This is a genomic window from Streptomyces sp. NPDC026575 (genome assembly GCF_055567415.1).
Genome location: NZ_JBVHQM010000014.1, coordinates 54619 through 112289 on the forward strand (window position 1 = coordinate 54619; position 57671 = coordinate 112289).

General features: G+C 71.6%; 49 protein-coding genes and 1 pseudogene. 35 read left to right on the forward strand and 15 right to left on the reverse strand.

Annotation, left to right across the window (positions count from 1 at the left end; genetic code table 11):
- The coding region (locus ACZ4NB_RS20515; protein WP_467663435.1) for a chaplin at positions 1-794 on the forward strand (794 nt) is incomplete at its 5' end.
- Positions 795-968: 174 nt separating this feature from the next.
- On the opposite strand, the gene ACZ4NB_RS20520 is transcribed toward ACZ4NB_RS20515, so the two are convergent.
- Positions 969-1157 (reverse strand): DUF5703 family protein, encoded by a 189-nt coding sequence (locus ACZ4NB_RS20520; protein WP_030416245.1) that lies wholly within the window; start codon positions 1155-1157, stop codon positions 969-971.
- A gap of 47 nt (positions 1158-1204) precedes the next feature.
- Between ACZ4NB_RS20520 and ACZ4NB_RS20525 the strand changes: the two genes are divergently transcribed.
- Positions 1205-1879 carry a hypothetical protein gene (locus tag ACZ4NB_RS20525; RefSeq protein WP_467663437.1) on the forward strand — a complete coding sequence of 225 codons (675 nt, stop codon included), beginning with the start codon at positions 1205-1207 and terminating at the stop codon, positions 1877-1879.
- Positions 1880-2010: 131 nt separating this feature from the next.
- Here ACZ4NB_RS20525 and ACZ4NB_RS20530 read toward each other — a convergent pair whose 3' ends face one another.
- Together ACZ4NB_RS20530 and ACZ4NB_RS20535 are read right to left on the reverse strand one after the other, a co-directional pair.
- The gene (locus ACZ4NB_RS20530; RefSeq protein ID WP_467663676.1) at positions 2011-4455 is read right to left on the reverse strand and encodes a helix-hairpin-helix domain-containing protein; all 2445 of its coding nucleotides are present in this window, start codon (positions 4453-4455) and stop codon (positions 2011-2013) included.
- Positions 4440-5423, reverse strand: coding sequence for an aldo/keto reductase (locus ACZ4NB_RS20535; protein ID WP_467663439.1), 984 nt, complete (start codon positions 5421-5423; stop codon positions 4440-4442). Before ACZ4NB_RS20535 ends, ACZ4NB_RS20530 begins: the two co-directional genes overlap by 16 nt.
- 127 nt (positions 5424-5550) lie before the next feature.
- Here ACZ4NB_RS20535 and ACZ4NB_RS20540 point away from each other — a divergent pair, with 127 nt between their 5' ends.
- Both ACZ4NB_RS20540 and ACZ4NB_RS20545 read left to right on the forward strand, forming a co-directional pair.
- Positions 5551-6606, forward strand: a complete 1056-nt coding sequence (locus tag ACZ4NB_RS20540) for an LLM class F420-dependent oxidoreductase (RefSeq protein ID WP_467663440.1) — start codon at positions 5551-5553, stop codon at positions 6604-6606.
- Between the two features lie 254 nt (positions 6607-6860).
- Entirely contained in the window at positions 6861-7649 is a 789-nt protein-coding gene (locus ACZ4NB_RS20545) for a ferritin-like domain-containing protein (RefSeq protein ID WP_467663442.1), read from the forward strand.
- Between the two features lie 61 nt (positions 7650-7710).
- On the opposite strand, the gene corA is transcribed toward ACZ4NB_RS20545, so the two are convergent.
- A complete protein-coding gene (gene corA, locus ACZ4NB_RS20550) occupies positions 7711-8706 on the reverse strand; it encodes a magnesium/cobalt transporter CorA (RefSeq protein ID WP_467663678.1) in 996 nt (331 codons plus the stop codon).
- Positions 8707-8764: 58 nt separating this feature from the next.
- On the opposite strand from corA, the gene ACZ4NB_RS20555 reads away from it, so the two are divergent.
- The 4 genes from ACZ4NB_RS20555 (at position 8765) to mshC (ending at position 12369) form a co-directional block, all read left to right on the forward strand.
- Entirely contained in the window at positions 8765-9460 is a 696-nt protein-coding gene (locus tag ACZ4NB_RS20555; protein ID WP_467663444.1) for a histidine phosphatase family protein, read from the forward strand.
- A gap of 109 nt (positions 9461-9569) precedes the next feature.
- On the forward strand, positions 9570-10160 hold the full coding sequence (locus ACZ4NB_RS20560; protein WP_384438939.1) for a DUF3090 domain-containing protein: 591 nt from the start codon (positions 9570-9572) through the stop codon (positions 10158-10160).
- Positions 10124-11020, forward strand: coding sequence for an SCO1664 family protein (locus ACZ4NB_RS20565; RefSeq protein ID WP_467663446.1), 897 nt, complete (start codon positions 10124-10126; stop codon positions 11018-11020). Before ACZ4NB_RS20560 ends, ACZ4NB_RS20565 begins: the two co-directional genes overlap by 37 nt.
- A 119-nt stretch (positions 11021-11139) precedes the next feature.
- Positions 11140-12369 (forward strand): cysteine--1-D-myo-inosityl 2-amino-2-deoxy-alpha-D-glucopyranoside ligase, encoded by a 1230-nt coding sequence (gene mshC, locus ACZ4NB_RS20570; RefSeq protein ID WP_467663448.1) that lies wholly within the window; start codon positions 11140-11142, stop codon positions 12367-12369.
- Positions 12370-12471: 102 nt separating this feature from the next.
- Here the strand turns inward: mshC and ACZ4NB_RS20575 are convergent, their stop codons facing one another.
- Positions 12472-13551: a PAC2 family protein gene (locus ACZ4NB_RS20575; protein WP_467663450.1), complete on the reverse strand. Its 1080-nt coding sequence runs from the start codon at positions 13549-13551 to the stop codon at positions 12472-12474.
- A gap of 268 nt (positions 13552-13819) precedes the next feature.
- Between ACZ4NB_RS20575 and ACZ4NB_RS20580 the strand changes: the two genes are divergently transcribed.
- From ACZ4NB_RS20580 to ACZ4NB_RS20615, 8 genes are all read left to right on the forward strand, one after another.
- The gene (locus ACZ4NB_RS20580; RefSeq protein WP_467663680.1) at positions 13820-15175 is read left to right on the forward strand and encodes an enolase C-terminal domain-like protein; all 1356 of its coding nucleotides are present in this window, start codon (positions 13820-13822) and stop codon (positions 15173-15175) included.
- A 74-nt stretch (positions 15176-15249) separates the two neighbouring features.
- On the forward strand, positions 15250-15999 hold the full coding sequence (locus tag ACZ4NB_RS20585) for an SDR family NAD(P)-dependent oxidoreductase (RefSeq protein ID WP_467663682.1): 750 nt from the start codon (positions 15250-15252) through the stop codon (positions 15997-15999).
- Between the two features lie 64 nt (positions 16000-16063).
- A complete protein-coding gene (locus tag ACZ4NB_RS20590; protein WP_467663452.1) occupies positions 16064-17095 on the forward strand; it encodes a sugar ABC transporter substrate-binding protein in 1032 nt (343 codons plus the stop codon).
- Positions 17095-18705: a sugar ABC transporter ATP-binding protein gene (locus tag ACZ4NB_RS20595; RefSeq protein WP_467663454.1), complete on the forward strand. Its 1611-nt coding sequence runs from the start codon at positions 17095-17097 to the stop codon at positions 18703-18705. Before ACZ4NB_RS20590 ends, ACZ4NB_RS20595 begins: the two co-directional genes overlap by 1 nt.
- Positions 18702-19736, forward strand: coding sequence for an ABC transporter permease (locus tag ACZ4NB_RS20600; RefSeq protein WP_467663456.1), 1035 nt, complete (start codon positions 18702-18704; stop codon positions 19734-19736). The genes ACZ4NB_RS20595 and ACZ4NB_RS20600 overlap by 4 nt, the downstream gene beginning before the upstream one ends.
- A gap of 12 nt (positions 19737-19748) precedes the next feature.
- Complete coding sequence (locus ACZ4NB_RS20605) at positions 19749-20750, forward strand: aldo/keto reductase (RefSeq protein WP_467663458.1); 1002 nt, start codon at positions 19749-19751, stop codon at positions 20748-20750.
- A 24-nt stretch (positions 20751-20774) separates the two neighbouring features.
- Entirely contained in the window at positions 20775-21608 is an 834-nt protein-coding gene (locus ACZ4NB_RS20610; protein WP_467663460.1) for an amidohydrolase family protein, read from the forward strand.
- Between the two features lie 196 nt (positions 21609-21804).
- Positions 21805-22596 (forward strand): 3-oxoacyl-ACP reductase family protein, encoded by a 792-nt coding sequence (locus ACZ4NB_RS20615; RefSeq protein ID WP_467663684.1) that lies wholly within the window; start codon positions 21805-21807, stop codon positions 22594-22596.
- Positions 22597-22678: 82 nt separating this feature from the next.
- On the opposite strand, the gene ACZ4NB_RS20620 is transcribed toward ACZ4NB_RS20615, so the two are convergent.
- The 6 genes from ACZ4NB_RS20620 to ACZ4NB_RS20645 form a co-directional block, all read right to left on the reverse strand.
- Positions 22679-23350 (reverse strand): FadR/GntR family transcriptional regulator, encoded by a 672-nt coding sequence (locus ACZ4NB_RS20620; protein WP_467663686.1) that lies wholly within the window; start codon positions 23348-23350, stop codon positions 22679-22681.
- 96 nt (positions 23351-23446) lie between these two features.
- Positions 23447-24487, reverse strand: a complete 1041-nt coding sequence (locus ACZ4NB_RS20625; RefSeq protein ID WP_467663462.1) for a glycoside hydrolase family 18 protein — start codon at positions 24485-24487, stop codon at positions 23447-23449.
- A gap of 210 nt (positions 24488-24697) precedes the next feature.
- Positions 24698-26302 (reverse strand): glycerol-3-phosphate dehydrogenase/oxidase, encoded by a 1605-nt coding sequence (locus ACZ4NB_RS20630; protein ID WP_467663464.1) that lies wholly within the window; start codon positions 26300-26302, stop codon positions 24698-24700.
- Between the two features lie 13 nt (positions 26303-26315).
- Entirely contained in the window at positions 26316-27881 is a 1566-nt protein-coding gene (gene glpK / locus ACZ4NB_RS20635; RefSeq protein ID WP_467663466.1) for a glycerol kinase GlpK, read from the reverse strand.
- A gap of 46 nt (positions 27882-27927) precedes the next feature.
- Complete coding sequence (locus ACZ4NB_RS20640) at positions 27928-28716, reverse strand: MIP/aquaporin family protein (RefSeq protein WP_467663467.1); 789 nt, start codon at positions 28714-28716, stop codon at positions 27928-27930.
- Between the two features lie 228 nt (positions 28717-28944).
- A complete protein-coding gene (locus ACZ4NB_RS20645; protein ID WP_393494469.1) occupies positions 28945-29709 on the reverse strand; it encodes an IclR family transcriptional regulator in 765 nt (254 codons plus the stop codon).
- A gap of 260 nt (positions 29710-29969) precedes the next feature.
- Here ACZ4NB_RS20645 and metH point away from each other — a divergent pair, with 260 nt between their 5' ends.
- The 4 genes from metH to ACZ4NB_RS20665 all read left to right on the forward strand — a co-directional run bounded on the left by metH (position 29970) and on the right by ACZ4NB_RS20665 (position 38047).
- Positions 29970-33479, forward strand: a complete 3510-nt coding sequence (metH, locus tag ACZ4NB_RS20650) for a methionine synthase (RefSeq protein WP_467663469.1) — start codon at positions 29970-29972, stop codon at positions 33477-33479.
- Positions 33480-33676: 197 nt separating this feature from the next.
- Entirely contained in the window at positions 33677-34390 is a 714-nt protein-coding gene (locus ACZ4NB_RS20655; RefSeq protein ID WP_467663471.1) for an HAD family hydrolase, read from the forward strand.
- Positions 34391-34751: 361 nt separating this feature from the next.
- The gene (locus ACZ4NB_RS20660) at positions 34752-36359 is read left to right on the forward strand and encodes an ABC transporter substrate-binding protein (protein WP_467663473.1); all 1608 of its coding nucleotides are present in this window, start codon (positions 34752-34754) and stop codon (positions 36357-36359) included.
- Positions 36360-36448: 89 nt separating this feature from the next.
- Complete coding sequence (locus tag ACZ4NB_RS20665) at positions 36449-38047, forward strand: ABC transporter substrate-binding protein (RefSeq protein WP_467663475.1); 1599 nt, start codon at positions 36449-36451, stop codon at positions 38045-38047.
- A gap of 83 nt (positions 38048-38130) precedes the next feature.
- Here the strand turns inward: ACZ4NB_RS20665 and ACZ4NB_RS20670 are convergent, their stop codons facing one another.
- Together ACZ4NB_RS20670 and ACZ4NB_RS20675 are read right to left on the reverse strand one after the other, a co-directional pair.
- Positions 38131-38802 (reverse strand): response regulator, encoded by a 672-nt coding sequence (locus ACZ4NB_RS20670; protein WP_066975498.1) that lies wholly within the window; start codon positions 38800-38802, stop codon positions 38131-38133.
- An 80-nt stretch (positions 38803-38882) separates the two neighbouring features.
- Positions 38883-39815, reverse strand: coding sequence for a RecB family exonuclease (locus ACZ4NB_RS20675; RefSeq protein ID WP_467663477.1), 933 nt, complete (start codon positions 39813-39815; stop codon positions 38883-38885).
- A 181-nt stretch (positions 39816-39996) separates the two neighbouring features.
- On the opposite strand from ACZ4NB_RS20675, the gene ACZ4NB_RS20680 reads away from it, so the two are divergent.
- From ACZ4NB_RS20680 to ACZ4NB_RS20690, 3 genes are all read left to right on the forward strand, one after another.
- Complete coding sequence (locus tag ACZ4NB_RS20680; RefSeq protein ID WP_467663479.1) at positions 39997-41259, forward strand: site-2 protease family protein; 1263 nt, start codon at positions 39997-39999, stop codon at positions 41257-41259.
- A gap of 82 nt (positions 41260-41341) precedes the next feature.
- Positions 41342-42373, forward strand: coding sequence for a tRNA (adenine-N1)-methyltransferase (locus tag ACZ4NB_RS20685; RefSeq protein WP_467663481.1), 1032 nt, complete (start codon positions 41342-41344; stop codon positions 42371-42373).
- Between the two features lie 344 nt (positions 42374-42717).
- On the forward strand, positions 42718-43302 hold the full coding sequence (locus ACZ4NB_RS20690; protein WP_467663483.1) for a hypothetical protein: 585 nt from the start codon (positions 42718-42720) through the stop codon (positions 43300-43302).
- Positions 43303-43347: 45 nt separating this feature from the next.
- Here the strand turns inward: ACZ4NB_RS20690 and ACZ4NB_RS20695 are convergent, their stop codons facing one another.
- A complete protein-coding gene (locus ACZ4NB_RS20695) occupies positions 43348-43641 on the reverse strand; it encodes a ferredoxin (protein WP_467663485.1) in 294 nt (97 codons plus the stop codon).
- Positions 43642-43890: 249 nt separating this feature from the next.
- Between ACZ4NB_RS20695 and arc the strand changes: the two genes are divergently transcribed.
- From arc to prcA, 6 genes and pseudogenes are all read left to right on the forward strand, one after another.
- Positions 43891-45657, forward strand: a complete 1767-nt coding sequence (arc, locus tag ACZ4NB_RS20700) for a proteasome ATPase (RefSeq protein WP_467663487.1) — start codon at positions 43891-43893, stop codon at positions 45655-45657.
- A gap of 277 nt (positions 45658-45934) precedes the next feature.
- Complete coding sequence (gene dop, locus ACZ4NB_RS20705) at positions 45935-47446, forward strand: depupylase/deamidase Dop (RefSeq protein ID WP_467663489.1); 1512 nt, start codon at positions 45935-45937, stop codon at positions 47444-47446.
- Between the two features lie 189 nt (positions 47447-47635).
- Entirely contained in the window at positions 47636-47854 is a 219-nt protein-coding gene (locus tag ACZ4NB_RS20710) for a ubiquitin-like protein Pup (protein WP_006607619.1), read from the forward strand.
- A gap of 202 nt (positions 47855-48056) precedes the next feature.
- Positions 48057-48263, forward strand: a pseudogene (locus tag ACZ4NB_RS20715) (endonuclease domain-containing protein); the annotation flags it as partial.
- Positions 48215-49060, forward strand: a complete 846-nt coding sequence (gene prcB / locus ACZ4NB_RS20720; RefSeq protein ID WP_467663491.1) for a proteasome subunit beta — start codon at positions 48215-48217, stop codon at positions 49058-49060. The pseudogene ACZ4NB_RS20715 and the gene prcB, both read left to right, overlap by 49 nt.
- 66 nt (positions 49061-49126) lie before the next feature.
- Positions 49127-49987, forward strand: a complete 861-nt coding sequence (gene prcA / locus ACZ4NB_RS20725) for a proteasome subunit alpha (RefSeq protein WP_467663493.1) — start codon at positions 49127-49129, stop codon at positions 49985-49987.
- Positions 49988-50032: 45 nt separating this feature from the next.
- Here prcA and ACZ4NB_RS20730 read toward each other — a convergent pair whose 3' ends face one another.
- Positions 50033-51142 carry a LacI family DNA-binding transcriptional regulator gene (locus ACZ4NB_RS20730; protein WP_467663495.1) on the reverse strand — a complete coding sequence of 370 codons (1110 nt, stop codon included), beginning with the start codon at positions 51140-51142 and terminating at the stop codon, positions 50033-50035.
- A gap of 128 nt (positions 51143-51270) precedes the next feature.
- Between ACZ4NB_RS20730 and ACZ4NB_RS20735 the strand changes: the two genes are divergently transcribed.
- From ACZ4NB_RS20735 to ACZ4NB_RS20760, 6 genes are all read left to right on the forward strand, one after another.
- On the forward strand, positions 51271-52530 hold the full coding sequence (locus tag ACZ4NB_RS20735) for an MFS transporter (RefSeq protein ID WP_467663497.1): 1260 nt from the start codon (positions 51271-51273) through the stop codon (positions 52528-52530).
- A gap of 9 nt (positions 52531-52539) precedes the next feature.
- Positions 52540-53901: a Pup--protein ligase gene (gene pafA, locus ACZ4NB_RS20740; protein ID WP_393488203.1), complete on the forward strand. Its 1362-nt coding sequence runs from the start codon at positions 52540-52542 to the stop codon at positions 53899-53901.
- Between the two features lie 136 nt (positions 53902-54037).
- Positions 54038-55027 carry an FKBP-type peptidyl-prolyl cis-trans isomerase gene (locus ACZ4NB_RS20745; RefSeq protein WP_467663499.1) on the forward strand — a complete coding sequence of 330 codons (990 nt, stop codon included), beginning with the start codon at positions 54038-54040 and terminating at the stop codon, positions 55025-55027.
- A gap of 68 nt (positions 55028-55095) precedes the next feature.
- The gene (locus ACZ4NB_RS20750) at positions 55096-55470 is read left to right on the forward strand and encodes an FKBP-type peptidyl-prolyl cis-trans isomerase (protein WP_467663501.1); all 375 of its coding nucleotides are present in this window, start codon (positions 55096-55098) and stop codon (positions 55468-55470) included.
- A 186-nt stretch (positions 55471-55656) separates the two neighbouring features.
- Positions 55657-56625: a helix-turn-helix transcriptional regulator gene (locus ACZ4NB_RS20755; protein ID WP_467663503.1), complete on the forward strand. Its 969-nt coding sequence runs from the start codon at positions 55657-55659 to the stop codon at positions 56623-56625.
- 18 nt (positions 56626-56643) lie between these two features.
- The gene (locus ACZ4NB_RS20760; protein WP_393488196.1) at positions 56644-57594 is read left to right on the forward strand and encodes a helix-turn-helix transcriptional regulator; all 951 of its coding nucleotides are present in this window, start codon (positions 56644-56646) and stop codon (positions 57592-57594) included.
- Positions 57595-57671: the final 77 nt, after the last annotated feature.

The following is a 57671-nucleotide window of genomic DNA, read 5'->3' on the forward strand; positions in this document are numbered from 1 at the left end:
GTGGCGGGCACGGTCACCACCAGGGTCACGGTCATGGCGGGGGGAGTGCCTCTGGTGAGGCGTCCGACTCGCCTGGTGTCGGGTCCGGGAACAATGTCCAGGCGCCGGTGGACGTGCCGGTGAACGTCTGTGGCAACTCCGTCGATGTGGTCGGGGTGCTGAACCCGACGTTCGGCAACGACTGCGCCAACGGTGGTGGCGGGCACGGTCACCACCAGGGTCACGGTCATGGCGGGGGGAGTGCCTCTGGTGAGGCGTCCGACTCGCCTGGTGTCGGGTCCGGGAACAATGTTCAGGTGCCGGTGGACGTGCCGGTGAATGTCTGTGGCAACTCCGTCGATGTCGTCGGGGTGCTGAACCCGACGTTCGGCAACGACTGCGCCAACGAGTCGCCGCAGGGGCCGGACCACCCGGGCCAGCCCCATCACCCGGGCAAGCCGCACCACCCGGGCAAGCCGCACCACCCCGGGAAGCCGCATCACCCCGGCAAGCCCCACCATCCGGGAAACCCGGGTCATGAGAAGCCGGGCCACTCGCACCACCCGGGCAAGCCCGAGCACCCGGGGAAGCCGGGGCAGGAGAAGCCGGGCCACGGTGGCCAGGAGACCCCGCAGGGGCCCGGAGCGCGGCCGCAGCCGGCCTCGCACGGCCGGCCCGTGACGCCCCCGCAGTCCCCCGGGCAGCAGCTCGCGCAGACCGGCGCCGGTGCGCTGGGCTACGCGGTGCCGGCCGCCGCGGGCCTGTTGCTGGGGGGCGCGGTGCTGTACCGCAAGGCACGGAAGAGCGCGCCTTGATCATCGTCCGCGGACGGGGCCACGCGCGGGAGCGCGCGCGTCGGTGATCGTCCGCGGACCGCGCCGGGTGTGCACCGTCCGCCGCCGACCGGCTGCGGACGGTACCGAGGCGCATCACGGAGCGGGTCCCGTCGGAACGGGGCCCGCTCTGCCGTTGTCACCGGTCGGTGGAGATCACCATGTGGCACGGAGCTGGCGGATGATCCGGCGGCGCAGCCGCACCTTGCGGCTGCCGTCCGGATTCAGGCGCAGTCGGTCCAACTCCCAGTGTCCGTACTCGGCATGGTCGGTCAGCAGGCGTGTGGTGGCCTTGCGGGAGACACCCCGGGGCACATACACATCGCAGAATTCGTATTCCGGCATCGCATCTATTGTGCGGGACCGGCCCCGGTACGGATAGCGTCTGCACTATGTCTGATGCTGCGCAGCCTTCCGCTGCCGAGGTACGTGCCGCCGCCGAGGCGGTAAAAGCCGCGCTGGACCGTCACCTCGACGCGGTGGAACGCCGCTCGGGGCAGGACGATCCGGCTGTCTACGCCGCGTTCGACGAGCTCGCCGCGGCGGCTGAGGTCTACGACGAGCTGCTGTACGACACCTACGACGAGGTCACGCCCTTCGAGATCCCCGGGAACGACGCGCTGCCCGCCTACGCGGGCCCGGAGGAGCCGAGCGCGCTGAGCGTGCTGATCCGGCGCGACTACACGGTCGCCGCACCGCAGCGGCTGCTGCACCAGGCACAGCGCGTCGCCGATCTCGATCCGGACGCCGCCGACGACGCCGGGGCCAAGGGCGCCGATGCCGCCGGGGTCGTGGGCAGCAGTGTGCACGCGGCGCTCGGCGTGCTGTTCGGGGAGTTCGAACCGGACGAGATCGCCTCCCGGCACAAGGAGTTCGGCCTGGAGGAGGGCGACTCCACGCTGTGGGTGGCGGCCGCCGACGACCCGGCAGAGCCGGGGGAGTGGCTGTCCGCACCGTTCGACCAGGCCGATCCCCAGCGGGTGGTGTGCCGCTTCGACGTCAGCGCGGTCTTCGACGAGGAGCTGGGCGACGACGACCTGCTGGAGCCGCTGGAGCACGAACGGTGAGGGAGACCGGGGCGGCGCCCGGCCCCGCCGACGCCGCCTGCTGATCCGTGTACGCCGCCGCCCCGGACCTTCGGAGTCTTCGCCGATGATCCGGGGCGGTGGTGTGTGCGGGGGCGGGCCGCTGCCGGGGCTCAGCCGGCCGCCGGGGCCTCCTCGGCGGTCTGCACGCTCTGCAGCTGGAGCAGTGCGCGCAGCCGGGTGGTGCGCTCCTTGACGGGGACCTCGGCGACGGCGCGCGGCAGCGCCTGGTCGGCGCCCTGGACGACCGAGAGATGCCGCTCGCCGCGGCTGAAAGCGGTGTAGACCCAGGCCCGGGTCAGGCCGGCGGCCGCGTCACCGGGCAGTACGACCACCGCGGCCGGCCAGCGTGTGCCGGCCGCCTGATGGGCGGTGAGCGCCCAGCCGTGCCGGACGGCTCCGGCGCCGACCTGCTCGCGCGGTACGACGACCGCGCCGCCGGCGCAGTCCAGATGCAGGCCCGCGGCGTCCGCGCCGGTGACCGTAGCGGGCACCGTACGGCCGGGTGCCGGGGCGTAGGCCACGCGGTCGCCGGGGTCGAAGCCGCCGAACCGGCCGGGGCCGGGATTGAGCCGTTCCTTGAGCGCGGCGTTCAGCGCGCGGGTGCCGGCCGCTCCGCCGTGGCCGACCGTGATGACCTGGGTGTGGTCCGCGGGGACACCGAGCGCCCTGGGGACGGAGTCGGCGACCAGCTGGACGGTGCGGTGCACCGCCTCGCCCGCGTCGCGCACCGGGACGATCACCACCTCCTTGCCGGGCGCCTCGACCTGGCTCAGTTCGCCGATGCCGATGCCCGAGACCAGCTCGCCGATCGGGCCGAAGTCCGGTGTACGGGAGGCGACCTGGGGGCAGAAGCGGGTCGCGAGGAGGTCGGCGAAGAGGCGTCCGGGGCCGGCGGACCACAGGACTCCGGGGTCGCCGCTGAGGACCAGCCGGGTGCCGTCGGTCAGCGACTCGACCAGCAGCGCGGCGGTCTCCAGATCCAGCTGCGGGGCGTCCAGCACCACCAGCAGGTCGAGCGCGAGGGCGCCGTCCGTGTCCCGGCCCGGTCCCTGCTGCCCGGACAGCAGGCCGGATACGGTCACCGCCGCGGCGTCCGGCTCCGCGGAGCCGGCGGCATCCGGCGCGCTCTCGGCGAGGTGGGCGGCCAGCCGCCGGCGGCCGTCTTCGGTGTGGGTGGCGCCGAAGGCCCGCAGGCCCAGCGAGCGGGCCGCGGCGATCAGCGCGGCGGGTTCGGCGCGGGCGGCCTCCGCGCCGGTGTGCGCCACCAGGCCGCTGTGCGCGGCGGCGCGGATCAGCTCCGCGGCCGACGGCGAGGGGGCGGCGGCCGCAGCGGCCTCCCAGGCCGCGGGGGAGGGGCGGACCGGCGCCGCCTCCTCGTCGCCGGCCACCCGCTCCGCGGCGTCGTCCGAGCCGCCCACCGGCTCGTCCGCGTCCGGGGCGTCGGCCTCCGGGGCGTCGGCCTCCGTGTCCGCCGCACCGTCGGTGGTTCCGTCGCCGTCCTCTCCCGGCCCGTCCGCCGGACCCTGCTGCGGGTCGGGGACCGGCTCGAAGGTGTTGAGCAGCCGCGCCAGGCCGTCGGCGACGCTCTCCTCGGCCATGGCGAAGCGGTCCAGGCCCAGCAGGACCCGGACCGGCTGCTCCGCCTCCTCCTCGTCGTCGCCCGTCGCCGGCCGGGCCCGGCCCGGCTCCTCGATGGCGTCCTGGAAGACCAGCACCGCGCCCTCCGCGATGGCGGTCTGCAGGGCGTCGTCGGGGTCGGGCACCGAGCGCTGGGCGAGCGCCGCCCGCAGCGCGGACGCCTCCAGGGCGGAGTGCCCCGCGAGGGCGGCCTGCTCCAGCAGCCAGCCGACCAGCGCCTGTGCGCGCCGCTCGTCGCCGGGCCCGGCGGAGCCGCCGAGCAGCGCCCGCGCGAAGCCGTCGGCCTGCTCGGGCCGCACCCCGGGCACGGCGAGCAGCTGCCAGGGATCCTCGCCGAGCGCCTCGGCGGCCCGCTCGCCGAGCACTTCGGCGGCCTTCTCCGCCAGCGCCTCCGGGGCGCCGCCCGCCGCGAGGACCTGCCGTACGCCGTCCAGGCCGGGGGCGGGGGGAGCGACGGGGCGGGGCGCGGGAGCGGTGGGCGTCGCCGGGCCGCCGGGACCGGGCGCGCCGGCGTCCCCGAGAGGGGGACGGGCCGGGGCCGCGGTGGCCTGTGCGGTGCGCTGGCGCGCCACCTCCGGGGCCGGGCCCGCCGGGCCGGCCTGCGGGGCCAGGCCGCCGGCGGCCGGAGTGCTCCGGTCCGGACCGGCGGGGGGCGCGGCCGGCGCGGGGCGCGGGGAGGTGAAGAACGAGGCGGCCGAGCGCTCGCCGCTCTCCACGGCACGCACCGCCGCCGCCAGCGCCTCCGCGGTCGCCTTGCCGGACCCGGCAGCCGGGGCCTGCTGCGCCGCCTCGCCCGGACCCGCCTCGCCCGGACCCGCCGCGGCATCGGCCTTGCGGGTGTCCGCGGTCCCGGCCGCGCCCTCCTGCTCGGGCGGGGTCTCGCCGGCCAGGCGGTCGGTACTCACAGCGTGCTCCAGTCGTGGTCGGGGTAGTGGTGCACCGGGGCCGACACATCGTCCAGCGCCCGGCGGATCTCGTCAGGAAGACTAAGGGCCTCCACTGACAATGCCGCTCTGAGCTGCTGCGCTGTGCGGGCGCCGAGGATCGGCGCGGTCACTCCGGGGCGGTCGCGGACCCAGGAGAGCGCGACCTGGAGGGGGGTGACGGCCAGTCCGTCGGCGGCGGTCGTCACCGCGTCGACGACCCGGCCGGCGGTCTCGTCCAGATAGGGCGCGACGAACGCCGCCAGATGCTCCGAGGCGCCGCGCGAGTCGGCCGGGGTGGCATGGCGGTACTTGGCGGTCAGCACGCCCCGGCCGAGCGGCGAGGACGGCAGTACGCCGATGCCCAGGTCCAGCGCCGCCGGCAGCACCTCGCGCTCGATGCCGCGCTGCAGGAGGGAGTACTCCATCTGCGTGCTCGCCGGGCGGTTGCGTATACCGGGCGCCGCGAGCTGCCAGGTGGCGGCCTTGGCGAGCTGCCAGCCGGAGAAGTTCGACAGCCCCACATAGCGCGCCCGGCCGCTGGAGACGGCGAGGTCGAGGGCCTGGAGGGTCTCCTCCAACGGCGTGTGCGGATCGAAGGCGTGCAGCTGCCACAGGTCGACGTAGTCGGTGCCCAGCCGCTCCAGGGAGGCGTCGAGGGCGGCGAGGAGGTGGCGCCGGGATCCGTCGACCCGGCGGTGGGCCTCCAGGACGCTGCCGGCCTTGGTGGCGATCACCAGGTCGGCACGCGGAACGAGCTCCTCCGTCAGCCGGCCCAGGAGGAGTTCGGCGCCTCCGTCGGCGTAGATGTCGGCGGTGTCCACGAGGGTGCCGCCGGCCTCCCAGAACACCTTGAGCTGCTCGGCGGCTTCCTGCTCGTCCGTGTCGCGGGCCCAGTTCAGGGTGCCGAGCCCGAGTCGCGACACGCGAAGGCCCGTTCGGCCGAGGTGCCTTTGCTCCATGGGCCTGAGATTACTGGCCATGGCGCAGGATCAGGGGACCTGTGGACAACCCGCCGATGACGCCCGGCGGCGGTGCGCGCTACAGTCCCCGGCAACAGCGACGTTACTGATCGGTAAGGGGAGCGGCATGAGGCTTGGCATCAACCTCGGCTACTGGGGCGCCGGGATGGACTCCGACAATCTCGCGGTCGCGCAGGAGGCCGACCGCCTCGGCTACTCCGTCTGCTGGGCCGCCGAGGCATACGGCTCCGACGCCGCCACCGTGCTCTCCTGGGTCGCCGCCCAGACCGAGCGGATCGACATCGGCTCGGCGATCTTCCAGATCCCGGCGCGCACGCCCGCGATGACCGCCATGACGGCCGCCACCCTGGACTCGCTCTCCGGCGGCCGCTTCCGGCTCGGCCTCGGCGTCTCGGGCCCGCAGGTCTCCGAGGGCTGGTACGGCGTGAAGTTCGACAAGCCGCTGGCGCGCACCCGCGAGTACGTGGACATCGTCCGTAAGGCCATGACGCGCGAGCGGCTCTCCTATGAGGGCGAGCACTGGACGCTGCCGCTGCCCGGCGGCCTCGGCAAGCCGCTCAAGCTCACGGTCCACCCGCAGCGCGAGCACATCCCGCTCTACATCGCCGCGATCGGCCCGAAGAACCTGGCGCAGACCGGTGAGATCGCCGACGGCGCGCTGCTGATCTTTCCGTCCGCCGAGCACCTGGAGGAGACCGCGATCGTCCCCCTCCGGGCCGGCCGCGAGAAGGCGGGCAAGACGCTGGAGGGCTTCGACGTCTGCCCGACGCTGCCGCTGGCCGTGGGTGCGGACGGCGACGTCGGCGCGCTGGCCGACATGTTCCGCCCGTACACCGCCCTGTACGTCGGCGGTATGGGCAGCCGGCAGCAGAACTTCTACAACAAGCTCGCCCGGCGCATGGGCTACGAGAAGGAAGCCGCCGAGATCCAGGACAAGTACCTGTCCGGCGACAAGGAAGGCGCCGCCGCCGCGATCCCGGAGCGGCTGATCGACCAGACCACGCTCCTCGGCTCCGTCGAGCGGATCGCCGACCGCATGCAGGCCTACGCCGCGGCCGGCGTGACCACCCTGACGCTGGCGCCGGCCGGCTTCAGCCTGGAGGACCGGCTGGCCTCGCTGCGGGCCGGGACCGAGGCCCTGGAGCGGGCCGGCCTGGCGTAAGGGGTCCGGGCATGCGGCGGGCCCGGCGCCAGGAGCGCCGGGCCCGCGAACCCTGCGGCCGTGGTGGGGGCTCGGGGGATCTTCCCCGCCACGGCCGTCATGCTGCACAACGCGGCGACCGGCGCGCCGGTTACGCACCCGCCGCCGGGCGGGCGTCATCCGAACGGATCAACGGACGGCCGTTCCGGTTGCCGCCCCCGACACACCCGACTTGACTATTCCTTTACGGGTGTGTCCATGCGGAGGTGGCGCAGATGTTCTCGGCCCGAAGCCTGTTCCAGGAGATCGTCGACAACGACGACACCTACCGGCTGTTCTGTTCCATCGCGGCGAGCGGTGAGGCCCAGGGAGGCTGGGAGAACGGCCGGATCGCCGCGCTGCTGCCCGGGTCGATGCGCGATCTGGCGCCCAAGGTCACCCGGCACGGCGCCGACGAGGACAAGCACGGCCGGATCTTCCTCGGTCTGCTGCGCAAGCGCGGGATGACCCCCGTCGAGGTCCCCGACGAGACCGACTACACGATGCTGCTGGAGCGGCGGGGCATCGGCCTGGCGCATGACAGGCTGCGCCGCGACGAGCCGCTCGGCGAGCTGGACGTCATCACCTATCTCGCGCACAGCCGGGTCACCGAGCAGCGCGCCGCCGACCAGATGGAGACGCTCACCAGGTACTTCGGCGACCACCCCGAGGTGGGCAAGGCGATCCGGATGATCTCGCACGACGAGGACAACCACCTCGCCTACTGCCACGAGGAGCTGCTCCGGCTGGCGCACGCCGGGCACGGCCGGACCATCCAGCGGACCCTGCACGAATGCGCCCGCGCCGAGATCGCCGTCTACCGGGACGTCAGCCTGGCCGTGATGGACCACATGGGCCGGCTCCTGGGCTGGCCGAAGGCGAAGTCCGCCACGCTCGTGGCCGGCATCGGGGCGATGTACGGCTACGAGCGGCTGGGCGGCTGGCGGCGGATGGTCACCCTGCAGATGCCCGAGCGGCGGAACGCGCTGGGCGGACCGGCCGGCTCCGCACCGGAGTTCGCCTAGGGCGCCTGGGCCGCACCGGAGGTCCGCCCGGTCCGGCCCGGCCACCGGGCCGCGGGGGGACTCACAGCCAGCCGCGGTGCTTGAACAGCCGGTAGAGCGACACCTCGATGAGGGCCATCAGCACGAGGATCGCCGGATAGCCCAGAGACCACCGCAGCTCCGGCATGTCGTCGAAGTTCATGCCGTAGACACCGGCGATCAGCGTGGGCACGGCCGCCAGCGCCGCCCAGGCCGAGATCTTGCGCATATCGTCGTTCTGCCGCACGCCCATCTGCGCCAGATGGGCGGCGAGGATGTCCGAGAGCAGCCGGTCCAGGGCCTCCACCGACTCGTTGGCGCGGGTGAGGTGGTCGTCGACGTCGCGGAAGAAGGGCCGGGCGTGGTCGTGCACGAACGGCACCCCGGGGTTCTGCAGGCGGGCCATCGGCTCCGCCAACGGGCCGGTCGCCCGCCGGAATTCGAGCACCTCGCGCTTGAAGGAGTAGATCTGGGCGGCGGTGTTGCGGGTGTCGTGGCCGCGCACCGGAGCGAACACCTCCGCCTCCAACTCCTCCATGTCCACCTGGAGTTCGGCGGCCACCTCGATGTAGTGGTCGACCACCGCGTCGCTGACCGCGTACAGCACCGCCCCCGGGCCGTGCCGCAGGATCTCCGGATGGTCCTCCAGCTGGCGCCGCACCGCCGCCAGGGGACTGGTCCGGCCGTGCCGGACGGTGACGACGAACGCGTCGCCCACGAAGACCATCAGCTCCGACGCGGTCACCGTGTCGGCCTCGACGTCGTAGGTGATCGGCTTCAGCACCATGAACAGCGAATCGTCGTAGACCTCCAGCTTCGGCCGCTGATGCGCGTGCAGCGCGTCCTCGACCGCCAGCGGATGCAGCGCGAACTCGGACCTGACGAGGTCGAACTCCTCCTCCGTGGGCTCGTACATCCCCAGCCACAGGAAGGAGTGGCCCTCGGCCCGCGCCGCCGCCAGGGCACCGGAGAAGTCGGCCGCGCAGTCGGTGCGGCGGCCCTCCCGGTAGATGGCGCAGTCCACGATCACACCTGGCATTCTCGCGCGTACCGCGGCCACCTGCCAGAAAGGCGCATCCGGAACGTAGGCTGCGGTCATGCCCACGCTGATCCTGGTGCGCCACGGCCGCTCCACCGCCAACACCGCCGGAGTGCTCGCCGGCCGCTCGCCCGGCGTCGCCCTCGACGAGCACGGCGCCGCCCAGTCCGCCGCGCTGCCCGCCCGCCTGGCGCAGGTGCCGCTGACCGCCGTCGTCTCCAGCCCGCTGCAGCGCTGCCGGGAGACCGTGGCGCCGCTGCTGGACGCCCGGCCCTGGCTCACGCTGCACATCGAGGACCGGATCAGCGAGTGCGACTACGGCGACTGGTCGGGCCGCAAACTCGCCGAACTCGGTGACGAGCCGCTGATGGAGGTCGTCCAGCAGCACCCCTCCGCGGCCGCCTTCCCCGGCGGCGAGTCGATGCGCGCCATGCAGGCCCGCGCGGTGGACGCGGTGCGCGACTGGAACGCCCGCATCGAGGACGCCCACGGCCCCGAGGCGACCTACGCCATGTGCTCGCACGGCGACATCATCAAGGCCCTGGTCGCCGACGCGCTGGGCCTGCACCTCGACCTCTTCCAGCGGGTCTCGGTCGAGCCCTGCTCGGTCACCGTGATCCGCTACACCCGGCTGCGCCCCTACCTGGTGCGCCTCGGCGACACCGGCGACTTCGGATCGCTCGCGCCCCGTGAGGACGGCGCCGCCGCGGCCGACCGGGACGGGGCCGTCGGCGGTGGTGCGGGCGCAGCGTGATCAGTCGGCGCAGTAGGGTGGTGCGACGGCGCTGCCCGCCACGCCCCTGCGGTCCGCAGGACGTGCAGCGACCGCAGTGACCCCGCAGTCGAGCAATCGGAGCAGGACGTTGTCCCGTCAGGTGTTCTTCTACGACTCGCCGGACCGCTTCGTGGCCGGCACGGTCGGGCTGCCTGGCCGCCGTAGCTTCTACCTCCAGGCCACCGCGGCCGGCCGCACCACCAGCGTCGCCCTGGAGAAGACGCAGGTCGCAGCGCTCGCCGAGCGGATCGACGAGCTGCTGGACGAGGTCGTGCGGCGCAGCGGCGGCAACGCCCCGGTCCCCGCCGTCTCGCCCACCGAGCTGGCCGACACCGCCCCGCTGGAGACGCCCGTCGAGGAGGAGTTCCGGGTCGGGACGATGGCGCTGGCCTGGGACGGCGAGGACGAGCGGATGATCGTCGAGGCGCAGGCCCTGGTCGAGCTGGACGCCGACAGCGAGGAGGACCTCGCCGACGCCGAGGAGCGGCTGCTCCAGGACGACGAGAACGGTCCGCCGATGCTGCGGGTGCGCCTCACCGGAACCATGGCCAGGGCGTTCGCCAAGCGGGCACTGGAAGTCGTCAACGCCGGCCGCCCGCCGTGCCCGCTGTGCAGCCTGCCGCTCGACCCGGAGGGACACGTATGTCCGCGCCAGAACGGATACCGACGGGACGCCTGAGCGCCGTGCAGGACGCCGCGGAGGGGACCGAACCGGTCACCGAGGCTTCCGAAGGCGCGGCGACGGCGGCGCGGGAGGTGCTCCTCGAAGGGGAGCTGACCGTGCGCGGCCGCATCCAGGAGGCGTCCAACGCCGTGCTGTACTGCACGGTCGCGCACGACGGCCGCAGCGCCGCCTGCGTCTACAAGCCGGTCGCCGGCGAGCGACCGCTGTGGGACTTCCCCGACGGCACCCTCGCCCAGCGCGAGGTCGCGGCCTACGAGGTCTCCCGCGCCTGCGGCTGGGACCTGATCCCGCCGACGGTGCTGCGCGACGGCCCGTACGGCACCGGCATGGTCCAGGAGTGGATCGACCCGCCGGAGAGCAGCGACGAGGTGCCCGAGCTGCTGGCGCTGGTGGAGGGCGAGGAGCCGGGGCCCGGCTGGAAGGCCGTCGGCTTCGCCCAGCTCGGCGAGGGCCGCACCGCGCTGCTGGTGCACGCCGACCATCCGCGGCTGCGGCGGCTCGCGGTGCTCGACGCGGTGATCAACAACGGTGATCGCAAGGGCGGCCATCTGCTGCCCGGCGCCGACGGGCGGTTCTTCGCCATCGACCACGGGGTGACCTTCAACGCCGAGGACAAGCTGCGCACGCTGCTGTGGGGCTGGGCGGGGGAGCCGCTGACCGACGAGGCCCTGGAGGTCCTCAGGGGCCTTCGCGAGGCGCTGCGGGAGGCGGCGCCGCTCGCCGCCCGACTGGCCGAACTGATCACGGATGCCGAGATCGAGGCGCTGCGGGCCCGGGTGGCCGGGCTGCTGAGCAGCGGCCGGCACCCCGAACCGAGCGGCGAGTGGCCCGCCATCCCCTGGCCGCCGGTCTGATCCCATGCGGCGGCGCGGCACGCTCCTGGCATGTCCCGCCGTCAAACGCAAGAGTGCCTTTCCGGCCAAGACCCCGGTCCGGTTCGTATGCGGAACATCCGTCCGGTTACGCTCAAGGCATGCATGCATGGCCCGCTTCTGAGGTCCCCGCCCTGCCTGGTCAGGGCCGCGACCTGAGGATCCACGACACCGCGACCGGCGGCCGGGTGACCCTCGACCCCGGTCCCGTCGCCCGTATCTATGTCTGCGGCATCACGCCGTACGACGCCACCCACATGGGGCACGCGGCGACCTACAACGCGTTCGACCTGGTTCAGCGCGTGTGGCTCGACACGAAGCGCCAGGTGCACTACGTGCAGAACGTCACCGACGTCGACGACCCGCTGCTGGAGCGGGCCGAGAAGACCGGCGACGACTGGACCGCGCTCGCCGAGCGCGAGACCGCCCTGTTCCGCGAGGACATGACGGCCCTGCGGATGCTGCCGCCGCGCCACTACATAGGCGCCGTCGAGTCGATACCCGGCATCGTCCCGCTGGTGGAGCGGCTGCGCGACGCCGGCGCCGCCTACGAGCTGGACGGTGACGTCTACTTCTCGGTCGCCTCCGACCCGCACTTCGGCGAGGTCTCCGGCCTGGACGCCGAGGCGATGCGGCTGCTTTCCGCCGAGCGCGGCGGCGACCCGGAGCGGGAGGGCAAGAAGAACCCGCTCGACCCGATGCTGTGGATGGCCGCCCGCGACGGCGAGCCGAGCTGGGACGGCGGCTCGCTGGGCCGCGGCCGGCCCGGCTGGCACATCGAGTGCGTCGCCATCGCCCTGGACCACCTCGGCATGGGCTTCGACGTGCAGGGCGGCGGCTCCGATCTCGCCTTCCCGCACCACGAGATGGGCGCCTCGCACGCCCAGGCGCTCACCGGCGAGCACCCGTTCGCCAAGGCGTATGTGCACGCCGGGATGGTGGCCCTGCACGGCGAGAAGATGTCCAAGTCCAAGGGCAATCTGGTCTTCGTCTCCAAGGTGCGGCGCGACGGCACCGACCCGGCCGCGATCCGGCTCGCGCTGCTCGCCCACCACTACCGCGCCGACTGGGAGTGGACCGACGCCGTACTGGAGGAGGCGGTGGACCGGCTGGCGCGCTGGCGCGCCGCGGTCTCCCGGCCTGACGGCCCGTCCGCCGACGCCCTCCTGGAGGAGATCCGCACGGCGCTCGCCGACGACCTGGACTCCCCGGCCGCCCTCGCCGCCGTGGACCGCTGGGCCGCCGCCCAGCAGGCCGACGGCGGCACCGACGAGGGCGCACCCGGCCTCGTCTCGCGTGCGGTCGACGCGCTCCTCGGGGTGGCGCTGTGACGGCCACTCGCTGACTTCCGTCCTCAGGGGCGCTTTCGCCGGCCGGCGAAAGCGCCCCTTTCCCGTGAGCGCACGGCGCGGGACGCCCGGTCCCGGCCGGTGTCAGCGGCCGCCGTCCTCCGGGCCGTCCTCCGGCTTCCCGCCGTCGGCGGAGTCCGCGTCGGTGGTGGGGCCCGAGGTGCCCTTGTCGCCGTCGGTGTCCCTCGGCTCCTTCGGCTCCCGCGGCTCCTTGGACACCGGCCGCGGCGGCCGGGTGCGTCCGCTGGTGGTGTCGCGGAGGAAGGAGCTGTCGCCGAGCCCGCCCTCGGACGCCACGCCGGGGCCGGCCTGCGGGTCGCGGCGGCGCAGATAGCGCTCGAACTCGCGGGCGATGGCCTCGCCGGACGCCTCCGGCAGATCCGCCGTGTCCCGGGCCTCCTCCAGCGACTGGACGTACTCGGCGACCTCGCTGTCCTCGGCCGCCAGTTGGTCCACGCCCAGCTGCCAGGCGCGCGCGTCCTCGCTCAGCTCGCCGAGCGGGATGCTGATGTCCAGCAGATCCTCCAGGTGGTTGAGCAGGGCGAGGCTGGCCTTGGGGTTGGGCGGCTGGGAGACGTAGTGCGGCACCGCGGCCCACAGGCTCACCGCGGGCACGCCCGCGTGGGTGCACGCCTCCTGGAGGATGCCGACGATGCCCGTCGGGCCTTCGTAGCGCGACTCCTCCAGGTCCAGCCGGCGTGCGAGGTCCGCGTCGGAGGTGACCCCGCTGACCGGCACCGGGCGGGTGTGCGGGGTGTCGCCGAGCAGCGAGCCCAGCACCACCAGCATCTCCACACCCAACTCATGGGCGAAGCCGAGGATTTCGTTGCAGAACGAGCGCCAGCGCATGCTGGGCTCGATCCCGCGGATCAGGACCAGATCGCGGGCCCGCCCCTTGCCGTTCGCATCGCCGACGCGGACGACGGAGAGCCGGGTCGTCGGCCAGGTGATCTTGCGTACCCCGCCGTCCAGGAAGACGGTGGGGCGGTTCACCTGGAAGTCGTAGTAGTCCTCGGCGTCCAGCGCGGCGAAGACCTCGCCCTTCCACTCCCGGTCCAGGTGTGCGACCGCGGCGGAGGCGGCGTCGCCGGCGTCGTTCCAGCCTTCGAACGCGGCCACCATGACCGGGTCGATCAGCTCGGGCACCCCCTCGAGCTCGATCACCCAGCGCCTCCTTCCGACCGGTTGGGCCGTGTGGGGGCGGCCGCCGGCAGCAGTTCCATTGCGTGCGTCACCAAGACTACGGCGTGTGCGGTGGCGGTCCGCAGCCCCTCTGCAAGAACGGGTGCTGATTCATCCGACCTGTCACCAGTGTCGTTCGCTCAACTTCCGTACAGGGTCTGGACGCGCTCTCACGAGCGGGTCTATACATCGGATGACCGAGAAAGGTCCGATGTTCTTCCGCAACATCTCAGGGGGCATCCGCATGGCCGTGACCGACACCGTCACCGAGCTGGAGGTCCATGACGTCCGCTTCCCCACCTCGGAGCAGCTCGACGGCTCGGACGCCATGAACCCGGACCCCGACTACTCCGCCGCCTACGTGGTCCTGCACACCGGCGGCGGACCACCGGGGCACGGCCTCTGCTTCACCATCGGGCGCGGCAACGATGTCATGGCCGCCGCGATCCGGTCACTGGAGCCGTACGTCGTCGGCCGCCCCGCACCCGCCACCGCCGCCGGCCTCGCCGCCCTGCACCACGACCTCACCCACGACTCCCAGCTGCGCTGGCTCGGCCCCGACAAGGGCGTGATGCAGATGGCGGCCGGCGCCGTGGTCAACGCCGCCTGGGACCTGGCCGCCGGCCGCGCGGGCCTGCCGGTGTGGGAGTACCTCGCCGAACTGACCCCCGAAGAGCTGGTCGCGCTCGTCGACTTCCGCTACCTCTCCGACGCCCTGACGCCCGACGAGGCGCTGGCCATCCTGCGCGCCGCCGAGCCCGGCCGCGCCGAGCGCGCCGCCCGCCTCAAGGCCGAGGGCTACCCCGCGTACACCACCTCGCCCGGCTGGCTCGGCTACGACGACACCAAGCTGGTGCGGCTCGCCAAGGAGGCGGTCGCCGACGGCTTCGGCCAGATCAAGCTGAAGGTGGGCGCCGACCTCGACGACGACAAGCGGCGGATGCGGCTGGCCAGGGACGCGGTCGGCCCCGGCGTACGGATCGCCGTCGACGCCAACCAGCGCTGGGACGTGGCCGAGGCGGTGCGCTGGATGACCGCCCTCGCGCCCTACGCCCCGCACTGGATCGAGGAGCCGACCAGCCCGGACGATGTGCTGGGGCACGCCGCGGTGCGCTCCGCGCAGCCCGTGAAGGTCGCCACCGGTGAACACGTCGCCAACCGGGTGGTCTTCAAGCAGCTGCTGCAGGCCGGCGCCGTGGACTTCGTGCAGATCGACGCGGCGCGGGTGGCCGGGGTCAACGAGAACCTCGCGATCCTGCTGCTGGCCGCCAAGTACGGCGTACCGGTCTGCCCGCACGCGGGCGGGGTGGGCCTGTGCGAGCTGGTGCAGCATCTGGCGATGTTCGACTACGTGGCGGTCTCGGGGAGTTGGGAGGACCGGGTGATCGAGTACGTCGACCATCTGCACGACCACTTCACCGACCCGGTCGTCATCGACCGCGGCCGCTACCGCGCCCCGACCGCGCCCGGCTTCTCGGCCCGGATGAAGCCCGGCTCGATCGCCGCCCACCGCTTCCCCGACGGGCCCGTATGGCGTGCCCGGAGGGGAGGGCAGGGGCGGCACGGACCGCATCCGCACCACGGCGAGCAGGAGGTCTCCGTATGAGCGAGCGCAGCCGAACCCCTTCCGCGGGCGGCGCCGCGGCGCACACCGGCTCCTCGCCGGGCGACTTCGCGGGCATGGCCGCCCTCGTCACCGGCGGCGGCTCCGGTATCGGGGCGGCGACCGCCGCCCTGCTGCTGGCGCGCGGCGCCAAGGTCGCGGTGCTGGACCTGGACCCGTCCGGGGCGCCCGCAGGGGCGGTCCCCCTCCAGGCCGATGTCACCTCCGACGCCGCCGTACGGGCCGCCGTCGAGGAGGCCGTGGAGCGGCTGGGCGCCCTGGACACCCTGGTCGGCAACGCGGGCATCGGCGCCGTCGGCACCGTCGAGGACAACGACGACGCGCAGTGGAGCCGGGTGCTGGACGTGAATGTGCTGGGCCTGGTGCGCACCGCGCGGGCCGCGCTGCCGCATCTGCGCCGCAGCGCCGCCGCGTCCCCCGGCCGGGCCTCCATCACCCACACCTGCTCCATCGCCGCCACCGCGGGACTGCCGCAGCGCGCCCTGTACAGCGCCAGCAAGGGCGCGGTGCTCTCGCTGACCCTCGCGATGGCCGCCGACCACGTCCGCGAGGGCGTCCGGGTCAACTGCGTCAACCCGGGCACCGCCGACACCCCCTGGGTCGGTCGGCTGCTGGACCGGGCCGCCGATCCGGTGGCCGAACGCGCCGCCCTCAACGCCCGCCAGCCCATGGGCCGGATGGTCACCGCCGGCGAAGTCGCCGCCGCCATCGTCGCCTTGGCGTCCCCGGCCGCCTCCGGCATCACCGGGACCGCCCTCGCCGTGGACGGGGGGATGCAGGGGCTGCGGCTGCGGCCCGCCACCTGAGACCGGCTCCTCGCCCCGCACCCCGGGGCCGGGGGAAGCGCCCACCACGAGCGAGGGAGCACCCATGAGACTGCGTACGACCGGCGCGGCGGCCGCTGCCGCGCTGCTGGCCACCGCCGCACTCGCCGGCTGCAACCGCGGCGCCGACACCGCGGGCGGCAGGATCGGCATCGACCTGCCCCGTACCGACACCGACTTCTGGAACTCCTACCAGCAGTACCTCGAAGAGGACCTGGACCACGGCGGCCCGGCCGCGCTGCCGCTGTCCAACTCGCAGAACGACATCGCCAAGGTCGTCTCCAACGTCCAGGCGCTGACCGACCAGGGCGCCGAGGCGATCGTGATGGCCCCGCAGGACACCGGCGCCATCACCGCCGAACTGCGGCGCCTGGAGGAGAAGAAGATCCCCGTGGTGAGCGTGGACACCCGCCCCGACGAGGGCAGGGTCTACATGGTCGTCCGCGCCGACAACCGCGCCTACGGGGAGAAGTCCTGCGAGTACCTCGGCAGGCGGCTCGGCGGCAAGGGCCGGGTCGCCGAACTCCAGGGCGACCTCAGCTCCATCAACGGACGGGACCGCTCCGCGGCGTTCGCGTCCTGTATGAAGCGGAAGTTCCCCGGGATCGCCGTGCATGAGCTGGCCACCGACTGGAAGGGCGAGGTCGCCTCCGCCAAGCTCCAGAGCCTGCTCGCCCAGCACCCCGACATCGACGGCGTCTACCTCCAGGCCGGCGGCGCCTTCCTCAAGCCGGTCCTCGCCCTCCTGGAGCAGAAGAAGCTCCTGAAGCCGGCCGGCACCGACGGGCACATCACCATCGTCTCCAACGACGGCATACCGGACGAGCTGGACGCGATCCGCGCCGGCACGATCGACGCCACCCTCTCCCAGCCCGCCGACCTCTACGCCAAGTACGCGCTGTACTACGCCAGGGCCGGGCTGCGGGGGAAGACCTTCACGCCGGGACCGACCGGCCACGGCTCCACCATCGTGAGGATCGAGAACGGTCTGGAGGACCAGCTGCCGGCACCCCTGGTCACCAAGGACAACGTCGACGACGAGAAGCTGTGGGCCAATCAGCTGGAGAAGAAGAAGTAGTGGCCGCCGCGACCCATGACCGGCCGGCGGCTCTGCACGCCGAGGGGATCGTCAAGCGCTACGGCCCCACCGTCGCCCTCGACGGCGCCCACCTGACCGTACGGCCCGGCGAGGCGCACGCCCTCGTCGGCCGCAACGGCGCCGGCAAGTCCACCCTGGTGTCCGTGCTGACCGGCATGCGGCGACCGGACGCCGGGCAGGTCACCTTCGGCGGCCGCCCGGCGCCCGGCTGGGGCGACACCGCCGCCTGGCGGCGCGAGGTCGCCTGCGTCTACCAGAAGTCGATGACCGTGCCGGACCTGACCGTCGCGGAGAACCTCTACCTGGGCCGCTATCAGGGCGAGCGGATCATCCGCTGGCGGGCGCTGCGCGAGCGGGCCGGCCGGCTGCTCGCCGAGTACGGCGTGGCGGCCGACCCGGCCGCCCGGATCCGTGAACTGGACGTCGAGCAGCGGCAGTTCGTGGAGCTCGCCCGTGCGCTGTCCTTCGGCGCCCGGCTGATCGTCCTCGACGAGCCCACCGCCCGCCTCGACGCCGGCGGCATCGACCGCCTCTTCGGCAAGCTGCGCTCCCTGCGCGCCCAGGGGGTGGCCTTCGTGTTCATCTCGCACCATCTGCAGGAGGTCTACGAGCTGTGCGACACGGTCACCGTCCTCCGCGACGCCCGGCATGTGCTGACCGCGCCGGTCCGGCACCTGGCGAAGGACGAGCTGGTGGCGGCGATGACCGGAGAGGCCGCGGGCGCGGCGCGCCGGCCGCGGACGGCCGGGCGCGGTGCCGGGGAGCCGGTGCTGCGCACCGAAGGGCTCGCGCTGGAGGGGCACTTCGCGCCGCTGGACCTGACCGTACGGGCCGGCGAGGTGGTCGGGCTCGCGGGCGCCGCGGCCGGCGGGAACACCGCGATCGGCGAGACCCTGGCCGGGCTGCGGGCCCCCGACGCCGGACGGATCGCGGTGCGCGGACGCCCGGTCCGTACGGGCAGCGTGCCGCACGCCCTCGACGCGGGCATCGGCTACGTCCCCGAGGACCGGCACCGCGAGGGCCTCGTCCCGGGGCGCAGCGTCGCCGAGAACGCCACCCTGACCGTCGCCGACCAGCTGGGGCCGCTGGGAACCGTACTGCCCTCCAGGACCCGCGAGTTCGCCCGCCGGATGATCGCCTCGCTGGACATCAGGACGACCGGCCCCGGCCAGTCGGTGTCCGGGCTCTCCGGCGGCAACCAGCAGAAGGTCGTGATCGCCCGTGCGCTGGCCCGCGACCCGGCGGTGCTGGTCGCCGTCCGGCCCACCAACGGGGTGGACGTCAAGTCCAAGGACGCGCTGCTGGGCGTCGTACGGGAGGTCGCGGACGGCGGCAGCGGCGCCCTGCTGGTCTCCGACGAGCTGGACGATCTGCGGGTCTGCGACCGGGTGCTGGCCGTGTTCCGCGGCCGGGTGACCGCCGAGTTCGGCCGCGGCTGGCACGACCACGAACTGGTCGCCGCCATGGAGGGCGTACGGGGCGACGGCGGCCGGCGGACCACCGAGGACGGCACCACCGAGGACGGCACCACCGAGGACGGCACCACCGAGGACGGCACCACCGAGGAGACCGAAGGGACCGCGCCATGACCGAGACCGCCTCGCCTCCGGCCGACGACGTGCTGGACACCGCGCCGGTGCGCCGCCGGCCCCGGATCGATCCGGCCCGCTGGCGGGACCTCTCCCTGGTGCCGGTGATCTTCGTACTGGGCGTCATCGGCTTCATCGTCTCGCCGGCGTTCCTGACCCGGGACAACCTCGTCGGCGTCGTCCAGCAGTCCACGGAGCTGGGCCTGCTGGTGCTCGGCGAGGCGCTGATCCTGATCAGCGGGCGGATGGACCTGTCGCTGGAGTCCACCATCGGCCTGGCGCCGGTGCTCGCGCTGTGGCTGGTGATGCCCGCGCACGGCGCCCGGTTCGCCGGGCTGGGGCTGCTCCCCGCCTGGACGGCGATCCCGCTGTGCCTGGCCGTGGGCGCGGCGGTCGGCGCCGTCAACGGCTTCCTCATCCTCACCCTCAGGGTCAACGGATTCATCGCCACCCTCGGCATGCTCACCATGCTGCGCGGTCTGCAAGTGGGCATCTCCGAGGGCCGGTCGATCGGCGACGTCCCGGAGTCCTTCGCCTACCTGGGCAAGGCCGACTGGCTGGGCGTCCCGGCCGCGGTCTGGATCTGCCTGGCCCTCTTCGCGCTCGGCGGCGCGGCCCTGGGCTACCTCCGGCACGGCCGGGCGCTGTACGCGATCGGCGGCAACCCGGAGGCGGCCCGCGCGGCCGGCGTACGGGTGGACCGGATCACCTGGATCGTGCTGGCCGTCGGCGGGGTGCTCGCCGCCTTCGCCGGCATCCTCTACACCGGGCACTACGGCGCGGTCTCCGCGAGCCAGGGCAACGGCTGGATCTTCCAGGTGTTCGCCGCCGCGGTGATCGGCGGCATCAGCCTCAAGGGCGGCCGGGGCACCCTCTTCGGCGCGCTGACGGGCGTGCTGACCCTTCAACTCGTCATCAACGTCATGACGCTGGGCGGTGTGCCCCCGCTGTGGACCCAGTTCCTCAACGGCATGATCATCATCGTCGCGCTGGTCATCTCCCGCTTCACCGGCGGCGAGAAGCAGGACTGAGGGGCGACTCGCATGGCGCTGCCACCGCACGGGCCGAGGGAGCTGGGGCACTCCGGCGTCCGCGTCCCGCCCCTGGGCCTGGGCTGCGCCCCGCTCGGCAACCTCTACCGCGCCATCCCGGAGCAGCAGGCGCAGGACGTCGTACACACCGCCCTCGCCGCCGGCGCCCGCTACTTCGACACCGCGCCCCACTACGGCCTCGGCCTGTCCGAGGAGCGGCTCGGCCGGGTGCTACGGGGCCACGACCGCGCCTCGTACACCCTCTCCACCAAGGTCGGCCGCCGGCTGCGGCCGCTCGCGCCGGGCGAGGAGACGGACGGCGAGGGCTTCGTCGACACCCCCGCCCGCGCCCGCGTACGGGACTTCACCCGGGACGGCATCCGCACCACGCTGGAGGCGTCCCTGGAGCGGCTCGGCGTGGACACCGTCGACATCGTCTATCTGCACGACGTCGAGGACCATCTGCGCGAGGTGTACGAGACCGGCTTCCCGGCCCTCGCCGAGCTGCGTGCGCAGGGGACCGTGCGCGCCATCGGGTTCGGCATGAACCACAGCGGAGTGCTGGCCCGCCTGGTCGCCGACCTCGATGTGGACGTGGTGCTCTGCGCCGGCCGCTGGACGCTGCTGGAGCGCACCGCCCTCGACGATCTGCTGCCGGTGTGCGCACACCGCGGCACCTCGGTGGTCGTCGGCGGGGTCTACAACTCCGGGCTGCTCGCCGACCCGTCGCCCGGCGCGCCGTACGACTACGCCCCCGCGCCCGCCCGGCTGCTCGACCGGGCACGTCGACTGGCCGCGGTCTGCGACCGGTTCGGGGTACCGCTGAAGGCCGCCGCGCTCCGCTTCCCCTTCGGGCACCGCGCCGTGGCCGCGGCCGTCGTCGGCGCCGCCACACCCCGGGAGACGGCCGAGAACGCCGACCTGTTCACCCGGGAGATCCCCGACGAGCTGTGGCATACGCTCGTCGCCCGCGGCCTGCTCGACCCGGATCTGCCGCTTCCCCTGAACGAGTGACGCCGACCTCGGAGCCCGCCCCTGATGCGTATCGACGCCCATCACCACCTGTGGGACCTCACCCGGCGCGAGCAGCCGTGGATGGACGGGCCCTGGGCCGACCCGATCCGCCGCAGCTACGCGCTCGGCGATCTCACCCCGCATCTGACCGAGCACGGCGTCGCCGGCACCATCCTGGTCCAGTCGTCGTCCTCGTACGAGGAGACCGCCGAACTGCTCGCCATCGGGGCGGAGCAGGGGCCGGTGGCGGGCGTCGTCGGCTGGGCCGATCTGACCGATCCGGCGCTCGGCGAGGTCCTCGCGGCGCCGCCCGCCGGTCTGGTCGGCATCCGCCACCAGGTGCAGGACGAACCGGACCCCGACTGGCTGACCCGCCCCGACGTGCTGCGCGGCCTGGGCGTGCTGGCCGACGCCGGACTCGTCTACGACCTGCTGGTCACCCCGCGCGAGCTGCCGGCCGCGCACACCGCCGTACGCGCGCTGCCGCAGCTGTCCTTCGTCCTGGACCATGCCGCCAAACCGGCCGTGGCGCGGGGGGAGTGGCAGCCGTGGGCGGAGGCGATCGGCGCGCTGGCCGCGCTGCCGAACGTCGCCTGCAAACTGTCCGGGCTGGTCACCGAGGCCGACTGGGACGCCTGGCGGCCGCAGCAGATCCTGCCCTACGCCCGGCATGTGCTGGAGGCGTTCGGGCCCGACCGGGTGATGTTCGGCTCCGACTGGCCGGTCTGCACGCTGGCCGCCGGCTACGAGGACGTCCTCGCGCTCGCGGAGTCGGCCACCTGCCGGCTCGACGCGGCGGCGCGCTCGGCGGTCTTCGGGGGGACGGCGGGGCGGGTGTACGGGGTGGCGGAGGCATAGGGGGCGTCTTCCCGCGGCCGGGGCGCGGGAAGCAGGGTGCCGCGAGCCGTCGGGTCGCCGTCCGGATTCCGCCGGCCTCGGCTCCGGCCGGGCCGCAGGATCGAGTCGTACCGGAGAGCGCGGCGCCCCGGCGGACCTGCGGGTCCACGGGCGCCGGCGACTCCACCGACCGAGACGAAGGCGACGGGTGACGACGATGACGGGGCATGTGAGGACGCCGACGAAGACCGCGGCGGCGCAGGGCGGCAGCCGGCCGCTGACCGGCAAGGTGGCGCTGGTGACCGGCGGCAGCCGGGGCATCGGCGAGGCGATCGCGCTGCGGCTGGCCGCCGACGGGGCGGCCGTGGCCCTGACGTATGTGAGCCGGGCCGACCGGGCCGAACAGGTCGTCAAGGAGATCGAGCGGTCCGGCGGGCAGGCATGGGCGGTACGGGCCGACAGCGGTGACCCGGAGGAGGTGCGGGCCTCGGTGGCCGGCGCCGTCGAGCGGTTCGGGCGGCTGGACATCCTGGTGAACAACGCGGGGGTCGGGGTGCTCGGGCCGTTCGAGCGGATCTCGCTGGAGGACGTCGACCGGGTGCTGCGCACCAACGTCCGGGCGCCGTTCCTCGCGGCGCAGGCCGCGGCCGCGCATCTGGCCGAGGGCGGGCGGATCATCTCCATCGGCAGCTGCATGGCGGAGCGGGTCGCCTTCCCCGGCGGCACCCTCTACGCCACCAGCAAGGCCGCGCTCACCGGCCTGACCAAGACCCTGGCCAAGGAGCTGGGTCCGCGGGGCATCACCGCGAACCTCGTGCACCCCGGCCCCATCGACACCGACATGAACCCGGCCGACGGCGACAGCGCGGAGCTGCAGGCCCAACTGACCGCGCTGGGCGCCTACGGCCGGGCCGAGGACGTCGCGGCGACCGTGGCCCATCTGGCGGGCGACGGCGGGCGCTACATCACGGGTGCGTCGATCGCGGTGGACGGGGGATTCGCGGTCTGACACGGCCCGGCATGCCGTGCGGACCGGGCGGGGCCGGGCGGACTCTGCGGGCCGGGCGCCCGGCCCCCGCGTCGGTCGCCGGTCACAGGGACGCCCGCAGCCACTGCTCCACGCTGGCGATATGCACCGTGGCCCAGGCCCGCGCCGCCTCCGCGTCCCGGTCGCGCAGCGCGCCGAGGATGGCGCGGTGCTCGGTGAGGGTGCGGGCCACCGCGTCCTTCTGGGTCAGCCCGCGCCAGATCCTGGCCCGGGTGGTCGGCCCCGACAGCCCGTCCAGCAGCGAGCAGAGCACGGAGTTGCCGGACGCCGCGACGATCCCGCGGTGGAACTCCAGATCGCAGGCGACCAGGTCCTCGACCGAAGGGTCCGGCCCCAGCGCGTCCAACTGGCCCTGGAGCACGTCCAGTTCCTCCGTCGCGATCCGGACGGCCGCCATCGCCGTGGCGGCCGGCTCCAGGATCCGGCGGACGGCGAGGAACTCCAGCACCGTGTCGTCGCGGTGGAAGTCCACCACGAAACTCATCGCCTCCAGCAGGAGTTGCGGATCGAGGCTGGTGACGTAGGTGCCGTCGCCCTGGCGGACGTCCAGGATGCGGATGAGGGAGAGCGCGCGCACCGCCTCGCGCAGCGAGTTGCGGGACAGCCCCAGCTCGGCCGCCAGCTCGCTCTCCTTCGGCAGCCGCTCACCGGGCCGCAGCGCGCCGGAGACGATCATTCCCTTGATCTTCTCGATGGCCTCGTCGGTGACCGCCATGCCGACCTCCCCGTTCGTCTCCGCACGGGCGTCCGCACGGGCGCCTTTGCGGACGACCGCCCGGATATCCCGCTCAGACATCCGATGTCTGGCCCATTATGGCCTGCCGCGCCGTCCCCAGCCGCTCTCGTACGCCGCCCAGTCCTCGTCCGTGGCCGTGAAGTCGACGTACAGCGCCGTACCGAACCGCCGGCGGCCCGGATCCTCGCGGCTCAGCCCCAGGCGTACACCCCGGACCGCGGCCCGCACCGTCTCCGCCGACGCGTGATGGCCCATGTCATCGGTGTGGAAGAACGGCAGCCCCATCAGCAGATCGGTCCGCGGCCCGGTCGCCTCCAGCGCCAGCCGGGTCTGCTGCGCCACATAGCCGCCGTACAGACCCTCGGTCGGCAGGGCGGTGTCGTACGACATCAGCGCGATCTGGTCGACGCGGCGGGCCACCTGGCCGAAGAACCGCTGGGATATCCACTTGGGGTGGCCGGTCACCGCCCCGGTGACCTTGTGCAGCTCCGGAAGCGGATCGATCTGATGGACCGCCACGGACAGGATCCCGCCGCGGTCGTGGACGGCGGGCCCGAGCCGGTCCAGCAGCCGCAGATAGTCGGGGTTGTCGGAGTGCAGCGGCTCCACGTCCAGATGGACCCCGGCGAAGCCGTCCGAGAGCACCTGCCGGGCGCTGGCCACGATCGCCGCGCGGGCCGAGGCGTCCGCCAGCCGCAGCCCGCCCCGCCTGCCCTTCTCGTACACCAGCCGGTCGCCGAGCCAGGCGTGCACCCGCACCGAGGGCAGCTCGCGGTGCACCGCGGCGATCAGCCACCGCGCCCGCGGGTAGGCCCTGCGGGCCGGCGGAAGGGTGCCGTCGTGCTCCAACGGCCCGGCGTGCACGTACAGATCACGGATTCCGGTGCCCTCGATCCGCCGCCGCAGCGCCGCCACGTCGGAGGCGTCCCGCCGCCCGTCCACCCAGGCGTGCCCGAGCCAGAAGGCGTCCCGTCCACGCGTCGTGGTCTCCGGGGCGGCCGCCCCCGCGTACTGGGCGCGCAGCGCCGTCACCGCCAGCGTCACCGGCAGTACGACCAGCACGGCGACCGCCCAGGCCGTCCACTTCCCCGCGCGCCGCCATCGTCGACGAACCATCGCCATCCCCCCGTTGATGTTTCCGGTGCCCATCATGGCAGCAGCCACTGACAGTCACCGCACGCCGGTTCCCCTCACCCCGTCCCACCTGCGGCGACAGGCGAAAACGACGGTGGGGCGGCCCCGTGGACCGCCCCACCGTCACTCGGCGTACAACGCGCGGCGGGCACCGGCCGCCCGTCGGCCGCCGGTGCCCGCCCGCCGCCGGCGTCAGCCCGCCAGCATGTCCTTGACCTTGGTCCGGACGTCCTCCGTGTCCAGACCGCGGATCATCAGGGTCGTACGGCGGCGCAGCACGTCGTCGACCGTCTCGGCCCACTCGTTGTCCCGGGCGTAGGCGACCTGCGCCCAGATCTCCGGCGCGTCCGGGTGGATGCGCTCGGCCAGCGCCGGGTTCTCGTTCGCCAGCCGGGCGATGTCGAAGGACAGCGAGCCGTAGTGGGTGGCCAGGTGCCGCGCGGTCTCCGGGGCCATCCGCGGGCCCGGCGTGCCGCCGTCGACGAGCAGCCGGTGCGCGACCGCGTTGGGGTTGGCGATACCGGGCAGCGGCAGCTTCTTCGGCAGCCGCGCGATCGGCTCCATGTCGTCGGCCAGGGGGTGGCCGGGCAGCTCGGCGAGCTTGTTCATGACCGTACGGCCGATGTGCCGGAAGGTCGTCCACTTGCCGCCGGCGACCGACAGCATGCCGCCGCTGCCCTCGGTGACGACCGTCTCGCGCTTGGCCTTGGAGGTGTCGCCCGGGCCGCCGGGCAGCACCCGCAGGCCCGCGAAGGAGTAGGTGATCAGGTCACGGGACAGCTGCTGGTCGCGGATGGAGAAGGCGGCCTCGTCCAGGATCTGGGCGGTGTCCTTCTCGTTGACCGCGACGTCCGCCGGGTCGCCCTCGTACTCCTCGTCCGTGGTGCCCAGCAGCAGCATGTCCTCCCAGGGGAGGGCGAAGGTGATGCGGTACTTGTCGATCGGGGTCGCCAGCGCCGCCTTCCAGGGGGAGGTGCGCTTGAGGACCAGGTGCGCGCCCTTCGACAGGCGGATGGAGGGGGCCGCGTTGGGGTCCTCCATCTTGCGCAGGTGGTCCACCCACGGGCCGGTGGCGTTGAGCACCAGGCGGGCGTTGACGCCGAACTCCTGGCCGTCCAGCCGGTCCTTGAGCTCCGCGCCGGTGACCCGGCCCTGGGTGAAGCGCAGACCGCTGACCTCGGCGTGGTTGAGGACCGTGGCGCCGGCGGCGACCGCCGCACGGACGGTCATCAGGGCCATCCGGGAGTCGTTCATCTGGTCGTCGCCGTACACGGCCACGGCCTTGAGGTTGTCCGTACGCAGCTCGGGCACGTCGCGCTGCGCCTTGGCCGCCGATATGACGTGGCCGACGCCGTCGCCGAACGCGGACAGCGCGGAGTAGGCGAAGACGCCCGCGCCGAGCTTGGCCGCGCCGTGCGGGCCGCCCTTGTAGACGGGCAGGTAGAAGGTCAGGGGGTTGGCGAGGTGCGGTGCGACCTCACGGGACACCGTACGCCGCTCGAAGTGGTTCTCCGCCACCAGCTTGACCGCGCCGGTCTGCAGGTAGCGCAGACCGCCGTGGAGCAGCTTGGAGGAGGCGGAGGAGGTGGCGCCGGCGAAGTCGCCGGCGTCCACCAGGGCCACCCGCAGCCCGGCCTGTGCGGCGTGCCAGGCAGTGGAGATGCCCAGGATGCCGCCGCCGATCACCAGGAGGTCGTACGTCGCCTTGGACAGCTGCTCCCGGGTTTCGGCGCGGCTCGCGTTCGAACCGTGGGCCGGGTGCGTCCCCAGTGCGGGGACGCTCTGCAGGGTGCTCATGATGTGCTCCTCGTCAGCTCTCGTCGTCGTCGAGCCAGCCCATGGTCCGCTCGACCGCCTTGAGCCAGCTCTTGTATTCGCGGTCACGGGTGGCCGCGTCCATGCGGGGGGTCCATTCGGCGGCCCGGCGCCAGTTGGCGCGCAGCTCGTCGGTGCTGGACCAGAAGCCGACGGCCAGTCCGGCCGCATAGGCAGCGCCGAGGCAGGTGGTCTCGGCGACCATCGGGCGCACCACGGGGGCGTCCAGGAAGTCCGAGATCGTCTGCATCAGCAGGTTGTTGGAGGTCATACCGCCGTCGACCTTGAGCGCGGTCAGGTCGACGCCGGAGTCCTTGGTCATGGCGTCGGTGATCTCGCGGGTCTGCCAGGCGGTGGCCTCAAGCACGGCACGCGCGATGTGCGCCTTGGTGACGTAGCGGGTCAGGCCCGCGATGACACCGCGTGCGTCCGAGCGCCAGTAGGGGGCGAACAGGCCGGAGAAGGCCGGGACGAAGTAGGCGCCGCCGTTGTCCTCGACCGTGCTGGCGAGGGTCTCGATCTCGGCCGCGCTGTTGATGAGTCCCATCTGGTCGCGCATCCACTGCACCAGCGAGCCGGTGACGGCGATGGAGCCTTCCAGGGCGTAGACCGTCTGCTCGTCGCCGATGCGGTAACCGACGGTCGTCAGCAGCCCGTTGTAGGAGTTGACCGGCTCGTGCCCGGTGTTCATCAGCATGAAGGTGCCGGTGCCGTACGTGGACTTGGCCTCGCCCTGGTCGAAGCAGGTCTGGCCGAAGAGCGCGGCCTGCTGGTCGCCGAGCGCGGAGGCCACCGGCACGCCGGCGAGCACACCGCCCGCGGTGTGGCCGTAGACCTCGGCCGAGGACCTGATCTCCGGCAGCACGGCGGCCGGAATGTCCATCGACGCAAGGATCTTCTCGTCCCACGCCAGCGTGTGCAGGTTCATCAGCATGGTGCGCGAGGCGTTGGTGACGTCGGTGACGTGGTGGCCGCCGTTTACGCCGCCGGTGAGGTTCCAGATGACCCAGGAGTCCATGGTGCCGAAGAGGATCTCGCCGCGCTCGGCGCGCTCGCGCAGGCCCTCGACGTTGTCGAGCAGCCAGCGGATCTTCGGGCCGGCGAAGTACGACGCCAGCGGCAGACCGGTCTCCCGGCGGAAGCGGTCCTGGCCGACGTTGCGGCCGAGCTCCTTGCAGAGCGCGTCGGTGCGGGTGTCCTGCCAGACGATGGCGTTGTGGACCGGCTCACCGGTGTTCTTGTCCCAAAGGACGGTGGTCTCGCGCTGGTTGGTGATGCCGATGGCCTTGACGTCGGCGGCGGTGATGCCCGCCTTCTCGACGGCGCTGTCGACGACCTGCTGGACGTTGGTCCAGATCTCCGCGGCGTCGTGCTCGACCCAGCCCGGCTTCGGGAAGATCTGCTCGTGCTCCTTCTGGTCGACCGAAACGATCCGGCCGTCCTTGTCGAAGACGATGCAGCGGCTGGAGGTCGTGCCCTGGTCGATGGCCGCAATGAACGGCCCGTGGCCGTGGGAGGAAGTCCCGTGGCCGTGGGAGGAGGTGCTGTGGGTGTCGCTCATGGTGTGCTCCAAGAAGTCTGTGCGGGCGGCGGGGCGGTCGGGAGGCTCAGGCGAACGCCAACTGGTAGATGCCTCCGGCGATGGCTCCACCGATCAGCGGGCCGACGACCGGAATCCAGGCGTAGCCCCAGTCTGAACCGCCCTTGTTCGGCAGCGGCAGCAGCGCGTGCACGATGCGCGGACCGAGGTCGCGGACCGGGTTGATGGCGTAACCGGTCGGACCGCCCAGCGACAGACCGATGCCGACGACGACCAGCGCCACGATCAGCGTGCCGATCACGCCGACGCCCTTGCCGTTGTCGCTCAGGCCGAGCGTGAGGATCGAGAGCACCAGCACGACGGTGGCGATGATCTCGGTGGCCAGGTTCTGTGCGACGTTGCGGATCTCGGGGCCGGTGGAGAAGATGCCGAGCACCGGGCCCGCCTTGGGGGCGGCCTTCGGGTCGACCAGGCCCTCCTCGCTGGAGTGGTCCGCCAGCACCTCGGGGTCGGTCAGATGCGCCCGGAACTGTCCGTAGTAGACGATCCACATCAGCACCGCGCCGATCATGGCGCCGAGCAGCTCGCCGGCCAGGTAGACCGGCACCTGGCTCCACTCGATGCCGCCCTTGATGGCGAGGCCGATCGTGACGGCGGGGTTGAGGTGTGCGCCGGACTTCGCGGCGATGTAGGCACCCGTGAGGACGGCGAAGCCCCACCCGAAGGTGATGGCGACCCATCCGGCGTTGAACGCCTTGGAGCGCTTGAACGTGACGGCGGCGCAGACGCCGCCACCCATCAAAAGCAGAACAGCGGTACCGATGGTCTCGCTGATGAAGATGTCGGAGCTGGACACCCGCGACTCCTTTGTCCTTCGTCCAGGGGAAGGCGAACCCCGGGTCCCTCCGGTGGTCCGCACCCTCCGAGAGGGCGGTGGTCGGTCCCGCGGCAATGCTCACCATAGCGAATATTGTCGTTAGGTGTTCGACAATGCCGACCGACGAACGGCAGTTTTGTTCACCGTAAGAACCCCGTCAAGGGTTCGTTGGCCAAAAACTTAGGTGAACTTAAGGGGTAAAACTGGTCAGAATCGCCCTGCACCAAGATCACGGGACACCGCGCGTGCGCAATCCCTCACAGCAGCGACGATTTCCGGCCGCAGTTCGCCCTCGCGGCACAGCCGCTCCACCGCGCCCGTGACGCCCACCGCACCCACCGGCATCCGCCGCCGGTCGTGGATCGGCGCGGCCACCGAGGCCACCCCCTCCCAGGTCTCCTCCACGTCCGCGGCCCAGCCGCGCGCCCGGGTCAGGTCCAGCAGGCCCTCGAAGTCGCCCAGCCCGGTCACCGTGCGCGGTGTGAACGCCTCCCGGTCCGCCTCGACCACCTCGCTGTGCGCCACCGGGTCGTACGCGGAGAGCACCTTGCCCAGCGCCGTGCTGTGCAGCGGATGCATCGCCCCCACCTCCAGCACCTGCCGGCTGTCGTCCGGGCGGAAGACGTGGTGCACGATCAGCGCGCCCTGCTGGTGCAGCACGCCCAGGTAGACCGCCTCGCCACTGGAGCGGGCCAGGTCGTCGGTCCACACCAGGGCGCGGGCCCGCAGCTCGTGCACGTCCAGGTAGCTGTTGCCCAGCCGCAGCAGCTCCGCGCCCAGCTGATAGCGGCCCGAGACGGCGTCCTGTTCGACGAACCCCTCCTGCTGTAGCGTGCGCAGAATCCCGTGGGCGGTGCCCTTGGCCAGTCCCAGGGAGGAGGAGATGTCGGACAGCCCCAGCCGCCGCTCCCCTCCTGCGAGCAGCCGCAGCATCGCGGCGGCGCGCTCCAGCGACTGGATGGTCCGTGCCATCGGGCAACCTCCGAAGTATGCGGTTCGACAATGCTGAACGATATCGGCCCATGCCGACTTCAGTCAGCGAACCTGCTGTTCTTTGTGAGCGAACCGGAGTCTGCCAACGATCGCGGATAGTGCACGACAGGGGGGTGGTCCGTGCTGTCCACGGCGTGAAACGGGGAACACGTGTACCGGACCGGCAGCTACGCTGGCCGGGTGCGCCCTCTCAAGGAGGGTGCAAAGCCGACAGCCGTCGCAACCACGGGAGCATCTCCATGGCCTCGAACACGCCATCGCCCATCAGCACGTCCCGCGTCGACTCCCTCCGGGAGGCACTCGCCACGCGAGTGGTCGTCGCCGACGGAGCCATGGGCACCATGCTGCAGGCGCAGGACCCGACCATGGAGGACTTCCAGCAGCTGGAGGGCTGCAACGAGATCCTCAACGTCACCCGGCCCGACATCGTGCGCTCGGTGCACGAGGAGTACTTCGCCGTCGGGGTCGACTGCGTCGAGACCAACACCTTCGGCGCGAACTTCGCCGCGATGGCGGAGTACGACATCCCCGAGCGCGTCCACGAGCTCTCCGAGGCCGGCGCCCGGATCGCCCGCGAGGTCGCCGACGAGTTCACCGCCTCCACCGGCCAGCAGCGCTACGTCCTCGGTTCCATGGGCCCCGGCACCAAGCTGCCCACGCTCGGCCACGCCCCCTACGTCACGCTGCGCGACGCCTACCAGCAGAACGCCGAGGGCATGATCGCCGGCGGCGCGGACGCGCTGCTCGTGGAGACCACCCAGGACCTGCTGCAGACCAAGGCCGCCATCCTGGGCGCCCGCCGCGCCCTGGAGGCGACCGGGACCAACCTCCCGGTGATCTGCTCGGTCACCGTCGAGACCACCGGCACCATGCTCCTCGGCTCCGAGATCGGCGCCGCGCTGACCGCGCTGGAGCCGCTGGGCATCGACATGATCGGCCTGAACTGCGCCACCGGCCCGGCCGAGATGAGCGAGCACCTGCGCTACCTCTCCCGCAACTCGCGCGTCCCGCTCGCCTGCATGCCCAACGCGGGCCTGCCGGTGCTGGGCAAGAACGGCGCCCACTACCCCCTGACGCCCGGCGAGCTGGCCGACGCCCAGGAGACGTTCGTCGCCGACTACGGCCTCTCGCTGGTCGGCGGCTGCTGCGGCACGACGCCGGAGCATCTGCGGCAGGTCGTCGAGCGGGTGCGCGGCGTCACCCCCTCGACCCGCCAGGTGCGCCCCGAGCCGGGCGCCGCCTCCCTCTACCAGAGCGTGCCCTTCCGCCAGGACACCGCGTACATGGCGATCGGCGAGCGCACCAACGCCAACGGCTCGAAGAAGTTCCGCGAGGCGATGCTGGCGGGCCGCTGGGACGACTGCGTGGAGATGGCCCGCGACCAGATCCGCGAGGGCGCCCACATGCTCGACCTGTGTGTCGACTATGTCGGCCGGGACGGCGTCGCCGACATGGAGGAGCTGGCCGGGCGCTTCGCCACCGCCTCCACCCTGCCCATCGTGCTGGACTCCACCGAGCTGAACGTCATCCAGGCCGGCCTGGAGAAGCTCGGCGGCCGCGCGGTGATCAACTCCGTCAACTACGAGGACGGCGACGGCCCCGAGTCGCGCTTCGCGAAGGTCACCGCGCTGGCCGCCGAGCACGGCGCGGCGCTGATCGCGCTGACCATCGACGAGGAGGGCCAGGCCCGCACCGTCGAGCACAAGGTGGCCGTGGCCGAGCGGCTGATCGCCGACCTGACCGGCAACTGGGGCATCCGTGAGTGCGACATCCTCATCGACTGCCTGACCTTCACCATCTGCACCGGCCAGGAGGAGTCCCGCAAGGACGGCATCCACACCATCGAGGCCATCCGGGAGCTGAAGAAGCGCCACCCCGAGGTGCAGACCACCCTGGGGCTGTCGAACATCTCCTTCGGCCTCAACCCGGCCGCCCGCATCGTGCTCAACTCCGTCTTCCTCGACGAGTGCGTCAAGGCCGGCCTGGACTCGGCCATCGTGCACGCCTCGAAGATCCTGCCGATCGCCCGGCTGGAGGAGGAGCAGGTCGCCGTCGCCCTCGACCTGGTCTACGACCGGCGCAGCGAGGGCTACGACCCGCTCCAGAAGCTGATGGAGCTGTTCGAGGGCGCCACCGCCAAGTCCCTGAAGGCGGGCAAGGCCGAGGAGCTGGCCGCCCTCCCCCTGGACGAGCGCCTCCAGCGGCGCATCATCGACGGCGAGAAGAACGGCCTGGAGGCCGACCTCGACGAGGCCCTGCGGGACCGCCCCGCCCTCGACATCGTCAACGACACCCTCCTGGAGGGCATGAAGGTCGTCGGCGAGCTGTTCGGCTCCGGGCAGATGCAGCTGCCGTTCGTGCTGCAGTCCGCCGAGGTCATGAAGAGCGCGGTGGCCCACCTGGAGCCGCACATGGAGAAGTCCGACGACGAGGGCAAGGGCACCATCGTGCTGGCCACCGTCCGCGGCGACGTCCACGACATCGGCAAGAACCTCGTCGACATCATCCTGTCCAACAACGGCTACAACGTCGTCAACCTCGGCATCAAGCAGCCGGTCTCGGCCATTCTGGAGGCCGCCGAGGAGCACAAGGCCGATGTCATCGGGATGTCCGGACTCCTGGTCAAGTCCACGGTGATCATGAAGGAGAATCTGGAGGAGCTCAACCAGCGCAAGATGGCGGCCGACTTCCCCGTCATCCTGGGCGGCGCGGCTCTGACCCGCGCCTACGTCGAGCAGGACCTGCACGAGATCTACGAGGGCGAGGTCCGCTACGCCCGGGACGCCTTCGAGGGCCTGCGGCTGATGGACGCGCTGATCGCCGTCAAGCGCGGCGTGCCCGGCGCCGCCCTGCCCGAGCTCAAGCAGCGCCGGGTCCCCAAGCGGGACACCGCCGTCCTGGAGGTCCAGGAGCCCGAGGGCGCGGTGCGCTCCGACGTCGCCGTCGACAACCCCGTGCCCACCCCGCCGTTCTGGGGCACCCGCGTCATCAAGGGCATCCAGCTCAAGGAGTACGCCTCCTGGCTGGACGAGGGCGCGCTGTTCAAGGGCCAGTGGGGCCTGAAGCAGGCGCGTACCGGCGAAGGTCCGACGTATGAGGAGCTGGTGGAGACCGAGGGCCGCCCCCGGCTGCGCGGCTGGCTCGACAAGCTCCAGACGGAGAACCTGCTGGAGGCCGCCGTCGTGCACGGCTACTTCCCGTGCGTGTCCAAGGGCGAGGACCTGATCCTGCTGCACGAGGACGGCACCGAGCGCACCCGCTTCACCTTCCCGCGCCAGCGCCGCGGCCGGCGGCTGTGCCTGGCGGACTACTTCCGCCCCGAGGAGTCCGGCGAGACCGACGTCGTCGGCCTGCAGGTCGTCACCGTCGGCTCCAGGATCGGCGCCGCCACCGCCGAGCTGTTCGAGGCCAACTCCTACCGCGACTACCTCGAACTGCACGGCCTGTCCGTCCAGTTGGCCGAGGCGCTGGCCGAGTACTGGCACGCCCGGGTCCGCGCCGAGCTGGGCTTCGGCGGCGAGGACCCCGACGACGTCGAGGACATGTTCGCGCTCAAGTACCGCGGTGCGCGCTTCTCCCTGGGCTACGGGGCCTGCCCCGACCTGGAGGACCGCGCGAAGATCGCCGACCTCCTGAAGCCGGAGCGGATCGGCGTCGAGCTCTCCGAGGAGTTCCAGCTCCACCCGGAGCAGTCCACCGACGCCATCGTCATCCATCACCCGGAGGCGAAGTACTTCAACGCCCGTTAGTAGGCGCCGGTAACCCTGCGTAAGCGGGTCGGGGTCGTCCGGGGGTCCTCCGGACGACCCCGACCCGTGTCATCGCGCATTTCGGCGCACACCGTCGTACACTGGTCGGTCCGGTAGTGGCCGGTCGTTTCCCCCCAGCCGGGGATGGCGACCGGCCCTTTCGTCCCTCCGGGGACCGTCGCAGTGGAGGTGGATGGATGACCAGCAGCATCCCCGCGGTCGGCACCCGCACGGCCGAAGCCGCGACCCTCCAGGCCGTGTTCCTGGACCTGGACGGCACCCTCGTCGACACCGAGGGCTTCTGGTGGGAGGCCGAGGCGCAGGTCTTCGCCGAACTCGGCCACATCCTCGACGACGCCCACCGCGAGGTGGTGGTCGGCGGCCCGATGACCCGCAGCGCCAACTACCTGATCCAGGTCACCGGCGTCGACATCAGCCTGACCGAGCTCAGCGTGCTGCTCAACGCCGCGTTCCTGGCCCGCATCCAGCGGGGCGTACCGCTGATGCCGGGCGCCCGCAGGCTGCTCGCCGAGCTGGCCGCCCACGGCGTGCCCACGGCGCTCGTCACCGCCTCGCACCGCGCCATCGTCGACCAGATGCTGCACTCACTGGGCCGGGAGAACTTCCGGCTGACGCTCGCGGGCGACGACCTGGCGCGCACCAAGCCGCACCCCGACCCGTATCTGACGGCCGCCGCGCGGCTGGGCGCGGACCCCGCGCGCTGCGCCGTCGTCGAGGACACCCTGACCGGTGTGACGGCGGGGGAGGCGGCCGGCTGCCCGGTCGTCGCGGTGCCCTCGGTGACGCCGATCCCGCCGGCCGTCGGCCGTACGGTCGTCCGCTCGCTGGAAGAAGTCGACCTGCCATTTCTCCGGGCGCTCATCACGGAAAGCCGCGGCGACGTGCACTGAGCGTGTCACCGGGAAAGCCGACGGAACTGAGGGCAGTGGCCCGCTCATTTTCCGTGACGAATACACTGACCGAATTGGCGCATCGCCGGGGTTCCTTGAACGCGTGACGTTTCTCACGTGCCTGGCCGTCGACAGCGCGCCCGGTAGCTGCTCCAGGCCCCCTCTTCGGCGGTTCCTACGGGGGTAAGTGTCCGCATTGGTGGAGCAACGCGCGAAACGTTCCGCCGTCCGAATATCGATCACCCCGCATCGTTATCCAGGTGCCATATCGTTTCAACTCCTTTACGTCTGAGCGCGGCTGGCCGTTCCTACTAATGTCGACGCGAGCAACACTGCTGCGCTGATAAGGAACCTGCCCACGATGAATCGCAAGACCCTGGTGCTGCCGGCGCTGGCCGGTCTACTTGCCCCCGTTCTCGCCGCCTGCGGAAGCACGGACGGCGCGGGCGAAGGCGGCGATCCGATCGTCGTGGGCGTGGCCACGCCCATCGAGGCCACCAAGGCGGCCCCGGCGCCCCTCGACCCGGCGCAGGCCTACGACATCGACGCCTGGAACGTGCTGCAGGGCACCCTCCAGACGCTGCTGCGGCTGCCGCGCAGCGGCACCGCGCCGGTGCCCGAGGCGGCCTCCTCCTGCGGGTTCCGCGACACCCAGAACGAGCAGTACCGCTGCACGCTGCGCAGCGGCCTGAAGTTTTCGAACGGGCATGCCCTCACGGCGGAGGACGTCAAGTTCTCCATCGACCGCATGAAGACCATCAACAACACCAATGGTCCGGTGTCGCTGCTCGAAGCCGTCGACAAGGTCGAGGCGCCCAGCCCCACCGAGGTGGTCTTCCACCTCAACAAGCCCGACGCCACCTTCCCGCAGAAGCTCACCACGCCCGCCGCGTCCATCGTCGACCCCGAGGTGTACCCCAAGGGCCGCCTCTACAGCGGCTTCGACGTGGTCGGCTCCGGCCCGTACACCCTCAAGGTCGAGCGCAGCGGCAACCGCGTCACCAAGGCCCTCTTCACCAAGAACCCCGACTACAAGGGCGGGGTGACGGCGCAGAACGACAAGGTCGAGATGCGCTTCTTCACCGACTCCGCCTCCACGGAGCGGGCGCTGCGCAAGGGCACCGTGGACGTGATGAACCGCGGTCTGTCGCCCGACCAGGTCAAGGGCCTGATGAACGCCCGCGACCAGCACCTCAGGCTGCAGGAGATGCCCGGCCAGGAGATCCGCTACCTCGCCTTCAACACCAAGGACCCGGTCGTCTCCAACAAGGCCGTGCGGCAGGCGATGGCGCAGGTCGTCAACCGCTCGGACCTGGTGCGCAACGTCTACTCCTACACCGGCGACCCGCTCTTCTCGATGGTCCCCACCGGCCTCACCGGCCACATCAACTCGTTCTTCAACAAGTACGGGAACCCCAACGCCGCGGCCGCCCGCAAGACCCTGAAGCAGGCCAACATCACCACCCCGGTGAAGTTCACCCTGACGTACACCACGGGCCACTACGGCTCCAGTACCGTCAAGGAGGTCCGTGCGCTGCAGGGCCAACTGAACCGCACCAAGCTGTTCGACGTCAGCGTCAAGGGTGTCGACAGCTGGCAGCAGTTCCGCACCGACTCGCTGGACGGCAAGTACAGCGTCTACAACATGGGCTGGTTCCCCGACATCCCGGACGCCGACAACTACGTCGCGCCGTTCATCGGCAAGCAGAACTTCCTCGGCTCCCCGTACCGCAACGCCAAGATCGAGTCCCAGCTGATCCCGTCCAGCCGCCAGCAGTCCGACCGCAACGCCGCCGCGGCCGACTTCAAGCAGGTGCAGGACATCATCGCCGAGGACGTACCGCTCCTCCCGCTCTGGCAGGGCAAGCAGTACGTCGCCGCCCGGGATGACATCACCGGCATCGAGTGGGCCCTCAACTCCTCCTCGACGCTGCAGATCTGGGAGCTCGGCCGCGGCGTCGCCGACTGAGCCGGCCGGATCGAGACCACACCGCACAACCCCCGCCGCGGCCTCCCCGCCGCGGCCTGACAGGCACCACCCAGATCGTGAGGACTTCAGTGAGGAAGCGTGACCAGTGGCTGGCCGCCCCGATCGGAGCGGGGCTGGCAACAGCTCTGCTCGCGCTCGCCGGGTGCGGCACGGACGACTCGGGAGCGGCCGGCAACGGCGAGCCCGTGGTCATGGGAATGACGGACAAGGTCGTGGCCACCGACCCCGCCGCCGGCTACGACCCGGGGTCCTGGCTGTTGTTCAACAACGTCTTCCAGTCCCTGCTGAGCTTCCCCAAGGGCGGCACCACCCCCGAGCCGGAGGCGGCCAAGAGCTGCTCCTTCACCGACGCCGACAGCAAGGTGTACCGCTGCACCCTCAAGGACGGCCTCACCTTCAGCAACGGTGACGCGCTGACCTCCAAGGACGTCAAGTACTCCTTCGACCGCACCAAGCGCATCAAGGACAAGAACGGCCCCGCCGTGATGTTCGCCGCCCTGGAGCGGGTCGAGACGCCGGACGCCAAGACCGTGGTCTTCCGCCTGAAGACGCCCGACGCCACCTTCCCCATGAAGATCGCTTCGGGTGCCGGCTCCATCGTCGACCACACCCAGTACCCCGCCGACCGGCTCCGCACCGACGGCAAGGCCACCGGCTCCGGTGTCTACACCCTCAAGCAGTACAGCCGCGAGCGGGCCGTCTTCGCCGTCAACGCGTCCTACAAGGGCCCCGCGAAGGTCAAGAACGCCGGGATGACCGTGAAGTTCTTCACCGCCCCGGAGAAGCTGAAGAAGGCCGTCCAGAGCGGTGACGTCGACCTCGCCTACCGAGGTCTGGCCATGAAGGACATCGCCCACCTCGACGGCGCCTCCCTGCACCAGCAGCACGGCACCAAGGTCATCGAGGGCGGCAGCGCCGAGGTCATGCACCTGGTCTTCAACCTCAAGGACCCGGTCGCCGGCAAGCTGGGCGTCCGCAAGGCGATCGCCTACCTCCTGGACCGCTCCACGCTCGTCCGGGACGTCTACCAGCGCACCGCCGAGCCGCTCTACTCGATCGTCCCGGCCGGCATCACCGGTCACAACACCTCCTTCTTCAACACCTACGGCGACCGTCCGCAGCCCGACAAGGCCAAGGCCGCACTGCGCTCCGCGGGCCTGAACAGCAAGGTGCCGCTCACGCTGTGGGCCACCCCGGACCGCTTCGGGCCGGGCACCGTCCCCGCCTTCGAGGAGATCGCCCAACAGCTCAACGCCAGCGGCCTGTTCGACGCCAAGGTGCGCTCGGTGTCCACCGAGGAGTACGACAAGGGCGTGCGCGACGGGCGGTTCGGCGTCTACGTCAAGGGCTGGGTCCCGGACTACCCGGACCCCGACAACTTCACCCAGCCGTTCTTCGGCAAGGACAGCGTGCTGTCCAACAACTACAGCTCCTCCGAGATCACCGGCCGGCTGCTGCCCAAGACGGCCGACCAGCAGGACCGCGCCGCCACCAAGGCCGCGTTCCGGGAGCTGCAGGACATCGTCGCCAAGGACGTGCCGATCATCCCGATCTGGCAGGGCAAGCAGTACGCGGTCGCCCGCGACGGCGTCACCGGCCTCGAATGGACCCTGGACTCCTCGACCGTCTTCCGGTTCTGGGAGATCAGCAAGTCCACCGTCGCCTGACCAGGCGCCACCCACACGGCGGCGGGGCCGGCCCGGGACATCCCCGGACCGGCCCCGCCGCCGTATGCGCGCCTACCCAGGCCCTACTGCGCGCCCGGGCGCACCAGACCGCTCTCGTAGGCGTACACCGCCGCCTGCACCCGGTCGCGCAGGCCCAGCTTCGTCAGCACATGGCCCACATGCGTCTTGACCGTCGTCTCGCTCACGAACAGGTCCGCGGCGATCTCGGCGTTCGACAGCCCGCGCGCCACCAGCTTGAGCACCTCCACCTCGCGCTCGGTGAGGGTGTGCAGGGTGTCCGGCACCGGCTCCTCGCCCGACGGCAGATGCCCGGCGTACTTGTCCAGCAGCCGGCGGGTGATGCTCGGCGCCAGCATCGCCTCGCCCGCGGCCACCACCCGGATCGCCTGCACCAGCTCATGGGCCGGCGCGTCCTTCAGCAGAAAGCCGCTGGCCCCGGCCCGCAGCGCCTCGACGACATACTCGTCCAGGTCGAACGTCGTCAGCACCAGCACCTTCGCTGGGCCGTCCTTGGCCGGGCCGGTGATCTGCCGGGTCGCCTCGACACCGTCCATCCGGGGCATCCGGATGTCCATCAGCACCACATCGGGCTGCAGCGCCCGCACCTGCTCCAGTGCCTGCAGACCGTCACCGGCCTCGCCGACGACCGCCAGATCCTGCTCCGCCTCCAGAATCATCCGGAATCCCGTACGCAGCAGGGGCTGGTCGTCGACCAGCAGGACGCGGATGGCCACGAGCTCTCCTTCGTTGTGCCCGGACACGCCCCAGGGGCGTCTATCCCCCGGGGCCTGTCTGACGGGTCATCGGGCAGACCCTAGATCGTCTCCATTCTGCCCTGCGGCACCCCGCCGCCGTCCGCCGGGCGCACCTGCAGCGGGTACACCGGGGGAGTGCCGCCGAATTCCGGACAGTGCGCCTGGTGGTCGCACCAGCCGCACAGCTTCGTCGGACGCGGCCGCCAGTCGCCGGTCTCCGTCGCCAGCCGGATCGCCTCCCACAGCGCCAGCAACTTCCGCTCCACGCCCCGCAGATCGGCCTCGCTCGGGTCGTACGTCAGCACATCGCCGCTGCCCAGATAGACCAGCTGCAGCCGCCGCGGCACCACCCCGCGCAGCCGCCACACCACCAGCGCGTAGAACTTCATCTGGAACAGCGCGCCCTCGGCGTACTGCGGCCGCGGCGCCTTTCCGGTCTTGTAGTCGACGATCCGCACCTCGCCCGTCGGCGCGACGTCCACCCGGTCGATGAACCCCCGCAGCTGCAGCCCGGAATCCAGCACCGTCTCCACATACAGCTCGCGGTCGGCCGGCTCCAGCCGCGTCGGGTCCTCCAGCGAGAACCACCGCTCCACCAGCGCCTCGGCCTCCGCGAGCCACCCCGCCAGCCGCTCGCCCTCCGGGTCGTCCGCGAACAGCTCCGCCAGCTCCGGCCGCTTGGCCAGCAGCCGCTCCCACTCGCCCGGCACCATCGCCCGCGCGCCGGCCGCCGTACGCTCGGCCGCCGGCGCGTCGAAGAGCCGCTCCAGCACCGCGTGCACGACCGTGCCCCGGGTCGCCGCCGCGCTCGGCTTCTCCGGCAGCTTGTCGATCACCCGGAATCGGTACAGCAGCGGGCACTGCATGAAATCGCCGGCCCGCGACGGCGACAGCGCCATCGGCGGCCGTGCCTGGCGGCCCTCGTCCGGCCCCGCCGCGGCCGCCTCGACACCCTGCGTCCCCGCCCCGGCCTGCTCCATGCTCCATCCCATGCCACAGAACCCTACGGCCCGCCACTGACAAGCGCCGAACGGCCACGAGCGGTAAGGGCCCCGCAGCGGAGCGGGCCCGAACGCTCCGCATACCATCGACGCCGGACCCTTTCGCCCTGCATGATCGAGATATCAGGCCGAGCAGGGGCGAATGCCGTATTCGATGAGGGGACGCCAGACCGTGGACGACAGCGGGAAGCCGCAGGATCCCGAGGAGTCCGTGCGGCCCCAGCCGCCCGAGCCGTCCCAGGGGGCCGACGGGCCGAAGGTGCCGCCGCCGGGCAAGAAGCGGGGCGGAGGCGGCATCCTGATGGGCCGTCCCTTCGGCGTGCCCGTCTACGTGGCCCCCAGCTGGTTCCTCGTCGCGGCCCTGATCACCTGGGTCTTCGGCGGCCAGCTGGAGCGGGTGCTGCCCGAACTCGGCGCCGCCCGCTACCTCGTCTCGCTCTTCTTCGCCGTCGCCTTCTACGCCTCGGTGCTGGTCCACGAGCTGGCGCACACCGTCGCCGCGCTCCGCTTCAAGCTCCCCGTGCGCCGCATCCAGCTGCAGTTCTTCGGCGGCGTCTCGGAGATCGAGAAGGAGACCGAGACGCCCGGCAGGGAGTTCGTCCTCGCCTTCGTCGGCCCGCTGCTCTCCCTCGTCCTCGCCGGCGTCTTCTACGCCGGGATGCACATGGTCGAGCCCGGCACGGTCCCCGGCGTCCTGCTCGCGGGCCTGATGATCTCCAACCTCATCGTCGCGATCTTCAACCTGCTGCCCGGCCTCCCCCTGGACGGCGGCCGGATGCTGCGCGCCGTCGTGTGGAAGATCACCGGCAACGCTATGCGCGGCACCGTCGCCGCCGCCTGGGTCGGCCGCGCGCTCGCCGTCACCGTCCTCATCGGGCTGCCGCTGCTCACCCACACCGGGGCCCTGGGCAACGACCGCCCCGAGCTCGGCGGCGCCGACTCGCTCACCGACGCCCTGCTGGCCGCGATCCTCGCCGCCATCATCTGGACCGGCGCCGGCAACAGCCTGCGCATGGCTCGGCTGCGCGAACGCCTCCCCGACCTCACCGCCCGCACCCTGACCCGGCGCGCGGTGCCCGTGGAGACCGCCACACCGCTCTCCGAGGCGCTGCGCCGCGCCAACGACGCCGGCGCCCGCGCCCTGGTCGTCGTCGACCCGCAGGGCGCGCCCACCGCGCTCGTCCGCGAGGCCGCCATCGTCGGCGTCCCCGACCACCGCCGCCCCTGGGTGCCCGTGGGCACGCTCGCCCAGGACCTCAAGGACGGGATGCGGGTCTCCGCCGAGCTCGCCGGCGAGGACCTCCTGGACTACCTGCGGGCCACCCCCGCCACCGAGTACCTGGTGGTCGAGGAGACCGGCGAGATCTACGGCGTGCTGTCCACCGCCGACGTCGAGCGGGCCTTCGTCTCCGCCATGGCCCGCAAGGCGGCCTGACGGGGCTCGGCTCGCCTCCGGGGCCGCGCCCGGCCCCGCCCCACTGGTCCGCGGCGCCCCAACGGGCCGGTAGGCTGGTCACATGTCCGAACCGACCGGTGCCGCCCGCCGTCGCGGGCCCTTCAAGGTCGGGGACCAGGTCCAGCTCACCGACCCCAAGGGACGCCACTACACCTTCACGCTCGAAGAGGGCAAGAGCTTCCACACCCACAAGGGAGCCTTCCCCCACGACGAGCTGATCGGTGCTCCCGAGGGCAGTGTTGTCCGTACCACCGGGAACGTCGCCTACCTTGCGCTGCGCCCGCTGCTCCCCGACTACGTCCTGTCCATGCCCCGCGGCGCCGCCGTGGTCTACCCCAAGGACGCGGGGCAGATCCTGGCGATGGCCGACATCTTCCCCGGCGCCCGCGTCGTCGAGGCCGGTGTGGGCTCCGGCTCGCTCAGCAGCTTCCTGCTGCGCGCCATCGGCGACGACGGCATGCTGCACTCCTACGAGCGCCGCGCCGACTTCGCCGAGATCGCCACCCAGAACGTCGAGCGCTACTTCGGGGGCCCGCACCCCGCATGGACGCTCACCGTCGGTGACCTCCAGGACAACCTCTCCGACACCGACGTCGACCGCGTCATCCTCGACATGCTCGCCCCCTGGGAGTGCCTGGAGGCCGTCTCCAAGGCCCTGGTCCCCGGCGGCATCCTCTGCGCCTACGTCGCCACGACCACGCAGATGGCCCGCACCGTCGAGGCGATCCGCGAGCACGGCACCTTCAACGAGCCGTCGGCCTGGGAGACCATGGTCCGCACCTGGCACGTCGAGGGCCTCGCCGTCCGCCCGGACCACCGCATGATCGGCCACACCGGCTTCCTGCTCACCGCCCGCCGCCTCGCGGACGGCGTCGAGCCCCCGCTGCGCCGCCGCCGCCCCGCCAAGGGCGCGTACGGCGAGGACTACACAGGGCCGGGCGGGCGGGAGAAGGCAGCGCCGGGCGGGCGGGAGAAGGCAGCGCCGGGCGGGCGGGAGAAGGCAGCCCCGGGCGGGCAGGACACCGCAGCCCCGGGTGGGCAGGACACCGCGGCCTCCGGGAAGGACCGGGCGGCCGCCGAAGAGCGCGACTGACGCCCCACGGCGGGCGCGTGTGATGCCCCTCGACGGGGGTGTCTGACGCCCCGCCGCGACCGGCCGGATCCGACCGGCTAAACCACAGGCGCCGCCGACGAGTTCCCCCCAGCGGGGAACCGCCGGCGGCGCCTCTGCGTTCACCGGCCAGGGGCCCACCGAACCCCTACGGGACGGCCCGCCCGGCGCCCTACGGGATGCCCCCGTGACGCCCACGTGAAGCCCCCCGGGCCGCCTCATGGGAAACCCGTAAAACTCCGGCCCAGCTGGTTCCTTGCCGCCCCCTCCTGTGGAACGATGCTGGGCACTCCCACCGGCACAGCACTTCACAGGAGTTACCCCGCGTGCAGCCCATGGCAGGCCAGGACCTCTTGCACACCCAGCCGCGCCCCATGCACTGGCTCGCCACCGCCACCGCCGTCTCGGCGGTCGTCGCGGCCGCCTCCCTCGTCCAGCCCCCGGATGCCACCGCCACGACCTCCCGCGACGCCCGGGCCGGCAAGGCCGCCGCGGCCGCCCCCGACCCGAGCCGGGTGAGCTTCCCCGTCGACTGCGGACCCGCCCGCCTCGACGTGGTGAAGAAGGCATCCGGCGACCTCGACGGCGACGGTACGACCGAGACCGTCGCGGTGGTCCGCTGCCACAGCGAGACCGGCACCCCGCCCAGCGGCGTCTTCGTCCTCGCCCAGCCCACCGACGCGAAGGCGGCGCCACGGGTCGTGGCGACCCTCCTGGCGCCCGCGCAGCGGCTCAGCGTCCAGACCCTCGCCCTCAAGGCCGGCGCGGTCTCCACGGAGCTCCTGGGCTACTCCGACCTCGACGTACCGCGCTGCTGCCCGGATGTGCACAAGAACGTCAAGTGGCAATGGCGGGGCGGGAAGTTCGTTGAGAGCGAACTCCCCGCCGCCATGGGTGCCCAGAGTGTCTGACCGGTCACCCGGTGTGCCCGAGGGGAGCGTTCCGCTCCCTGAGGGCTACTCCGCGTCCGGCCCGTAGACCTCGACGAGGTCGTCGACGCGGCGGACGTGGATGCAGTCCCCCGGGCACTCCTTCGCCGAGTCCCGCACGTCGGCGAGCAGCTTCAGCGGGACGGGCGTTGTGGCCCCCTTGTCCTGCAGCAGCTCGTCGTCGGCGCTCTTCACATAGGCCAGACCGTCGATATCGAGCTCGAAGACCTCTGGCGCGTACTGCGCACAGATGCCGTCTCCTGTGCACAGGTCCTGGTCGATCCAGACTTCCAGCTCCGGGGCTTCGTCCTGTGCGGTCATCTCGCCTGCCGTTCCTGCGTACGTGAACCGTTTTTGTCTAAGTGGCGCCAGCCCTGACGGGTGTTGACCGACTCGACGATACAACCGCTCGCTTTCCGATGTTGTTGGGTGGGTATTCCCTTGGCGTGAGGACGTGCGCAAGGGTGAAGATCGGACACACCCCGACAGTCTTTTCGATCTAGGGGTTTCAACCTGCACCGGCCCAGGTAGGGTCAGGAAGCGTCCAGCTCCTTGGAGGAGGTGAGGACCGTGGCAGCCCACGACGACGACATCAACCGCGGCATCCGGCCGGGGCGGGGGTCTGAAGATCCCGCCGGTCAGGTTGCCTATCTCGAGCAGGAGATCGCCGTCCTGCGACGCAAGCTCGCCGACTCTCCGCGTCACACGAGGATTCTCGAAGAGCGGATCGTCGAGCTGCAGACCAACCTGGCCGGCGTCTCGGCGCAGAACGAGCGTCTCGCCAATACTCTCCGCGAGGCCCGCGACCAGATCGTCGCCCTCAAGGAAGAGGTCGACCGGCTCGCGCAGCCGCCGGCCGGCTTCGGCGTCTTCCTGCAGGCGAACGAGGACGGCACGGTCGACATTTTCACCGGAGGCAGAAAACTCCGGGTCAATGTCAGCCCGAGCGTGGAGGCGGAGGACCTCCGGCGCGGGCAGGAGGTCATGCTCAACGAAGCGCTCAACGTGGTCGAGGCCATGGAGTACGAGAGCGCCGGGGACATCGTCACCCTCAAGGAGATCCTTGAGGACGGCGAGCGCGCCCTGGTCATCGGGCACACCGACGAGGAGCGGGTGGTGAGGCTCGCCGAGCCGCTGCTGGACATCACCATCCGCCCCGGCGACGCCCTGCTTCTCGAACCCCGCTCCGGCTACGTCTACGAGGTCATCCCCAAGAGCGAGGTCGAGGAACTGGTCCTCGAAGAGGTCCCGGACATCGACTACACCAAGATCGGCGGTCTGGGCGGCCAGATCGAGCTGATCCGGGACGCGGTCGAGCTCCCGTACCTCTACCCCGACCTGTTCAAGGAGCACGAACTCCGCCCGCCCAAGGGTGTCTTGCTCTACGGCCCGCCCGGCTGCGGCAAGACGCTCATCGCCAAGGCGGTCGCCAACTCCCTTGCCAAGAAGGTCGCCGAGGTGACCGGGCAGCCCGCGGGGAAGAGCTTCTTCCTCAACATCAAGGGCCCCGAGCTGCTCAACAAGTACGTCGGTGAGACGGAGCGGCACATCCGGCTGGTCTTCCAGCGCGCCAGGGAGAAGGCCAGCGAGGGCACCCCCGTCATCGTCTTCTTCGACGAGATGGACTCCCTCTTCCGCACCCGGGGGTCCGGAGTCAGCTCGGACGTGGAGAACACCATCGTCCCCCAGCTGCTCTCCGAGATCGACGGTGTCGAGGGCCTCGAAAACGTGATCGTGATCGGTGCCTCGAACCGCGAGGACATGATCGACCCGGCGATCCTGCGCCCCGGCCGCCTCGATGTGAAGATCAAGATCGAGCGCCCGGACGCGGAGGCCGCCAAGGACATCTTCTCGAAGTACCTCACGGAGAATCTCCCGCTGCACGCCGACGACCTCGCCGAACACGACGACTCGCGCAAGGCGGCGGTCAGCGGAATGATTCAGTCCGTCGTCGAGCAGATGTACGCGGAATCCGAGGAGAACCGCTTCCTGGAGGTCACCTACGCCAATGGTGACAAGGAAGTCCTCTATTTCAAGGACTTCAACTCCGGTGCGATGATCGAAAACATCGTAGGACGCGCAAAGAAGATGGCCATCAAGGCCTTCCTGGAGCACAACCAGAAGGGTCTACGGGTCTCCCACCTCCTCCAGGCATGCGTGGACGAGTTCAAGGAGAACGAGGACCTGCCCAACACCACCAACCCGGACGACTGGGCCCGGATCTCTGGAAAGAAGGGCGAGCGGATCGTATACATCCGCACGCTGGTCACCGGAAAGCAGGGCGCCGACACCGGCCGTTCCATCGACACGGTGGCGAATACCGGCCAATACCTGTAACACCGCTCTCCGGCTGCGGATGTCCTGCACGGGGCGTCCGCAGCCGGACGCATTTCCGGGAGCAGCGCGGACGCTCCCGATAAAGAGCGCGATGGACCAGGGAAAACCGGACTGGAGCAATGACTGTAATGATCTCCCCAGCGCCGCAAAGGCGTTCTAGGCTCTTCGGTACCGCTACGTCACGCTGTGCGGGCGTGGGGCACGCATACGGAACGCAGACTCAGCGGTACTTGAGCGCCGACCCCGTCCGGGGGCGCCGCCGGGCAAGGAGGGCCGCATGACCGTACGGCGAGTAATGGGAATCGAGACGGAGTACGGGATCTCCGTCCCCGGCCACCCGAACGCCAATGCCATGCTCACCTCATCCCAGGTAGTCAACGCCTACGCGGCCGCGATGCACCGGGCACGCCGTGCCCGCTGGGATTTCGAGGAGGAGAACCCGCTGCGGGACGCCCGCGGCTTCGACCTCGCACGCGAGAACGCCGACGCCAGCCAGCTCACCGACGAGGACATCGGCCTGGCCAATGTGATCCTCACGAACGGTGCCAGGCTCTACGTCGACCACGCACACCCCGAATACAGCGCTCCCGAGGTCACCAACCCGCGCGACGCCGTCCTGTGGGACAAGGCCGGCGAGCGGATCATGGCCGAGGCCGCCGAGCGGGCCGCCCAGGTGCCCGGCGCCCAGCCCATCCACCTCTACAAGAACAACACCGACAACAAGGGCGCCTCCTACGGCACGCACGAGAACTACCTGATGAAGCGGGAGACCCCCTTCTCGGACATCGTGCGGCATCTGACGCCGTTCTTCGTCTCCCGCCAGGTGGTCACGGGCGCCGGACGGGTCGGTATCGGCCAGGACGGCCACGAGCACGGCTTCCAGATCAGCCAGCGCGCCGACTACTTCGAGGTGGAGGTCGGCCTGGAGACGACCCTCAAGCGGCCCATCATCAACACCCGCGACGAACCGCACGCCGACGCGGAGAAGTACCGGCGGCTGCACGTGATCATCGGCGACGCCAACCTCTCCGAGATCTCGACGTACCTCAAGCTGGGCACCACCGCCCTGGTGCTGTCCATGATCGAGGACGGCTTCATCGCCGTCGACCTCGCCGTCGAGCAGCCCGTACGCACCCTGCACCAGGTCTCGCACGACCCCACCCTGCAACACCTGATCACCCTCCGCAGCGGCCGCACGCTCACCGCCGTACAGCTCCAGATGGAGTACTTCGAGCTGGCCCGCAAATACGTCGAGGACCGCTACGGCGCGGATGCGGACGAGCAGACCAAGGACGTCCTCACCCGGTGGGAGGACGTGCTCGGCCGGCTGGAGAACGACCCGATGAGCCTGTCCGGCGAGCTCGACTGGGTCGCCAAGCGCGAGCTGATGGAGGGCTACCGCCGCCGTGACGGCCTGGACTGGGACGCCGCCCGGCTCCACCTCATCGACCTGCAGTACGCCGACGTACGCCCCGAGAAGGGCCTGTACAACCGTCTGGCGGCCCGCGGGAAGATGAAGCGGCTCCTGGACGAGCCCGACGTCCAGCGCGCCCAGCAGAAGCCCCCAGAGGACACCAGGGCGTACTTCCGCGGCCGCTGCCTGGAGCAGTACGCGGACGATGTCGCCGCGGCCTCGTGGGATTCGGTCATTTTCGATCTGCCCGGCCGTGACTCCCTGCAACGGGTTCCCACGCTGGAGCCGCTGCGCGGGACCCGCAGGCATGTCAAGGAGCTCCTGGACCGCTGCCGAACCGCAGAGGAGCTGGTGAGGACGCTTTCCGGCCGCTGATATACGGCAGGTGCACGACAGAATTCGCGGCGATCCACAGCTGCTCCGCGGCTGAAATCGTCGCGATGCGGGAATCATCGAGGTGACTCCCGGGCGTTGCAAGAACTGCAGGGCCGATGTCGGACCCTGCTTGTAGGGTCGGATCTTGAAGGTCACATCGAGCGGGGCGAACCGAGCGGGGTGAGGGATATGGCGACCAAGGACAGCGGCGGCGGACAGGCCAAGGCCACGCGTTCCACGGAAGAGGTCGAGGAGCAGACACAGGACGCGCAGGCCTCGGAAGACCTCAAGGAGCGCCAGGAGAAGCTGAGCGACGACGTGGACTCCGTCCTGGACGAGATCGACGACGTGCTAGAGGAGAACGCCGAGGACTTTGTGCGCTCCTTCGTGCAAAAGGGCGGACAGTAGTCACCTATGTGAATGAGGGGGGCGAAGCGCCGAACCGGACGTGAGCGAGTGCCATGACTCGCTCCGTCCGTGGCGGGTCGCCATGGGCGTGACGGGTTCCAGAGGCGATGCCGGGAGCGCGGGGCCGGGTGTCAGGCCGCGCGTCACCGGCATCGCCCAGCCGGGCCCGGCGCGCTGAATCGCGGAGCGGCGCAGGATGTACGTGATCTGCCTGGATGCCGACCCCGTGCATGTGGTTCACGATCACGAGGCGGGTAAGGTCCGAGGCGTACTGTGCTTCAGTTGCAACGCAGCCTTGGGCCAATTCAAGGATCGGCCGGACGTCTTGAGGCGGGCGGCCGAGTATCTGGAAGGAATCGTGTGGAAGCCAACACTCGAAGCACCGGGCGTCTACCAGCTGCCTTCCTGACGCCTGGATCCTCGTCGTTCATGGACTTTCTCGGGGCGCACTCGCCCGAGCTGCTGCCGGGCAACCGCCCGTTGCCGCCGGTGCAGGGCGCCATCGAGGCACCGCACGGCACGACGATCGTGGCCGTGACGTTCTCCGGCGGCGTGGTGCTCGCCGGCGACCGGCGGGCCACGATGGGCAACGTCATCGCGCAGCGGGACATCGAGAAGGTCTTCCCGGCCGACGAGTACAGCGCGGTGGGCATCGCGGGCACGGCCGGCCTCGCGGTCGAGATGGTCAAGCTCTTCCAGCTGGAGCTGGAGCACTTCGAGAAGGTCGAAGGTGCCCAACTCTCCTTGGAGGGCAAGGCGAATCGTCTGTCGACGATGATTCGCAGCAATCTCGGGATGGCCATGCAGGGCCTGGCCGTGGTGCCGCTGTTCGCCGGTTTCGACCTCGACCGCGACAAGGGCCGGATCTTCTCGTACGACGTCACCGGTGGGCGTTCTGAGGAGCAGGGGTTCGCGGCGACGGGTTCCGGCTCGGTCTTCGCGCGCAGCGCTCTGAAGAAGCTCTTCCAGGAGGACTTCACGGAGCATCAGGCCGCCACCGCCGTCGTCCAGGCGCTGTACGACGCCGCCGACGACGACTCGGCGACCGGCGGACCGGACATGGCCCGGCGGATCTACCCGATCGTCACGGCCATCACCGACGAGGGCTTCAAGAAGCTCGCCGACTCCGAGGTCGCGGAGATCGCCCGTGCCGTTCACGAGCGCCGCCTCGACCAGCCCGACGGCCCGCGTGCCGCGCTGCTCTGACGGGACGGATGATCCGCTATGCATGCGCCACTGAACGAGCTCTTGACAGGAAGGGACGGATAGCCGGTGTCGACGCCGTTCTATGTCTCACCCCAGCAGGCCATGGCCGATCGCGCCGAGTACGCCCGCAAGGGCATCGCGCGCGGCCGCAGCGTCGTGGTGCTGCAGTACACCGACGGCGTGGTCTTCGTCGCCGAGAATCCCTCCCGGGCCCTGCACAAGGTCAGCGAGATCTATGACCGGATCGCCTTCGCGGCGGTCGGGAAGTACAACGAGTTCGAGAACCTGCGGATCGGCGGTGTGCGCTACGCCGATCTGCGGGGCTACACCTACGACCGCGAGGACGTCACCGCGCGCGGTCTCGCCAACGTCTACGCCCAGACGCTCGGCACGATCTTCTCCAGCGCCGCCGAGAAGCCCTACGAGGTCGAGCTGATCGTCGCCGAGGTCGGCAGCGCCCCCGAGGACGACCAGATCTACCGGCTGCCGCACGACGGCTCGATCGTCGACGAGCACGGCTCGGTGGCGGTCGGCGGCAACGCGGACCAGATCAGCAGCTACCTCGACCAGCGCCACCGCGACGGTATGACGCTGTCCGAGGCGCTGAAGCTGGCCGTGGAGTCGCTCTCGCGCGACACCAACGGCGGTGAGCGCACGCTGACCGCCGAGCAGCTGGAGGTCGCGACGCTGGACCGTACGCGGCCGCAGCAGCGCAAGTTCAAGCGGATCCTGGGCCGTCAGCTGTCCCGTCTGCTGGAGGAGAGCGGCGAGACGGCCGCCGAGGAGCCGGCGGCGGACGCCGACGCGGCGGCCGGCGAGTCCGGGGCCGCCGGGCAGGAGAGCGGCACCAAGGGCGCCAAGGGCAAGGGTGCCAAGGGCCAGGACGCGGCGGACAAGGACGGTCCCGAAGGGGAGCCGCTGCTCTGACGTACCGCTTCCGGGCCGGTTGCCCGGATCACGCGCCCCGGTGGGTCATTCCCCGCCGGGGCGCGCGGCGTTGTCGCCGCCGGCCGCCGCCGGGGCGGTGGAGCCGCGGGTGACCAGCTCCACCGGCAGGGTGGGCGCCGGTTCGGGGCGGCCGTCGAGCACGGCCATCAGGGCCCGCATTCCGGCCTCGCCGAACTCCTCGGCGGGCAGCCGTACGGTCGTCAGCTCCGGCTCGACGGCGACCGCGAGGACGAGATCGTCGAATCCGGTGACCGAGACGTCCTCGGGGACCCGCAGGCCGAGGCGCCGGACCGCCTTGCAGGCGCCCGCGGCGATGATGTCGTCGTCGCAGAGCAGGGCCGTGGGGCGGGGGCCCGGGCCGGTCAGGGCGGCCTGTGCGGCGCGCAGTCCGGCGTCGACGCTGAGGGCGGCAGGCTCGCGGCGCAGAGTCGCGCCGGGCACGCCGTCGAGGGCCTCGGAGACGGCGCGGGCGCGGACGTCGAAGGTCCAGGAGTCCACCGCGGCCGCGAGGTGGGTGATGCGGCGGTGGCCGAGGGCGAGCAGATGGCCGGTCAACTGCCGTACGCCGTCGGCGATATCGAGGTTGACGGTGGCCGAGGCCCGGTCGTCGCCGGGGTCGCTGTCGAGCATGACCAGCGGCAGGTCGGCGGTGCGTAGGGCGGTGAGCGCCTCGGCGGCCATGGAGGAGGCGAGCACGCCGTCGAGGGTGGCCGCGGCGGAGTCGAAGGGGTCGCGCGCGGGGCCCACGCCCTCGGGTGAGGGGTACAGGACGACGCCGAAGCCGTGGTCGGCGGCGATCCGGGCCGCGCCGGTGTAGACCCGGGCGAAGAACTCCGTGGTCAGGGCGGGGACGACGAGGAGGACCGTACGGGTGCGGCCCATGCGCAGGCTGCGGGCGGCGAGGTTGGGGCGGTAGCCCAGCTCACGGGCCGCGGCGCGGACCGCCTCGGCCTTGCCGGGGGAGACCCGGCCCTGCCACTTGTCGCCGAGCACGAGGGAGACCGCGGCCTGCGAGACCCCGGCGGCGCGGGCCACGTCCCGGCTGGTGGCCGGGCGGGCAGGGCGCGCGGCGCCGGCCGCTCCAGTGGAGCCGGTGCTGGTACCGGGGGGCGTCCTGCCCTCGTCGCTGGTCACCGGGTGTTTCGCTCCTCGCTTCGGCCGTCGCGGGGTGGACCGCGGGTTGTCGCCATGGTACGTATAACGACGCAGGTTATACGTAACACTTTCAAGCGTTCGGTGGATCCGGACGGAAAGGGGCGGTGATGGCCGCGGGATATGCGGAGCTGCTCAGGACCCGTTATGCGGTCCGGCTGCTGGCGGGAACCCTGGTCGGCAGGCTGCCGAACGCCACCGCCGCGCTGGCGGTGCTGCTGTTCGTGCGCGCCGAGGGCGGCGGCTACGCCCTGGCCGGGGCGCTCTCCGCGGTCTACGGGGTGTGCACCGCCATCGGCCAGCCGCTGCTCGGCCGGGCCGTGGACGTCTACGGCCAGCCCCGGGTGATGCTGCCCGCCGCGGTGCTCTCCGCCCTCGGAATGGCGCTGCTGGCGGTCGTCGGCCTGGAGGTGCTGTGGCTGTCCTATGCCGCCATGGTGATCGCCGGTGTCTTCACCCCGCCCCTGGAGGGCGGTCTGCGGGCGCTGTGGCCGGGGGTGCTGCGGCGCCCGGACCAGGTGCACGCCGCGTACGCGCTGGACGCGGTGGCGCAGGAAGTCATGTTCGCGGTCGGGCCGTTGCTGGTGACGCTGTGTGTGGCGGTCTGGTCGGAGGGGGCCGCGCTCCTGGTCATCAACGCGGTCGGGGTGCTCGGCGCGCTCTCCGTCGTGGTCTCCGAGCCGTCCCGGCGGTGGCGCAGCGCGCCGCGGGAGGCGCACTGGCTGGGGGCCCTGCGCTCGGCCGGGATGCTGGTGCTGATCGGGGCGTTCCTCTTCGTGGGGCTGGCGCTGGGGTCGATAGCGGTGGCGGCGGTGGCGTACGCCGATGAGCACGGCGGCGGGATGGTCTCCAGCTGGCTGCTCTCCGCGCTGGGCGTGGGGGCGCTCGCCGGTGGCATCGTCTACGGCGCGCGGCAGTGGCCGGGGCGGCCGGAGGGGCGGCTGCGGCTGCTCGTCGCGCTGCTGGCGCTGGGGTATCTGCCGCTGGCGCTGGTGCCCGGTGTGGTCGGGATGACGGCCCTGACGGGTGTGGCCGGGGTGTTTCTGGCGCCGGCGCTGGCCTGCGCGTTCGTGGTCGTGGACCGGCATGCGCCCAAGGGGACGGTGACGGAGGCGTTTTCGTGGCTGGTGACGACGTTCGGCGTCGGCTCGGCCGTGGGCGCTTCGGCGGCCGGCCCGGCGGTGGAGGCCGGCGGCGCGGCGGCGGGATTCGCGGTGGCCGGCGCGGGGGGCCTTGCCGCGCTGCTCGTCCTTTTGTCGACGAAGCGATTCCTCGGAGAGCCCGAGCGGCGTACGGCGGAGGCGGCCCCGGCGGAAAATGATCGAAACGGGGCTGTCGAACCCGGTTTCAGAGCAGGCCGTCAGGCGTAATGTTCAGTCATGGACCGCCGCATTTTCGGGCTGGAGAACGAGTACGGCGTCACGTGCACGTTCAGGGGACAGCGCCGACTGTCGCCTGACGAAGTGGCGCGGTACCTCTTCCGCCGTGTCGTGTCATGGGGCCGCAGCAGCAATGTCTTCCTGCGGAACGGCGCCCGCCTGTACTTGGACGTGGGTTCGCACCCGGAATACGCAACTCCCGAGTGCGACAACGTGACCGAGCTGGTCACCCACGACAAGGCCGGCGAGCGCATTCTCGAGGGTCTGCTCGTCGATGCCGAGCGCCGCCTGCATGAGGAGGGAATCGCGGGCGACGTCTACCTCTTCAAGAACAACACCGATTCGGCGGGAAACTCCTACGGCTGCCACGAGAATTACCTCGTCGCCCGCCATGGCGAGTTCTCCCGGCTCGCGGACATCCTCATTCCGTTCCTCGTCACGCGTCAGCTGCTGTGCGGCGCGGGCAAGGTGCTGCAGACTCCGCGGGGCGCCGTCTACTGCGTCAGCCAGCGCGCGGAGCACATCTGGGAGGGCGTCTCTTCGGCGACCACCCGCTCCCGTCCGATCATCAACACCCGGGACGAGCCGCATGCGGACGCCGAGCGCTACCGCCGGCTGCATGTCATCGTCGGCGACTCCAACATGTCCGAGACGACGATGATGCTCAAGGTGGGCGCCACCGACCTCGTCCTGCGCATGATCGAGGCGGGCACGGTCATGCGCGATCTGACGCTGGAGAACCCGATCCGGGCCATCCGCGAGGTCAGCCACGACATCACCGGCCAGCGCAAGGTGCGACTGGCCAGCGGGCGCGAGGCGTCGGCGCTCGAAGTCCAGCAGGAGTACTACGAAAAGGCCGTGGATTTCTGCGACCGCCGCGGAATCCGCACGGGCCTGGTCGAGCGGGTGCTGGAGCTGTGGGGCCGGACGCTGGAGGCGATCCGGGACGAGGATCTCGACCGCATCTCCACCGAGATCGACTGGGTGATGAAACATCATCTGATCGAGCGCTATCGCACAAAGAACAACATCACCATGTCCCATCCGCGCGTGGCGCAGATAGACCTCGCGTATCACGACATTCACCGTCGCCGGGGGCTTTACTACCTCCTGGAGCGGAAGGGCCAAGCGGCGCGGATCTGCAATGACTTGAAGATCTTCGAGGGCAAGTCGGTGCCGCCGCAGACGACTCGGGCCCGGCTGCGCGGTGACTTCATTCGCCGGGCCCAGGAGCAGCGGCGCGATTTCACCGTCGACTGGGTGCACCTCAAGCTCAATGATCAGGCGCAGCGCACGGTCCTGTGCAAGGACCCGTTCCGTTCGGTGGACGACCGGGTGGAGAAGCTGATCGCCGGGATGTGACCCGCGGGGAAATGGGCGGTGTGCCGGGAGCGGGCAGCTCCCGGCACACCGCTGTGTGTGCCGGGGGAGGTCCACGGGGACAGGTCGTAGAGTGGCTGGCATTGCCCACCTTCCCCACAAGCCCCGAGATGGACACATGAACCTCACGAAGAACACCTGTCGCGCCGCTGCGGCTGCGCTGACCGTGCCCCTCCTGCTGTTCACCGCCGCCTGCGGGTCCGACGACGGCAAGGGCTCGTCCGGCGCTGCCGTCGTCAAGGTCGAGGGCAAGGCGGGGGCGCAGCCCGAGATCACCGTGCCGAAGGGCGCCAAGCCGTCCGACACGGCCGTCACCAAGACCCTGATCAAGGGGGACGGCGCGGTCGTCAAGAAGGGCGACCTGGTCCGGCTGGACTTCTCCGCGGAGACCATGAAGGGCCAGAAGCTCGGCAGCACCTGGACGCCGCAGCCCGGCAGCAAGAAGGGCGGGCCGCGCACCCAGGTCGTCAGCGAGGTCACCGACCAGATGACCCAGCAGATGCTGCCGCCGAAGGTGCTGACCGCGGTCGCCGGGCAGAAGATCGGCAGCCGCTTCGAGGTCGAGGGCACCGCCAAGGCGCTGATCGGGGAGGGCCTCAACCCCCAGTCCGGCATCAAGCCGGGGGACGGCCTGGTGTGGGTCGTCGATGTCGTCGGCGCCCAGAAGGTCGACAAGAAGGCGCAGTCCGAGGGCAGCCAGGAGTCGCCGGAGAGCGGGATGCCGGAGGTGAAGGCGCCCGACGGCAAGGCCGCGGTGATCACCGTCCCCAAGGGGGAGAAGGCCCCCAAGGACCTCAAGGAGCAGGTCCTGATCAAGGGCAAGGGCCGCGAGGTGAAGGCCGGCGACGGGCTGATCGCGCAGTACACCGGTGTGAAGTGGGAGGACGGCAAGAAGTTCGACTCGTCCTGGGACCACGGTGGCGCGACCGCGTTCCAGATCGGCACCGGGCAGGTCGTCCAGGGCTGGGACAAGGCCCTGGTCGGCAAGCACGTCGGTGACCGGGTGGAGATCGTGATCCCGCCGAAGCTGGGTTACGGCGCGAGCCCGCAGCACGAGCTGGCCAAGAACACCCTGGTCTTCTCGGTCGACATCGTCGGCACGGTCTGATCGCGCCCTCTGCAAGATCTGCGAGACTGGCTCGGTAATCGTAAAGATTCGTAAGTAGGAGCACATCCGTGAACATCGACAAGCCCGAGATCGACTTCCCCGAGGGCCCGGCTCCCACCGACCTGGAGATCGTGGACCTGTGGGAGGGTGACGGGGCGGTCGCCAAGGCCGGGGACTTCGTCCAGGTCCACTACGTCGGCGTCGCCTTCAGCTCGGGCGAGGAGTTCGACGCGAGCTGGAACCGCGGCAAGCCGCTGGAGTTCCAGCTGGGCGCCGGCCAGGTCATCGCCGGCTGGGACCAGGGCGTGCAGGGCATGAAGGTCGGCGGCCGCCGCCGACTGACCATCCCCGCGCACCTCGCCTACGGCGACCGCGGCGCCGGCGGCGGCCGCATCGCCCCGGGCGAGACGCTGATCTTCGTCTGCGACCTGGTCGCCGTCTGAGACCGCCGGTCCCGTCCCGGGCCGCGTGCCCGTGAGGCATCCGAGGGCCCGTGCCACCCCTGGCACGGGCCCGGACGAGTAGGCCCCCGCTCCCTTCTGGCAGCGGGGGCCTACTCGTCCGGCTTTTACCTGGACCACCCCGAGCGGTACGGTCAACGATCGGGAGTTCAACGAGAAAGGGCGTCGATGGCCATTGCCAAGGCCGAGCGGCTGATGAACCTGGCGCTGTGCCTGCTGGGGACGCGACGCCCGCTGACCAAGCGCGAGCTCAGATCGTCCATCGAGGCATACATCGAGGCGAGCGGCGACGACTCCTTCAACCGCATGTTCGAGCGGGACAAGGACGATCTGCGGGAGCTCGGTCTGGTCATCGAGACCGTCGAGGGCATCGAGGGCGACATCGGCTACCTCGCCCGCCGCGACAGCAACCGCCTCCCCCCGATCACCCTGGACGCCGAGGAGGCCGCCGCCCTCGGGCTCGCCGCCAAGATCTGGCAGCAGGCCCGGCTGGCCGGCGCCGCCAGCGGCGCGCTGCAGAAGCTGCGGGCGGCCGGGATGCCGCTGGCCGGCGACGGTGAGGACTACGACGCCGGGCAGCCGCACAGCGCCCTGGAACCCCGTATCCCCGCCCACGAGGCCGCCTTCGAGCCGCTGATGCTCGCCTGCCGCGACCGCCGTCCGGTCGTCTTCGACTACCGCAAGTCCACCGCCGCCCACCCCGAGCAGCGCCAGGTCGAACCGTGGATCCTGGAGTGCTGGCGCGGTCACTGGTACCTCGCCGGCTGGGACCGCGACCGCAAGGCCGAGCGGGTCTTCCGGCTCTCCCGGATCACCGGCAAGGTCCGTTCGCGGCAAGGGAAGTTCACCGCTCCGGTGCCCGATCACGTCACGGTCCGCGAGACCGTGGAGAGCTGGGCCGGGGAGACCGCCACCGGCACCGCCAGGATCAGGCTCCGCGCCGAGCACGGCTATCCGCTGCGGGCCCGCGCCCTGGCCGTCCGCGACCTGGGCGACGGCTGGCAGGAGCTGGAGATCCCCAACGGCCATGGACTCGACGCCTGGCTCGTGGAGTTCGGGCCGGACGTGGTCGTGCTGGAACCCGCCGAGCTGCGCGCCGAGGTCATCGACCGGCTGCGCGCCGTGGCCAAGGGCTGAGAGGGACGAGACGACTCCATGGCTACGAACGCGATCGACCAGACCCGCCGGATGCTGTCGCTGGTGACGTATCTGCGCGAGCGCCCCGGCGCCCGCGTCGGCGACGTCGCCCGCGCCTTCGGCATCACCGAGGACGAGCTGATCGCCGACCTCGACGTGCTGCCGATGTGCGGTACGAGCTTCCGCGGCGGCGACCTGCTGGACATCGACACCGACGGCGACCGCATCTGGTGGCACAACCCCGACGACGTCGCCGAGCCGCTGCGGCTGGCCGCCGACGAGGCGACCGCCCTGCTGGTCGCGGCCCGCGCGGTGGCGACCCTGCCCGGACTGCGCGAGGGCGACCGGCAGGCGCTGCTGCGCGCCACCGCCAAGCTGGAGGCGGCGGCCGGCGAGGCGGCCGGCGCCAGCTCCCGGCTCTCGGTGACCTTCGAGTCCGAGGGCGGGGTCTTCGCCGACGTGGACCGCGCCATCGCCGAGCGGCGCCGGCTGTGGCTGCGCTACTACTCCCCGGCTCGCGACGAGCTGACCGAGCGCGAGGTGGACCCGATCCGGCTCTTCGCGGTCGGCCACACGTACATGGAGGCGTGGTGCCGGCTCTCCGAGGCCCGGCGCACCTTCCGGCTCGACCGGGTCGCCGAGATCAAGCTGCTCGACGCGCCGGCCGATCCGCCGCCGGTCGAACTGCGCGACCTCTCGGAGGGCCTGGTGCAGCCGGCCGCCGAGGACCCCGAGGTGTCCATCGAGGTCGGCCCCGGCGGCCGCTGGGTCGCCGAGTACTACCCGCACGACAGCGCCGAGGAGCTCCCTGACGGCGGGCTGCGCATCACCCTGCGCACCCCCGACCCGGCCTCGCTGCGGCGGCTGGCGCTGCGGCTGGGCCGGGACGGCCGGATCGTGGCGCCGCAGGCGCTCGCGGACAGCGCGCGGCGCGCGGCGGACCAGGCCCTCGCGGCGTACGGCGAGTGAGCGCGCGGCGCGCCGGTATCGCCCGGGGCGCCAGGCTCACCGCGGACGGCGTGCACGGCAGGGAGAAGGAGGAGGCA

Excerpts from the sequence above, each read along its gene's own strand:
- ACZ4NB_RS20600 (WP_467663456.1), top strand. The coding sequence starts at position 18,702 with ATGACCGAGACCGCCTCGCCTCCGGCCGACGACGTGCTGGACACCGCG.
- ACZ4NB_RS20565 (WP_467663446.1), top strand. The coding sequence starts at position 10,124 with ATGTCCGCGCCAGAACGGATACCGACGGGACGCCTGAGCGCCGTGCAG.
- ACZ4NB_RS20645 (WP_393494469.1), bottom strand. The coding sequence starts at position 29,709 with ATGGCACGGACCATCCAGTCGCTGGAGCGCGCCGCCGCGATGCTGCGG.
- ACZ4NB_RS20675 (WP_467663477.1), bottom strand. The coding sequence starts at position 39,815 with ATGGGATGGAGCATGGAGCAGGCCGGGGCGGGGACGCAGGGTGTCGAG.
- glpK (WP_467663466.1), bottom strand. The coding sequence starts at position 27,881 with ATGAGCGACACCCACAGCACCTCCTCCCACGGCCACGGGACTTCCTCC.
- ACZ4NB_RS20620 (WP_467663686.1), bottom strand. The coding sequence starts at position 23,350 with ATGGCGGTCACCGACGAGGCCATCGAGAAGATCAAGGGAATGATCGTC.
- corA (WP_467663678.1), bottom strand. The coding sequence starts at position 8,706 with ATGCCAGGTGTGATCGTGGACTGCGCCATCTACCGGGAGGGCCGCCGC.
- mshC (WP_467663448.1), top strand. The coding sequence starts at position 11,140 with ATGCATGCATGGCCCGCTTCTGAGGTCCCCGCCCTGCCTGGTCAGGGC.
- ACZ4NB_RS20585 (WP_467663682.1), top strand. The coding sequence starts at position 15,250 with ATGGCCGCCCTCGTCACCGGCGGCGGCTCCGGTATCGGGGCGGCGACC.
- ACZ4NB_RS20745 (WP_467663499.1), top strand. The coding sequence starts at position 54,038 with ATGAACCTCACGAAGAACACCTGTCGCGCCGCTGCGGCTGCGCTGACC.
- ACZ4NB_RS20555 (WP_467663444.1), top strand. The coding sequence starts at position 8,765 with ATGCCCACGCTGATCCTGGTGCGCCACGGCCGCTCCACCGCCAACACC.
- ACZ4NB_RS20615 (WP_467663684.1), top strand. The coding sequence starts at position 21,805 with ATGACGGGGCATGTGAGGACGCCGACGAAGACCGCGGCGGCGCAGGGC.
- ACZ4NB_RS20660 (WP_467663473.1), top strand. The coding sequence starts at position 34,752 with ATGAATCGCAAGACCCTGGTGCTGCCGGCGCTGGCCGGTCTACTTGCC.
- ACZ4NB_RS20590 (WP_467663452.1), top strand. The coding sequence starts at position 16,064 with ATGAGACTGCGTACGACCGGCGCGGCGGCCGCTGCCGCGCTGCTGGCC.
- ACZ4NB_RS20630 (WP_467663464.1), bottom strand. The coding sequence starts at position 26,302 with ATGAGCACCCTGCAGAGCGTCCCCGCACTGGGGACGCACCCGGCCCAC.
- ACZ4NB_RS20545 (WP_467663442.1), top strand. The coding sequence starts at position 6,861 with ATGTTCTCGGCCCGAAGCCTGTTCCAGGAGATCGTCGACAACGACGAC.
- ACZ4NB_RS20535 (WP_467663439.1), bottom strand. The coding sequence starts at position 5,423 with ATGGAGCAAAGGCACCTCGGCCGAACGGGCCTTCGCGTGTCGCGACTC.
- metH (WP_467663469.1), top strand. The coding sequence starts at position 29,970 with ATGGCCTCGAACACGCCATCGCCCATCAGCACGTCCCGCGTCGACTCC.
- ACZ4NB_RS20655 (WP_467663471.1), top strand. The coding sequence starts at position 33,677 with ATGACCAGCAGCATCCCCGCGGTCGGCACCCGCACGGCCGAAGCCGCG.
- ACZ4NB_RS20710 (WP_006607619.1), top strand. The coding sequence starts at position 47,636 with ATGGCGACCAAGGACAGCGGCGGCGGACAGGCCAAGGCCACGCGTTCC.
- ACZ4NB_RS20540 (WP_467663440.1), top strand. The coding sequence starts at position 5,551 with ATGAGGCTTGGCATCAACCTCGGCTACTGGGGCGCCGGGATGGACTCC.
- ACZ4NB_RS20520 (WP_030416245.1), bottom strand. The coding sequence starts at position 1,157 with ATGCCGGAATACGAATTCTGCGATGTGTATGTGCCCCGGGGTGTCTCC.
- ACZ4NB_RS20605 (WP_467663458.1), top strand. The coding sequence starts at position 19,749 with ATGGCGCTGCCACCGCACGGGCCGAGGGAGCTGGGGCACTCCGGCGTC.
- ACZ4NB_RS20760 (WP_393488196.1), top strand. The coding sequence starts at position 56,644 with ATGGCTACGAACGCGATCGACCAGACCCGCCGGATGCTGTCGCTGGTG.
- pafA (WP_393488203.1), top strand. The coding sequence starts at position 52,540 with ATGGACCGCCGCATTTTCGGGCTGGAGAACGAGTACGGCGTCACGTGC.
- ACZ4NB_RS20755 (WP_467663503.1), top strand. The coding sequence starts at position 55,657 with ATGGCCATTGCCAAGGCCGAGCGGCTGATGAACCTGGCGCTGTGCCTG.
- dop (WP_467663489.1), top strand. The coding sequence starts at position 45,935 with ATGACCGTACGGCGAGTAATGGGAATCGAGACGGAGTACGGGATCTCC.
- ACZ4NB_RS20525 (WP_467663437.1), top strand. The coding sequence starts at position 1,205 with ATGTCTGATGCTGCGCAGCCTTCCGCTGCCGAGGTACGTGCCGCCGCC.
- ACZ4NB_RS20695 (WP_467663485.1), bottom strand. The coding sequence starts at position 43,641 with ATGACCGCACAGGACGAAGCCCCGGAGCTGGAAGTCTGGATCGACCAG.
- ACZ4NB_RS20685 (WP_467663481.1), top strand. The coding sequence starts at position 41,342 with ATGTCCGAACCGACCGGTGCCGCCCGCCGTCGCGGGCCCTTCAAGGTC.
- ACZ4NB_RS20610 (WP_467663460.1), top strand. The coding sequence starts at position 20,775 with ATGCGTATCGACGCCCATCACCACCTGTGGGACCTCACCCGGCGCGAG.
- ACZ4NB_RS20625 (WP_467663462.1), bottom strand. The coding sequence starts at position 24,487 with ATGGTTCGTCGACGATGGCGGCGCGCGGGGAAGTGGACGGCCTGGGCG.
- ACZ4NB_RS20735 (WP_467663497.1), top strand. The coding sequence starts at position 51,271 with ATGGCCGCGGGATATGCGGAGCTGCTCAGGACCCGTTATGCGGTCCGG.